The following is a 55,239-nucleotide window of genomic DNA, read 5'->3' as shown; positions in this document are numbered from 1 at the left end:
AAGATGCTGACCGCCAGCCTGGTACTGGTTGCCGCCCTGTTCGCTGCCGGCAATGTGGCTGCCAAGAGCACCAAGGAAATCTCCCCTTACCCGCTGGGTGAGCGCTCTGTATTCAGCGATCGTGCCACTGCCGAGCGTATCAAGCCGGTAGGTTCTGTGTGTGTGGAAGGCGAAGAATGCGGCACCGCAGCCGCAGCCGGTGAAGAAGTGGCCAGTGGTCCGCGTTCCGGTGAAGAAGTCTACAACGCCTCCTGTGGCGCTTGTCACGCTTCTGGCGCAGCCGGGGCCCCGAAAACCGGGGATGCGGGTGCTTGGGCACCGCGTATTGCCCAGGGCGAAGCTACCCTGGTCAAGCACGCCATCGAAGGCTTGAATGCCATGCCGCCCAAGGGGATGTGCATGACCTGCTCTGACGACGAGATCAAGGCGGCCGTGGAATACATGGTCGAGAAGAGCAAGTAGCCTTGAAACGTCTTCTCGTACTGCTGCCAGTATTGTTACTGGCAGCCTGCTCCGACAGTGACGCCCCGACCGCCGCTGCTGCCACCCAGGCAGAACCGCGCAGCGGGGCGTTGTTGTATCGGCAATTTTGTGTGACCTGCCACGGCAGCGGTGTTGCCGGTGCGCCCAAGGTCGGCAAGGAAAACCGCCTGTACTGGTCCCACGAAGTGGAAGAAGAAGGGTTTGATACTCTGGTGCAGGAAGCTATCAATGGCGTTAACGCCATGCCCCCCCGCGGCAACTGCTTTGATTGCAGCGACGAAGAAGTCCGCAACGCCGTGATTCACATGCTGCAGCTCAGCGGCGCCAAATAACGTTTTCCTGGTTAAGGAGCCTCTGAATAACTCCTTGCGTGCTCAGTCTTTCAGGCTGGTTCGCCCCCTCTATGGGCCAAAAGATAAAGAGGGGCGCGATTTTGAAGGTGTATGTCCATCCATCGGCTCTTCACCTTCGAAGGAAGCGCAACAACGAGTGCGGGCCAGCCTGGAAGACCCGAAGGGCGCGGCCTGGAGCGCACATCTGCTGCGCCTTGCCTCTAGGAAAGGGAGCCACCCTTACCGTCGAGTCAAGACACAACAGCTGCACGCTCCAGGTCACGCTGAGCATGCAAGGAGTTATTCAGAGGCTCCTTAAGTTTCCGCTCCCGCCCAGACAGTGCGGCGTTACTGCCGTGTATCTATGTGGCGGGAGTGGTGGCTCGGACCTTGGTGGTCGTGCGCAGATCAGCCGATCTGCGCTTCAGGACACGCTGAGCATGCAAGGCGTTATTCAGAGGTTCCTTAGGGCCTCGATTTCATGGGCATCGCTGTTGCGCTCGGCAAATGCCTGCCACTGACTGGCGGCGTGGCCCTGAATCGCCTGTGCCATGCGAGCTATATCACTGTCCGGCAGATGCCCGAAGAAACCCAGCAAATGGCTGTCATGGGCGTGTTCCAGGGCGTTGGCCAGCGCCGCTGGCTGATGCTCGACCAGTACATCCAGCGCCGGGGTCAGATGGGCCTGGTCCAGCAACGGGATCAGGGTAAGAAACTCGTCCCAGCTGCCTTCACTGGCAACGGTGCTTACCAGGCTTTCCATGACCGCTGCTTCTTTCAGTTTGGCCAGATTGACCACCGCTTGTTGATGCTGGTTGTCCATGGCATGGACTGCCTGCAACAGGTTGGTCCACAGCGATTGCTCGCGGGCCACATCGAGAATGTGATTGAGCACGGTTTCGCCCTGTTCCGCGACCATGTTACCCATGCGGCCACGCAACTCGGTGTTCAGATGCTCATTCAGCGACAGGACAGCGGGCCATAACGCCTGATCGGTGGCGGCCTGCAGAGTAGCCCGTTGCTGCGCTTCACTGAGCAGCCCGAGCAGGGTATCCAGTTTGCTCTTGTCTTCCAGATACAGGGCAATCATTACCATGGCTTCGCCGTCGTTGACGGTGGCGGTAATGGCTTGCAGGGCGGACGGTTGAATCACTGCCACGAAGCGCGCGAGCGTGATGTGTTCGCCCATGGTCAGCAGGGTTTGCGCGACCCGCGCCACAATTTTGTCAGGCATGGCTGCAAGCAGACTGCGGGACTGTGACGGTTCCAGGTGGATGCAGAGCTTGGCCAGGAAGTCATCGGGCAGCTTGTCCGCCAGTTTGATTGCGCGGTCGGCGGGCAGCTCGGAGGCGATGCCTGCGGCCAGGACAGACCCCAGCACGGTGGTAGCAAGCTTGGCGCTGGCACCGGTGGGCACCAGTTTGCTGATGCCGGCCAGGCGCTGATAGCTATCCTGGTGTTGGGCATATAAAAAGCTGGAAACGGTGTTTCGGAAGCGAGCCAGCTGGTCAAGATCCTGACCGTCGAGGAAATCGAGGGAGCCTTCGTCACTTTCCAGAAGGCGGCTGAGTTTGAGCAGTTCTGCCCGGGTTTCAATATGCATGAGACGTTTCTCCAGGGCTTAACCGAACAGCATTTTTTTCACTGGGCGTCGGAACGGCCCGGGCACCACGTTCAGGGCATTGTTCATGGCCTTTTCCACGCGGGCATCTTTGGTTTGCAGGGCAGCCAGAACGCTGGCGGCCAGTTGCTCCGCCTGGTCGGCGGGCAGGGACTCGATAAAGGCCAGTGCCTCGGCGGGCAGGCCCTTGGCTTTCAAGGTACTGATGGAATCAGACATGCTTCCTCCTTGGGGCTGCCCGCGCCGGTGGGCGGGGGCAGAAAATCGGGGCCGTTACTATGCCAGCATCCCCGGAGGTTGCCATTGCCGAAAAGCCGGGCCGCGCTGGCGCTCAAGAAAGCGGGCGCGGCCTCCAGGGAGGGTCAGCTGACGTCGGGCTGGGTGCTGATAAAGCCGACATTGACAGCACCTGGGCCCAGGTTGACCCCACCGGTGAGGCTCATGCCGGTGGTGAGCAATTGCACGCCGTGTTCTGTGGCGCAGGCAGCCAGTTCGCTAAAGCCGGGCAAGTGGGGAATGTGATTCTGGTCACCCGCGTAGCTGACGCAAATCACCGGCTCTTCCAGGCCCTGGCGAATACAGTGCTGCACGTGGTTAAACATCTTCAGAATGGCTGCGTCGTAGCCGCGCACCTTGGCCACGGGAAAGGAATCACCATTGCGGGCACAGAGGATGGGCTTGATATCCAGGGCACTGCCAAGCTTGGCGCCGATCCAACTGACGCTTTTGTCGCCTTTCTTGCGGGCCCGTTTCTGAACGTAGAAAAGATCATCAACGACGGCATAACCGGTTGCAAGCGGGACCAGTTCGCTGATGCGGTTCTGGATCTCGCTGATGCGCATGCCGGTGCGGATCAGGTTCATGGTGGCGGCAGCCAGAACGCCCTGGCCACAGAACAGGGTGCCGCTGTCGGTGACGCGCAGGGCAAAGGGGCCTTCCGCGCCAGCCTGACTGCGCACGGCCTTGTAGTCCTGCAAAATGGCATGGGATGCGCGGGTGGCATTCTGGAACATGGGGCTGCGGCTGTCTGGCAGGGTTTGCACCAGTGCGTAGTCGTAGTGGGTGACGATCCGTTCAAGAAAAAATTCCCGAAAAGCGTCCACATCCAGTGGCACTGACTCCGCATCATGGCCCTTGTCCAGGCGGTTATCGGCATAGAAGGCCTGGCGGGTGTCCGGGTTGCGGTCGTCGACCACATGCTCATCACCAATGCGTAAGGTAATGGGCAAAACCTGGATGTGATGCTCTTTAATATAAGGGGCGGGCAGATCGCAGGTCGCGTCTACCACCAATCCGATTTTCATTGTGCTCTCCCGTTGTAGCGAAACGATGCGCGACCGGTGCCGTTGTTATTGTTTTGGTCGGCTGTTGTCGGCTGCGCGAGCACATCGTACCAAGAACGGGATCACAGAATAGCGGGGCCGCCTGACCGGCGGCGTATTCGGGGGGATGGAACTGCGATGACTACTGCAACGGTTCCTGCTCGCTGATAAAACCAACGCTGATGGCGCCGGGGCCGATGTTGACTCCACCGGTAAGCCCCATATGACTTACCAACAGCTCGACGGCATGTTGTTCAGTGGCGGCTTTGAGGGCATCAAACCCTGGCATCTGGTACACGGCTTCGGGGTCGCCGGCATAACTCACACAGACAATGGGAGTGAGCAGTCCGTTTTCAACACAGGCACGGGCATGCTGGAACATCTTGTTCACCGCTGCATCAAAGCCACGTACTTTTGCGACCGGAAAGGTCTGGTCCTGACGGGCACACAGGATGGGTTTGATATCCAGAGCGGAGCCCATCAGGGCACCAACGAAGCCGACACTCTTGTCGCCTTTCTTGCGCGCTCGCTTGTGCACGTAGTAGAGGTCTGGCACTACCGCATAGCCGGTCGTGCACGGGGTTAGATTACTGATGCGCTGGCGGATATCGCCCACTTTCATGCCGCTGTTGATCAGCCGCATGGTTTCGGCCGCCAGCACGCCCTGACCGGCGAACAGGGTCTGGCTGTCACTGACACGAATCCGAAAAGGCCCTTCCCGGCCCGCTGCTTCGCGGTACTGGCGGTAATCGCCGAGGATGGCATGAGCCGCTTCGGTGGCGTTGTCGAAAATGGGGCTACGGCTTTTGGGTACGGTTTGCACCAGCGCATAATCGAAGTTGCCAACAGCCTCTTTTAACAACAGGGTGCGGATCTGCTCGACGCTGGGTGGTGCGGTTTCGGCATCGTGATTTTTATCGACCTCGTGGCGGGTATAAAAGTCGCGGGCTCGCTGCGGGTCGCGGTCATCTACATAAATTTCCTTGCCGATCCGAATGGGTACCGGCAAGACCAGAATGTTATTGGCATCAAGGTAGTCTTTGGGCAAATCGCAGCCCGAATCCACAACCAGACCGATTTTCATTGTTATACGCCCTGCTTTGCACAGTGGGAGGGAAGCCGCGGGTGGCTCTCCCGAGTGCAGCTCCGTGTCCTGTCAGATTCACCTTGAGTCTAGAACGGGCGTGCTGTTACTGGCGTCTTGTTGCGTATGGGAATGGTGTAGGAATGTTAAGGAGTGATTCGGAGGGTCTATAAAAATCAGGGGCGTCGTGCGACGCCCTGTGATTGCCTGCAAGGCAAGAAGTCAAAACTGGCGGTTACTGGATGTTGCCGCCCACCTCCACAATTTTGAGGGTGTTGGTGCCGCCATGGGCGTCGGCGTAATTGCCTTTGGTGATCAGCACCCGGTCACCGGTTTTTACCACGCCAAGGTTTTCCAGTATGGCGACGGCCTGCCGGTTGACGGTGTCACTGGGCATGGAGGTACTGTCGAACGGGACTGCGCGCACCCCGCGCAGGATTGCGACCCGGCGCTGGGTCGCGGGGTAAGGCGTAAAGGCAAAGATGGGAATGCCGGAGCGCAGTCGGGACATCAGCCGCGGTGTGTTGCCGGTTTCGGTCATGGCGATGATGGCGGTCACGTTGCTGAGTCGGTTGGCCGCTTGCATGGCGGCCATGGCAATCACCTCGTCGATATTGTCGGCGCTGTTGTGCGCGGGGTGATCATTGCGTCGTTCCTGCCAGGTCCGTTCCGCCCCGCGGATAATGCGATCCATGGCCTGCACGGTTTCTTTGGGATAATCCCCCACGGCCGTTTCGGCAGACAGCATCACCGCATCGGTGCCGTCGAGCACGGCATTGGCCACATCGGACACTTCCGCACGGGTGGGTTGTGGGCTGTGGATCATGGATTCCATCATCTGGGTGGCAGTGATCACGAAGCGATTGAGCGCACGGGCACGGCGGATAATGTGTTTCTGTACGCCGACCAGTTCGGCGTCGCCAATCTCCACGGCCAGATCACCGCGGGCCACCATGACCCCGTCGGAGGCCTCGATGATGGCATCCAGGGTGTCGTCGTCGGCTACCGCTTCGGCTCGCTCGATTTTGGCAACAATGCCGCCCTGACCACCGGCGTTGCGGTAGTGCTTGCGGGCTTCTTCCACATCGCGGGCATCCCGGGGAAAGGAGAGCGCCAGATAATCCACTTCCATCTCGGCCGCGGTAATGATGTCGGCCAGGTCTTTCTCGGTCAGGGCGCGGGCGCTGAGGCCACCCCCTTTGCGGTTAACGCCCTTGTGGTCGGACAGTTCGCCGCCGACCAGTACCTTGCAGCTGACCCGGGTACCCTCGATCCCGGTCACTTCCAGTTCCAGCAGGCCATCGTTCAGCAGTAATACATCGCCGGGCTGACAATCGTGGGGAAGGGGAGGGTAACTGACACCGACCTGGTGCGCGTCGCCGGCACTGTCATCCAGCCCGGTGTCCAGAGCAAACGCCTGCCCGGTTTTGAGCTGAATGGGGCCGTCGCGGAATTTGCCGATGCGGATCTTGGGCCCCTGCAGGTCCGCAAGGATGGCGACATGCTCCTGTCTCTTTTCCGCGCAGCGGCGAATGGTGCTGGCGGTTTCGCGGTGGGTGTCGGCGCTGCCGTGGGAAAAATTCAGGCGGAAAACATTCACGCCGGTGGCAATCAGGTTATCGAGCATGGCCTCGGAGGAGGAGGCGGGGCCAACAGTGGCCACGATTTTGGTGCGACGGGTCATTCAGCTATCCATTAGCGGTTTTTCTGCAGCATAACATGGCTATGCGATGGATCGGTGACAGCGGGGGCCTTGCGGGCAAGGCTCCTGCAGTGGCTTCGCACATTCCTGCTGTGGAACGCGGGAGAAGCCATAAAAGAAAGCCCGCCCGGGGAGGGCGGGGAAAGGGGAAAGGGGCTGCTGGAATCAGTGCAGCATGGCAAAGGAGCAGGTGCGGGCTTCGCTCAGGCGCAGGAAGTCGCCCATGCCCATCTTGATCACTTCGGTGTGGGTGCCGGCGTTAAAGGCAATCCAGTCTTCACTCATCAGGGTGTCATCCACATAGACCGGCATGCCATAGAGATTGCCGAAGGGCGGTTCGCCGCCGGTTTCGCAGAGCGGGAAGCGGTCCTTGAATTCGGCTTCGTTGGCCAGTCTTACGCTGTCGGCGTTCAGGGCCTGACGCAGTTTTTCCGGGTCCAGGTATTGATTGGCAGGCAGCACTGTCATGATCAGATCGCCATCCACATCCATGATCACCGTTTTGGCCATATGGCGCCCGGGAATATGGGCAGACTGGGCCACTTCCGAGGCCGTCACGGCCGGGGGGTGGTTATAGCAGTGGTAATAGACGCCGTTGTTGTCGAGATACTCTTCCAGATTGCGCGCAGGCATGTGCACCTCCTCCCGAAAGGGTATTCGGGACCGGGGAGCCGCCGGGCACGCGGTTGGCGAGCCTTGCCGGCTCCAGAAAGGGGGGTTGTCTTTTCAGCTTAGGCAGCAAGTTGCAACAGGGGAAATACAGTTCTGCGCTAACGAAAATAGCGCAAGGGAATAAAGCAAAGTGGGAGCACGACTGCACCCCCGGGGGGCATCAGGGCTTTTCCAGCTCGGCGACCTGTTTCTCCAGCGCTTCCAGTTTTTCGCGGGTGCGCAGCAGCACTTGTTGCTGAATGTCGAACTCTTCCCGGGTAATCAGGTCCAGACGGCTGACGGTCTCGGCCAGCACGCTGCGAATGTTGCGCTCCACTTCACTGCGCAGCCCCCCCAGATCGGTAGGCAGGCGGCGGCTGATATCGGCCATCAGGCGGTCAATGAAAGGCTGGTCAGGCATGGGGAACTCCGGCATTGTCCTGTCAGGGCAGGCACGGCTTGTAATGTGTCGGCGATGGTAGCACGGTGTGTGCGATTGGGGCACCGACAGTGCCGCCCGGAACCGTGCTGCACCAAACCGGAGCCTGCCCCAATGTGGTGCGCTATAATGGCGCGTTTTCCCCGGCGGCAACGCCAGGGACACAGGTTAACCCCCTGAATTTGCATGATTTTCAAAAACTGGCATGGGTCGTGCACTAATTGGGTCAGAGCGTTCGAGCATACTGTGGATCGGGAACCATAACGGGGCTCAAAGTGAAACGGACGTCACCGGACGCGGTGAAAGCTGAGGAGAATGAAATGAAACTGGTTACTGCCGTAATTAAGCCGTTCAAACTGGATGACGTGCGTGAAGCACTCTCCGAGATCGGCGTGCAGGGCATCACCGTTACCGAGGTGAAAGGCTTTGGACGTCAGAAGGGTCACACCGAGTTGTATCGGGGTGCCGAATATGTGGTGGATTTTCTGCCCAAGGTAAAAATCGAAGTGGCGATTGCCGAGTCCAGCCTGGACCAGGTGATCGAGGCCATTTCCAAAGCCGCTAATACCGGCAAGATTGGTGACGGCAAGATCTTCGTTACCTCCCTTGAGCAGGCCATTCGTATCCGTACCGGTGAAACCGGTGAGGACGCGATTTAAGTTTTACCGTGTTTTGAACCGACCCATGCCAGGGCTTGAAAAACACGCTTCCATTTCCGGAGGGTTGCATTGTGGAAAATCAAATCTTTGAACTTCAGTACGCCATGGACACCTTTTATTTTCTGGTGTGTGGCGCATTGGTAATGTGGATGGCTGCCGGCTTTGCCATGCTGGAAGCCGGTCTGGTGCGTGCCAAGAACACCACCGAAATTCTCACCAAGAACGTGGCGCTGTTTGCCATTAGCTGCATCATGTACCTGGTGTGCGGTTACGCCATCATGTACGGCGGTGACATCTTCCTGAGCGGCATCGCCGACTTCGATCTGGCTGGGGTGCTGAGCGCTTCTGCTGAGAACGGCTTCGACGGTGACTCCGTTTACTCTGGTGCTTCTGACTTCTTCTTCCAGGTCGTGTTCGTGGCGACTGCCATGTCCATCGTGTCTGGTGCGGTAGCAGAGCGCATGAAGCTGTGGGCTTTCCTGATCTTCGCTGTTGTCATGACTGGCGTGATCTACCCGCTGGAAGGTTCCTGGACCTGGGGTGGTGCTGAAGTCTTCGGCATGTACAACCTGGGCGACCTGGGCTTCTCTGACTTCGCGGGTTCCGGCATCGTTCACATGGCGGGTGCTGCTGCTGCCCTGGCCGGTGTTCTGCTGCTGGGCGCTCGTAAAGGCAAGTACGGCCCGAACGGTGAAGTTCACGCGATTCCGGGTTCCAACCTGCCGCTGGCCGCTCTGGGTACCTTCATCCTGTGGATGGGCTGGTTCGGCTTCAACGGTGGTTCTGTACTGAAGCTGGGTGATGCTGCCAACGCACACTCTGTGGCCATGGTATTCCTGAACACCAACACCGCTGCTGCCGGTGGTGCTATCGCCGCCCTGATCGTTGCCCGCATCCTGTTCGGCAAGGCTGACCTGACCATGCTGCTGAACGGTGCTCTGGCCGGTCTGGTTGCGATCACTGCCGAGCCGTCTACCCCGAGCGCGCTGCAAGCGACTCTGTTCGGTGCCCTGGGTGGTGTGCTGGTAGTCTTCAGCATCCTGACTCTGGACAAGCTGAAGATCGACGATCCGGTAGGTGCAATCTCCGTACACGGTGTGGTGGGTTTCCTGGGCCTGATGCTGGTACCGGTAACCAACGGTGATGTGAGCTTCTCTGGTCAGCTGATCGGTGCCGCTACCATCTTCATCTGGGTATTCGTTGCCAGCCTGGTCGTGTGGGGCATCCTGAAAGCGGTCATGGGCATCCGTGTCAGCGAAGAGGAAGAGTACGAAGGCATGGATATCGCAGACTGCGGTATGGAAGCCTACCCGGAATTCGTGAAGGGTTAAGTACCGGACGCAACAAGCAACACGCGTCACGCAACATGAAAGCCCCGGCCAATTGGCCGGGGCTTTTTTGTTTATCGCGGAGTAGCGGGAAAGTTGGCAGGCCCGGAATTGGGCGGAGGGGACTGTCAGTCCTGGTGTGGGAGTTTGCTTGCAAATGAAGCCTCTCTCGGCGCTGACAAGGCATGCCGCGTGCAAGCGCTCTCACACGGGGGTACCCATAACGGTGGCAGCGGTCGTTCGACCGCGATTCCCGTCATCCGGGCTGTTGCGCGGTGGAGCCGCCGCTCCCGCCACCAGACATCATCGCCCCTGTGCTATCATGCGTCCTTCCCGCCAGCCGTTTGTTGACACCATGACTGAAGCCACCCCTGTTATCCGCCTGCGTAAAAACGAAGAACGCCGTCTCAAGGCCGGCCACTTGTGGATCTATGCCAACGAGATCGACACCCGCCAGACACCCTTGAAAGAGTTGCCCGCCGGCGCAGCCTGCGTGGTGGAAGACAGTCGCGGCAAGCCGCTGGGGCGTGCGCTGCTCAGCCCTCATTCGTTGATTGCCGCCCGGGTCTACAGTCGTGATGTGAAGCAGGAACTTTCCCGCAGCTTTTTCAAGAAGCGCATCGAGCAGGCGCTGGCGCTGCGCGAGACGTTGTTCAGCGACCCCTGCTACCGGTTGATCTATGGTGAGGCTGATGGGTTGCCCGGGCTGGTGGTGGATCGTTTCAACGATGTGCTGGTGGTGCAAACAGGGTCTGGCGCCATGGAGGCGCACCTGGACGTTATCGTCAGTGCACTGGATGCGGTATTGAGTCCCTCTCATATCATTGCCAAGAACGAAGCGGCTGCCCGAGAAATTGAAGGGATGGACCGCTACACCAGGGCGCTGAAAGGAGAGTTGCTGGATAACGTGTCCCTGACGGAAAACGGGGCGCACTTTACTGCGCCACTGGCGGAAGGACAAAAGACAGGCTGGTTTTATGACCACCGCGCGGCACGTCAGAAAGTGGCGCCGTTGGCCAAAGGTGCCCGTGTACTGGACGTGTTCTCCTACTGTGGTGGTTGGGGGGTACAGGCCGCGCTTGCCGGTGCAGAGTCGGTTACTTGTGTGGATGCCTCAGAGGCCGCCATTGAGTATGTTCACCGCAATGCGGAGTTAAATGGGGTTGGCGACAAGGTGGGTTCCATTCAGGGCGATGCCTTTGCTGCCATGAAACAATTGATTGCCGACGGTGAAAAATACGATCTGGTCATTCTTGACCCGCCGGCGTTTGTGAAGCGCAAAAAGGATTTCAAGAACGGGTTGGCCGGTTACCACGCGATTAACGAGTTGGCCATGCGGTTGGTAAAACCGGGAGGCTATCTGGTGTCGGCATCGTGCTCCATGCATATGCCTGCCAGCCGCCTGCTGGATGTGATCCATTCAAGTGCTCGCCATATTGATCGCAGCATTCAGATTATTGGCTATGAAGGCCAGGGGCCAGACCACCCGGTGCACCCGGCGATTGCGGAAACAGCGTATCTCAAGAGCTGGATATGTCGGGTGAATTTTTCGTACTGATAGCAACTGGGAAGGGCGGATAAATGGAATTTACCCTGATTTTTCTTGAGCTTTTTTTTAGCGCCATGGGCTTGGGTTATCCTCTTTTATTATCTTTTTTTCTGATTATCACGTTGCTGGGACAATGGGTTGGACGCATGGAAGGCTGGAGCCGTTTCGATGCGTTTTACTGGTCCTTTATTACTGCGTTGACGGTGGGATATGGCGACTTACGCCCTTCCTGCCGCAAGAGCAAGTTGCTGGCACTGCTGGTGGCAACGCTCGGGATTATGTTCACCGGCGTATTTGTGGCGGTCACGGTGGCGGCAGCCACCGAGGCTTTTCATCATTATATGCCGGGCGCCAGACCGCTTTAAAACGGGTCAGTGGTTGAGCGGTGCGGTTGCCTGACGTTGTTGGTTCAGGTGCATGAAATAATCCGCCATGACGGCATTGGCCCAGCTGCGAGGGCGCCAGCCAGAAAAATAAGCACAATGACTGCCGCGCCGTGTTATCGCCAGAATGGCATGGGGAAGCTGCCTGATCAGTGGAATGTGTTCGTCGGCATTCTCGATGACGCAGACGGGATCATCTTCGGCGTTCAGAATCAGCATCGGAGTGACGATGCTCTTCATTACACCCACCGGGTTGCAGGCCTCCAGGTACGCGCTCTGGCTGGGGTAGCCTGCCAGAGCATGAATATGCTCGTGAAAACTCTGCAAGTCGTTTGCTTGTGCGCACTGCTGATAACCGGGCTTGGTGGAAAACTGGTCGGCGTAGGGCGTAACAAAGGTGCGAGCGAGCTTGCGGGCCATCATGCGGTTGTAGGGGGGGCGCGAGCGAAGAAACGCCACTTCTACGTTGTAGCCCGGGCAGTAGGCCATGGCTCCCTGAATGGGAGTGTTGTGGCCTTCCTCTCCCAGATAGCGCACCAACAAACCGGAGCCGGCAGAAATGCCCACCGCGTACAATGGCGAATGCGGGTAGCGCTGCGTGATAACGGCAAGTTGCTCGCGTAGATCTGCGGTGTCGCCGAGGGTGTTGATGCGGGGGGCCGTCAGCGGCAGTTCTGCATGGCCACGTCGGGTGCATACCACCACGCGCCAGCCGGTGCGCAACTGAAGGTCACGAACCAGTCCCCGCATGCTGTGAGGAGAGCCTGTAATAGTATGCAGAACCAGCAGAGTGGGCGTCTGTTCGGGCAAACTCTCGCCGAGCCAGTAGAGAGCGGTAGTGCCGCCATCGGCCATGGTCAGGATATCGTGGCTGTCGTACTGAAGGCGGCGCCCAAAGGCTTTTTTCAGCCCAAGAAAAATCAGTTGCAGGTGCGTGTTTGCCAGCCAGGGGGTGGGCGAATAACGTTGTGTCAGAGCGGGTATTGAGGCCACCGATTGGCGGTTGGCCTCGTTATCCTGGTAGATCAATCGGGGAGGCAGGGCAACCCGGGTCAGGTAATAGCCGACGGTCACAGCGACCAGCAGCATGGTGATAAACAGCCCCATGTGCCCCTCACCTCCGACGATGTTATTTCAGTGCTTCCAGCATCGCGGCCATACGCGTGCGTACCGTTTCGATGGCCTTGTAGGGACGAATCATCACTTTGAAATCGATGATTTTTCCCTCGTCGTTCCAGGTAATCATGTCGACACCGTTCACGGCGATACCCTCCAGCTCAAGGGCGAATTCCAGAATGGAATGCGGCCCCTCACTCACTTCCCGCACGTAGTGGAAACTGTCGTTAGCCAGTACATGCATGGCTGCCGTCAGGTAGGCAACCGTGAGAGATTTGCCTGCCTGGGGGGTATGCACCAGCGGAGAATGGAACACGGCGTCGTCGGCGACCAGCTGTTGAAGCTGGTCACTGCTTTTGCTTTTGACCACCTCATGCCAGGCGTTTAGTCCGTTCATATTGCCTCCGGTTAGCCCAGCAGAGCCTGCTTGGCCTGGGCGTATTCTTCGGCAAGGCGGGCAACGGCGTCGCCGGCACTGCCGATGGTTTCCACCGCGCCGATACCCTGGCCGCAGCCCCAGATATCTTTCCATGCCTTTTTGTCGCTGTTGCCACCGGATCCGAAGTCCATGGCAGACGGGTCACTTTCCGGCAGGTTGGTTGGGTCCATGCCAGCATTGATGATGGACGGGGCCAGGTAGTTGCCGTGCACTCCGGTGAACAGGTTGCTGTAGACGATATCTTCGGCGCTGCTGTCCACGATCATCTGCTTGTAGGCCTGGTCTGCGTTGGCTTCTTCGGTGGCAATGAACATGGAGCCGATGTAGGCCAGATCCGCGCCCATGGCCTGGGCGGCAAGAACGGCGCGGCCGTTGGCGATGGAACCGGACAGGGCCAGCGGGCCGTCGAACCACTCGCGCAGTTCCTGGATCAGCGCGAAGGGTGACTGGGTGCCTGCGTGACCACCGGCACCTGCAGCCACGGCGATCAGGCCATCGGCGCCTTTCTCAATGGCCTTGCGGCCAAAGCGGTTGTTAATCACATCGTGCATGACGATGCCGCCCCAGCCGTGGACCGCCTGGTTGACTTCTTCGCGGGCGCCCAGGGAAGTGATCACCATGGGCACCTTGTACTTGGCGCACAACTCCAGGTCTTTTTCGAGACGGTCGTTGGAGCGATGCACAATCTGGTTGACGGCGAACGGGGCGGACGGTTGATCCGGGTGGTCGCGATCCCAGGCTGCCAGCTCTTCGGTAATGCGGTGCAGCCACTCATCCAGCTGGGACAGCGGGCGGGCGTTCAGCGACGGGAAAGAGCCGATGATTCCGGCTTTGCACTGGGCCAGCACCAGATCCGGGTTGGAAATGATGAACAGGGGGGAGCCCATCACCGGCACGCGGAGACGAGAGCGAATGGATTCTGGCAATGACATGCGGAGGTCCTCTCAAAAAAAGGCCCCGGGTATACAGGCGGGGCATAATGGAATACCAGTAAAATTTACACCGTATATTTTTGTGCGGTCAAGTCCCGTTTGTCTGCGCGGCGTGAAACTAGTCGTCGAGACGGGGAGGGTGCACTTTCATGCCTGCGTAAAGGGTGCGCATGATTTTCTCGCGCAGGGTGTGGCCATCCATGCCGCGCAGGCCGCTGCCCAGGTCCAGCACCACGATGCCGTGCAGTGAGGCCCAGAACATGTAGCCGATCAGCTGGGCATCGCCTTCCAGCAAGCCGGCGGCGATCATGCGGCGGACATAATCCACCATATTCTCCTGGGCGCGGGCGTTGGCGGCCCGCAGTTCCGGGTAGCGCTCTTCATTGGGCTGGTTCAGCGTGAAGATCAGTTGGTAGGCGGCGGGATAGCGAGTGGCAAAGTCCACGTAGGCATCCCCTACCGCACGGCCCATGCTGCGAGCATCCGGGGCATTGGCCACGGCGGCCTCCAGGCCTTCCGAGAAACGGTTGAAGGCCGCCGCCCTCACGGCGGCCAGGATTTCGTCCTTGTCCTTAAAATAGCGATAGGGGGTCATCGGGCTGACGCCCAGCTCACTGGCAATCTGCCGCATGGTCACGTTTTGGGGCCCGCGCTCAATAAACAGGCGGGTTGCCGCGTCACAAACCGATTCGCGAAAGGCGGCGATTTCGGCGTCGGTCTTTGCTTTCTTGGCCACGCTGGGTGCTCCGGACAAACAGGCGTACAGTGTAAACCAAGCTTGGCTCGGCTGCCGATGCCCCGTTGCGCGGTCGCATTCGGCGGATGGGCATGAAACTTGAATGTCCTCACTACGACAAAAGCACCAGGCTTTCCCCAAATACAGGAATCAACGTGCCTTTACCCCCGGATTTCATGCAGGCCCGCGTCGACGCGGTCAAGAATCGGCTGAATGTGCAGGTGTGCAGCCTCTATCAGGCCGATATTGTTAACGAGACGCTGGAGATCGTGGCGACCAGCGGCTTGAACCAGAAGGCGCTGGGCGCGGTGCTTTCCTGGCGGCAGGGTTTGACCGGCAAGGTGGCGCGCTCCCGCAGCCCGGTGGTGGCTCGCGAGATTCGCAACCATGCGGATTACTATCACATCCCCGGTTCTGATGAAGAGCACTTCCAGAGCTATCTGGGCATCCCGCTCGAATATGACAGCATTCTCTATGGCGTGCTGGTGGTGCAGACCGAAGCGAAGAAAACTTTTTTCCTCAAGGACATCCGTGAGCTGCACAGTGCCGGGCGGGATTTGCTGGACGCCCTCAAGCTCGGAGCCCGGCAAGCCGGTTAGTGTTGCAGGCGTACCCCGGTAGAGTAGGATGCATGGGTCCGGTTTGTCTCCTTTCTGGCAGACCGCTTCTGCTTGAAGACACTGCTTGAAAGGGACAACCATGATAATAATAAAACGTCTGGCCTTGCTGCTGGCGATAGCCATGATGCTGTGCGCGGTAACGTCGCGCGCATCCGCCAATACCCTGTGTGTTTTCAGTCTGATTGGCGCCCAGGGTGAGCTATGGGAGCAGATGCAGGATTACCGCATCGCCGCTGCCAGCTGGGGCACGCCAATCACTCTCCGGGTTTTCACCGATGAGCGCGTTGCGGCCGAGGATTTCAAGGCCGGCTTTTGCGATGGGTTGATGATGACGGGCATCCGTGCTCGCCAGTTTGTGCCCTTCTCCGGCAGTGTCGATGCCATCGGTGGGCTGGATTCCTACGTGGCGCTACAGGCGCTGATCGAATTGCTGGCACACCCAAAGCTGGCGGCAAGCCTGCGCCATGGCGCCTATGAAACCGCGGGCATCCTTCCGCTGGGTGCGGCCTATCTCTTCATCAACGATCGCACCATCAACAGTGTGGAGAAGATGGCCGGCCACACCATGGCAGTGTTTGATAATGACCGGGCTCAATCCCTGATGGCCGAGCGCATCGGCGTGAGGCCGGAGCTGTCGGATATCAGCAACTTTTCCTCGAAATTCAATAACGGGGTGGTGGATGTGATCGCTGCCCCTGCGGTGGCCTATCGCCCGTTGGAGCTGTATCGCGGGGTGGGGGTGAAAGGCATGGTCGTGAAGATGGCCACAGTACAGCTCACTCTACAGTTGGTGCTGCGCCATGAGCGTTTTTCTGACGAATTCATGGCGCGTTCGCGTCGCTACTTTGCAGACCAGTTTGAGCAGGCCATGGAGGTCGTGCGTGCAGCAGAGGATGAGCTGCTGTTCTTCTACCCGCCACCGGACAAGGACCAGGAACGCTATGTCGAGATGATGAATGACGCGCGGCTGTTCCTGATAGACGCGGGCGTCTATGACACGGCAATGATGACATGGATGAAAAAGGTGCGCTGCAAGGTGGACCCCGTCCGTGCGGAATGCGGCAACGGGAGTCCCTGGTGATGAAAAGAAAAATACGAGGGTGGATTCTGGTTTTATGCAGCCTCTCTGGCAGTGTGTATGCCGATGGGCCTGGGTCTCTGATCGTGCAATATGAAAATGCATTGCGGCAGCAGAGCAGCGCCAAACTGGAGGCGGTGCTGTCTGAAAAGCTGAGTGTTGAGGTAACCCTGCTGATGGCGGATGAAGATCCCGTTACGGTGTCTCTGAGTCGGGATGAATTCTTGCAGCAGCAGCGGGCGTTATGGTTGTTTTCGACAGAGCATGCGTTTGAATTTTCCCGGCCGGTCGTGAAACAGGTGAGCCAGGAAAGTGGCCGGCAGCGATGGGAAGTCACGCTTGAGCAACAGGAACGCTATGCGCTGTTCCGGAGTACCCTGAAGCGAGACAACCAGATCACCCTGGTCGTGGAGCAGCATGATGATGTACAGCGCATTTTCGCAATGAACGTGGTGACGCGGGAGTGATAGCGCCACAGGGGGAGGGCGTTTTTCAAAGGCTCCCTGCTATCATGCCGATGTGACCGACCAGGATGTGCGCCCGTGACCCGAATATTGATTGTTGATGATGAACCCCGTATCGCCGAACCCTTGATCTATGCGTTGGAGCGTGAGCATTTCTCGGTGGCGCATGTGGCCTTGGGCGAGGCGGCGCTGGCATGTCTGGCCCGTGACAATGTGGACCTGGTGATCCTGGATGTGGGCTTGCCGGATATCAATGGTTTTGAGGTGCTCAAGCGGCTGCGCCAGAGTAATGAGGTTCCGGTGCTGTTCCTGACGGCTCGCCAGGATGAGGTAGACCGTATTCTCGGGTTGGAGCTGGGCGGCGATGATTACGTCACCAAGCCATTCAGTCCCCGTGAAGTGGTGGCACGGGTGCGTGCCATTCTCAAGCGTCAGGGGGGCAACGGGTCCCGCTCAGCCGTACCACTCTGGCAACTGGATGAAGCCGGTGCCCGTGTTCTCTGCAAGGGCGAGCCGTTATCGCTAACCCGTTCCGAATTTTTGATTTTGGCGGCCCTGCTACGTCACCCTGGCCAGGTCTTCAGCCGCGCACAGTTGCTGGATATCTGTGATAGCGACGAGGACAGTTTTGAACGCAGTGTCGATACCCATATCAAGACACTGCGTGCCAAGCTTCGGCCCTTGCAGGCGGATAGCCTGCTGGCCACCCGGCGGGGCCTGGGGTACTACCTGGAGTCAGCGTGAAACTCGGCCAGCGGATTCTGCTGTTTTATTTTTTGATCCTGGGGTTGTTGGGTTGGTTTGTGCTGGACCTGGTATTCGACCGGGTCAAGCCGCTGGTGCGGCAGTCTGCGGAAGAAACCCTGGTCGACGCGGCCAACTTGTTGGCAGAAATGGTCGCGGTGGAAGCCAAAGACGGTGTGGTGGTGGTCACCCCGCAATTACGTGAGGCCCTGAACCGATACGCAGGGCGTACCCCGGATGCCGATATCTGGGGCATGAAGAAAGTGGCGATTCATACCCATGTCTATATCACCAGCCCGGAGGGCATCGTGTTGTTCGATTCCCGTGGCCGGGATGAAGGGCAGGATTTTTCCCTCTGGAATGATGTGTATCTGACCTTGCAGGGGCGCTACGGTGCGCGCACTACTCGCACTGACCCTGCCGATCCTTCGACCTCGGTCATGTATGTGGCGGCGCCGATTCGTCATGAAGGGCAGCTGATCGGTGTGATCAGCCTTGGCAAGCCTGGCCTTTCGCTGTCGCCGTTTGTGGATCGCGCGGAGCGCGCTTTGTTGTTGTATGGCGGTGGCGTACTGCTGCTGTGTTTGCTGCTCGGCGGCGTGCTGGCTTTCTGGCTGAGTCGCCGGGTTAACCTTTTGCGCGATTATGCCGAGGCAGTGGCCAGCGGCGAACGGGTCGCGCCCCCGCAGTTAAAGGGCAAGGATGAAATTCAGGCGCTGGCAGAATCGGTGACCGCCATGCGTCGGCGGTTGGAGGATCGTGCCCGGTTGGAAGACAACGTCACTCTGCTGACCCATGAAATGAAAAGTCCGCTGGCGGCCATCCGCGGTGCCGGTGAAATCCTCGCCGATGAAGTGCGCGACCCGGCCCTGCAGCGGTTCACCGAAAATGTGGTGCATGAAAGCGTGCGGCTCAGTGATCTGCTGGACCGCTTGCTGGCCATGGCACGTTTGGAAAAACTGGAAAGCCTGCCGGCTCAACGGGCGCCGGTGGCGGTAGCCAGGCTGGTAGTCGACTGGCAGGCCAGCCGATATGCGCTGCTAGCCGAAAAATCGGTGTCGGTGGCGGTGGAGGATCAGGTGATAAACGTGGAACCCGAAACCTTTCAGCTGGCCCTGTTCAATCTGCTCGACAATGCCCTGCGCTTTGCCGAGCCGAATAGCGTGATACGGGTACATGGCGATGGCCATCAGCTCCGCGTTGAAAACCGCGGGCCGGTGATTCCGGATTACGCGCTTTCCCGCGTCACTGAACGTTTCTATTCGCTACCCGCGCCGGGTCAGGAAAAGAGTTCCGGGCTTGGCCTGGCCATGGTGCAGGAAATTGTCCAACTGCATGGCGGCGAACTCGTCGTGGAGAACACGGGCGCCGGCGTGGCAGTCACCCTGAAACTTGCCCCGTCGGAGCGAAGCGAATAACCGACGCCCCTGCGTCGGGGGGTTGTGTATCCTTTAGTTCTAAGCCGCCTTCCCCACACAATCCCCACATAACCCTCAACTCTGCCGTTCAGACTCTCCTCTGATGATGACTGCGAGGGAAAAGGCAATGCGACCCAATTTGTTAATAAAGATGCTGACCATCGGCGGGCTGATGCTGGTGCTGGTGGTGCCGTTACTGATGATTCAGGGAAAGATCTCTGAGCGGGAAAGCGAAGCGTGGCAGGTCGGGGACCAGATCGCCAGACAGATCAGTGGAGAACAACAGCTGGGTGGCCCCATGATTGTGGTGCCCCGGACAGTAAGAAGCTGGAGCGAGAAGCCGGATTGCGAGGGTAGTGGCTGCATGACTGTGCGCCATCATATCGAGTTGGACAGCCTAATCCCCGACAGCCTGTCGCTGGATGGGGACATGCAGACGGAGATGCGATATCGCGGAATTTATGGTGTGCCGGTCTATCGTACCCTGCTCCATCTGGAGGCGGTTTTTCCTGCCAACTGGCGTGAGCCGTCGTCTGATGCCCGGGTGGTGTCCTCGTCATCGCCTTTGCTGTTATTTCAAATCAGGGATCTTCGGGGTCTGGTAGAGCGCCCCCAGGTTCTGGTTAATGATGTCCCGCTGGCGTTGATGGAAGCAGAGCAACTACCAAAGGGAGTAGGAACCCATGCCATTGCCGTGGCGTTACCCGACACCTTGCAGGGAGCATTCACCGTCAAGATTCGACTCAACCTTAACGGTACCCAATCGTTCGGCATGCTGCCGTTGGCCAAGGAGACCCGTATGGCATTGCGGTCAGACTGGCCCCATCCGAGTTTCGAAGGCCTGGTGCTGCCAGTGGAGCGCGAGATCAGCGATGCAGGCTTCACCAGTCAATGGCGTACCAACAGTCTGGCGGCGGCCAGTGCCATTCACTGTGCCCGGGGGGATGCGGCCTGCGGTGATGCGGATCAGGCGTTGCGGGTACGGCTGGTGCAGCCGGTTACCGGTTTGCTCTCCAGTGAGCGGGCACTGAAATACAGTTTTCTGATCGTCGGCCTGACGTTTGCCGCATTCTTTCTTTTTGAGGTTCTTCGCCGCTACCCCCTGCACGCCATGCAGTACTTGTTGGTGGGGTTGTCGTTGGCCATGTTCTACATGTTGCTGGTGGCGTTGAGTGAGCACATCGACTTTGCGTTGGCCTATGCCTGCGCCGCGCTGGCCTGTTGTGCCCTTATTGGGGTGTATCTAATGGCGGTGATGCGTTCGTTAAAAAGTGGCTGGCTGTTTGCAGGGAGTTTGCTGCTGGTGATGGTGTTGATCTACGGCATTCTGATGGCAGAAGACTACGCCTTGCTGATGGGGGCCCTGCTGTTGTTTGCCGCACTGGCCAGCGTCATGTTGGTGACGCGAAAACTGGATTGGTACAGCTTTGCTTCGGTGCGTAAAACCGGCCAGGAAAGTCTGTTGAAAGAGCGAAACATGCCATGAAAAAAAAGGAAAGGGCGCGGGTCATGGTGTTGTTGAAGGAAGCCGATGCAACGCCGCTATTCCACCGCTATTGCTGCATGCAGGCGTTGAGAGTGGTGCAACAATCGATGGCAACAAATGGCGATGATCCGGTTGCCATTGGGTTGCTGGCCGCAATCTGGCTGAGGCTTGGGGCCTCCCGGCGGGCACGTGGCCTGTTGCAAAGCCGTATTGTGCAGCGCAGCAAGATACCTCATCCCCAATACTGAAACCGGTGAGGGGCATTTATGTTGTTTATTTTAGTTCGCTATTGCGAAATTGTGACAATTGCATTAATTCTGAATCCGGGTCAGGGAAGGATGTAATCAGACCTGAGGCAGTACTGGCCTGTCTTTTCAATTCAGGGAGAAAATGATGAACAAGAAAACGATGCGTGTTGCGATGGCCACGGTGATTGCTGCTGCCGGCCAGCATGTAATGGCGGAAGCGCCTTCCTACAATTACGTGCAATTCGACTATGTGGTGTCTGGTGATACCCAACTAAAATCCTCCGGGCTCAGCAGTGAGAGCCTGGATGTAGAGCAGGGTTTTGCCCTGCAAGGCGCGTTCGAGATTGGCGATTATATGCTGGTCATGGGACGTCACCACGCGCTGGATTACGATGACAGTGATGGCACCTTTCTGGGCGTAGACAATGCCGTGATTAACGACATGACGTTTATCGGGGTGGGCGCGCATCTTCCCATTGCTGACATGCTGGATGTGTATGGAGCCGTGGGTTTCAGTCGCCCCACTTACACCAATGTGGCCGGTGAAGGCTATGGTCTGGAAGTGGGTGCCCGGGTGAACGTCGAGATGATCGAAGCGGCCCTGTGGTACAACATGGGCAGTACCGATACCAAGGCAGGCAGTCAGACTGTCGACATAGATCCGGAGCTGTTGGGGCTGGATGTGGCCATTTCGTTTGCGCCGGAAGCTCCGCAACTGGTGCTGGGATATGTCGATGCGACACACGAACTGAAGGCCGGTGCTACAGATGCGGATATTGAGTACGATTACTTTTCTATTGGGGTAAGGAAATCGTTCTAACCCTAACCGAAGAGTCAAAAAAGGCCTGCTTTGCAGGCCTTTTTTTTAGTCGTGCCAGCCGTTCACTTTGCCGGAGCAAACCCAGTCCATGGAGCCTTTGGTAACGCCAATCCACTTATAAGAGTAGCGACCATTGGCGCGGTAGGTCGACCAGTTCTTGGTTTTGCCGGGAGAGATCCCGGATGCACCGCAGTCTTCCGTGCCGTCTTTGCGCTCGTTGCAGAATCGGGCATAGATACGGTGGTCACAGACGTTGCGGTAGGTAACGATAAACTGACCTTCGGAATACTGACTCCAGCGATCATTATCGACCACCATGCAGGGGCTGTTTCTGCTGGTTTTTCCGTCCCAGCAGGTATCGTCGTCCACGGATGAGTAGTAATCCGCCAGGGTAAGTGCCGGTAGCAGCAGGGCGGCAAGGCCAAACGTCCATTTCATGATTTCGCTCCCTTAAAGAATGTTGGGCCGACACAAACAACAGAGCCGACCGTTACATTCTAGGGAGTGCGTGCACGCAAAGCGTACCCCATATGGGGTAGGTTTCCGGGCATTGTGTAGCGAAGTGTTAAGCGCTGGAACCTGGGGGGACACCGTAAGCGCGCAGGAACATGTCGACGACCTGTTCGGCGTGGGGTTGGGCTTCGCAGGCGGTCATGGGCTCGGAGTAACCGATCATGACGCGCATGTGCTCACAGCCCTGCAGCAAACTGAAAAAGTTATTGGCGGCCTGACGCGGATCGGGCACGTCCAGCAGGCCGGCATCGCTGGCATGACGGACCAGGTTTTCCATGGCGGTCAGCGTACGCTGCGGGCCGGCTTCGAAAAACAGCTGTGACATGGCCGTGTCCTGGGTGGCCAGGCTGCCCATCAGGCGCTGAAGCTCAATCACTTCCGGGGTGTGGATCAGGTCCAGAAACGCCAGCCCGATCCGGGTCAGGGTGGTGCGGATCGGTTGCCCGGGTTCCAGCTCGAAAATCGGCATGGGCAACATGTTCTGGCATTTCGCTTCGATAGCGGCGGAGAACAGGGTCTCCTTGTCGCTGAAGTGACTGTAGACGGTGAGTTTGGAGACGCCGGCTTCTTTGGCGACAGCATCCATGCTGGTGCCGCTGAATCCCCCGGCAAGAAACAGGGTTTTCGCCGCTTCCAGGATGGCTGCGCGCTTGGCGGGGTCTTTGGGGCGGCCGCGATTGGCCGCAGGGACGGTCTGGGTCATATTTTCAATACTGGACGGTTCAGTTTAACAAACTTACTATACTCGCCAGTATAGCATACCGGCAATGACCGGTGACCGAGGGTACTGACATGTTGCGTAACACCGTATTCCCTGGCCTGCTGGCCGGTTTGCTGGCTCTGCAGGGGTGTTCCGATGGGGACACCAACCACAACGAGATTCCCCGTCCGGCGCTGGTGACCCAGCCGTTATCGGCCAATGTGGGGCAGGATGTGTTCCCGGGCGAAATCCGGGCGCGCTATGAACCGCAGCTGGGATTCCGCATTGGAGGCAAGATCAGCCAGCGGCAAGTGGATGTGGGGGACCGGGTCAGTAAGGGCACCAGTCTGGCCAAGCTGGATACCGACGATGTGCGCTTGCAGCTGGATGCGGCACGGGCCCAGTTTGCCTCTGCCCAGGCAGATCACAAGCTGGCTAGAAGCGAGCTGGAGCGCTATCGCGAACTGCTGGAGCGCAGGGTGATCAGCCGGTCCCAGTTTGATTCCTTCGAAAGCCGCTTCGATGCCAGTGCTGCCCAGCTGCGTCAGGCCCGTGCCAATCTGGATGTGGCCCGCAATCAGGCAGATTACGCCTCCCTGAAGGCCCCCCGTGACGGCGTGATTGCCCAGCGTCTGGCGGAAGCCGGGCAGGTGGTGGCCGCCGGCCAGACGGTGTTTGTGTTGGCTGCCGATGGTGATCGCGAAGTGCGCATTGATCTGCCCGAGCAGGATGTAGGCCGGTTTACCATCGGCATGCCGGTGGCCATTGAACTATGGTCCCGTCCGGGGCAGGTCTTCCCTGGCAAACTGCGTGAGCTGTCGCCAGCGGCGGACCCCCGTTCGCGGACCTATGAAGCGCGAGTCGCTTTTGACAACGACCAGGTCGGAGCGGAGCTTGGCCAGTCTGCCCGGGTATTTGTCAGTGGGGCAGACAATGATGTGCTCAGCATTCCCCTCTCCGCCCTGACCGCGGAAGAAGACGCGACCTATGTGTGGGTAGTGAATCCGGACGACAGCGCCCTGGTAAAAACCCTGGTGGAAGTGGGCCCCTACCAGGAGCAGGTGGTGCCGGTGCTGTCCGGCTTGCAGGCCGATGACTGGATTGTGGCCGCAGGCACCCATCTGGTGCGCGATGGCCAGGTGGTGATTCCCGTGGATCGCCAGAACCGCCAGGTGGAGCTCGCCGCCACGGCAGAGGTGTCGCAGCAGGAATCTGCCCCGGCCGAGCCGGCAGACGAACCTGTCGATCAGGGCGAATAAGGGGAGCTGGCCATGTCGTTCAACCTGTCGGAATGGGCACTGAAAAACCGCGCGCTGGTGCTCTATGCCATGTTGCTGCTCGGTGCCATCGGGGCGATTTCCTACGCCAATCTTGGCCAGAGTGAAGATCCGCCGTTCACCTTCAAAGTCATGACTATCAATACCCTGTGGCCCGGTGCCAGTGCCGAAGAAGTCTCCCGGCAGATTACCGAGCGCATTGAAAAGAAATTGATGGAAACCGGTGACTTCGAACGCATCCAGTCTTACTCAAGGCCGGGTCAGTCGCTGGTCATGTTTATGGCGCGGGACGAAATGCGCTCAACCGATATCGATGATCTGTGGTACCAGGTGCGCAAGAAAGTGGGCGATATCCGCCACACCCTGCCACAGGATGTGCGCGGCCCATTTTTCAATGACGAGTTCGGTACCACCTTTGGCAATATCTATGCGCTCACCGGCAAGGGCTTCGATTACGCCATCATGAAAGACTACGCCGACCGTTTGCAACTAACGCTGCAACGGGTGGACGACGTCGGTAAGGTGGAGTTGATTGGCCTGCAGGATGAAAAAATCTGGGTCGAGATTTCCAACACCAAACTGGCTTCGCTGGGGATCCCCCTGGTAACGGTGCAGCAGGCACTACAGTCGCAGAATACGGTTGCCGATGCCGGTTTTTTTGAAACCCCGACCGATCGTGTACGTTTGCGCGTATCGGGTGAATTCACCAGCGTAGATGACATTCGCAACTTCCCGATTCAGGTCGACAACCGCACCCTGCGTCTCGATGACATCGCCAATGTGTACCGTGGCTTCAGTGACCCGTTCCAGCCTCGCATGCGTTTCATGGGAGAAGATGCCATTGGTATTGCTGTTTCCATGAAAGAAGGCGGGGACATTCTTCAGTTGGGTGAGAACCTGGACAAGGCGTTTGCCGAACTTCAGAAAAGCCTTCCCATCGGTATGGAGCTGCGCAAGGTTTCCGATCAGCCAGCGGCGGTGGAAGCCGGGGTGGGCGAATTCGTTCAGGTGTTGATGGAAGCGTTGGTGATTGTGCTGCTGGTGAGTTTTTTCTCGCTGGGTTGGCGCACCGGCATGGTGGTGGCACTGTCGATTCCGCTGGTGCTGGCGATCACCTTTGCGTCCATGAAGTATTTTGATATCGGCCTGCACAAGATTTCTCTCGGGGCGCTGGTGCTGGCGCTGGGGCTGATGGTGGACGATGCCATCATTGCCGTGGAGATGATGGCCATCAAGATGGAGCAGGGCTTCAGTCGCCTCAAGGCAGCGGGCTTTGCCTGGACCAGTACCGCGTTCCCCATGCTCACCGGGACCCTGATCACCGCGGCCGGCTTCCTGCCCATTGCCACCGCAGAATCCAGCACCGGGGAATACACCCGCTCCATCTTCCAGGTGGTGACGATTTCGTTGCTGGCGTCCTGGGTGGCGGCGGTGGTGTTCGTGCCGTATCTGGGGGACAAGTTGCTGCCGAGCCTGGTGCGTCATAACCGTGATGGCGAAGTGCACGACCCTTACCAGAAACCGTTTTATCGCAAGTTCCGCCAATGGGTGGAGTGGTGTGTGCGTTACCGCAAAACGGTGATTGCCATTACGGTCGGCATCTTCTTTTTCTCGGTCTTCCTGTTCCGTTTTGTGCCGCAGCAGTTCTTCCCGGCTTCAGGACGTCTGGAGCTGATGGTGGACCTGAAACTGGAAGAAGGGGCCTCGCTCAATGCCACCCAGGAATTGGCGTTGCGTCTGGAAAACCAGCTTGGCGAAAACCCGCTGATTGAAAATTACGTGGGCTACATGGGAAGCGGATCGCCCCGTTTCTATCTGTCTCTGGATCAGAAGTTGCCGGCCGCATCACAGGCACAGTTTGTGATCCTGACTCGCAATGTGGAAGAGCGCGAAGAAGTGCGAAGCTGGTTGATTCAGTTGCTCAACGATCAGTTCCCGACGGTGCGCAGTCGTGTATCGCGTCTGGAGAACGGGCCACCGGTGGGTTACCCGCTGCAATTCCGTGTTTCCGGTGAACACATTCCGCAGGTGCGCGAGTTGGCTCGCCGGGTAGCAGAAAAAGTGCGTGCCAATCCGCACACCATCAACGCGCATCTGGACTGGGAAGAGCCCAGCAAGGTAGTGCGTCTGAATGTGGACCAGGACCGTGCCCGGACCCTGGGTATCAGCACCCAGGATTTGTCGGTGGCGCTGCAGGCGTCCCTGTCCGGGGTGGTGGTGAGCCAGTTCCGGGAAGACAACGAGCTGATCAATGTGGAAGTGCGTGGCGACAGCCGCGAGCGACACGCCCTTGGGCTGCTTGGCAACCTGGCCGTACAAACGGAAAACGGGCGGGTGCCGTTGAACCAGATCGCGACACTGGAGTATGGCTTTGAGGAAGGCATCATTTGGCACCGGGACCGGTTGCCCACGGTGACCATTCGTGCGGACATTGCCGATGATGCGCTACCGGCCACGCTGGTGAACGAAATCATGCCGACCCTTGCCGCGGTGCAGGCAGACCTGCCGCCGGGTTACCTGTTGGAAGTGGGCGGTACGGTGGAAGAGTCGGCCCGTGGCCAGCAATCCGTGAATGCAGGCATGCCCCTGTTCGTGCTGGTGGTGATTACCTTGTTGATGTTGCAGCTACGCAGCATGCCGTTGTCACTGATGGTCTTTGTGACCGCGCCGCTGGGGCTTATCGGCGTCACCCTGTTCCTGTTGTTGTTCCAGAAACCGTTCGGCTTTGTGGCCATGCTCGGCACCATCGCTTTGGCGGGCATGATCATGCGTAACGCGGTGATTCTGGTGGACCAGATTGGTCAAGACATGGCGCAGGGGCTGACCGCCTGGGATGCGATTATCGAATCCACCGTGCGCCGCTTCCGGCCCATCGCCCTTACCGCCCTGACCGCGGTGCTGGCCATGATTCCGCTGTCGCGCAGCGTGTTCTTTGGCCCCATGGCCGTGGCAATCATGGGGGGCTTGATTGTCGCCACCGCCCTGACTCTGCTGTTCCTGCCGGCACTCTATGCGGCCTGGTTCCGGGTCAAGGAAGAGCACGCGCCACAGCCGTAACGAACGCTGAATCTGTTGCCGGACAGTTTCCGGTATTCCCCTTGCCCCGGCCCCTGCCGGGGCTTTTTTATGGTTCATCACGGATTTCCGCGAAAGCCTGGTTTAATTAATGCCCTTTTTCCGTAGGAGCGTCGGTTATTCGCTCCTGCTACACGCTTCAGAGCGTCACGAATTGCTGGAATGGCCCGGTGATTTCGTAGGTAATGCCGAAGCCGTTGCCGCCACCAAAAATGTCACTGCCCCGTTGCGAACTGAAGTACAGACGGGTGCCATCCGGGCTGAAGGCCGGGCCGGTAATCTCGGAATCATCCTGGCCGGTGACCTGCAACAGCGGGGCCACCTTGCCATCCGTATCAATCACCACAATTTGCATGTCGCCACCGTCTTCGGCCACCAGCAGGTCGCCACCGCTGGAGACAGTCAGGTTGTCCACACCGGTGAGAATCGGGTTGGTTGAGGTGGCGGCATCGTAGACCACCGTGAGCCGATTCAGATTGGTGTCCAGCTGCCACACCTTGTTGTCACCCTTGGTGGTGAAATACACAAAACCGTGGCTGTACCAGCAGCCCTCGCCACCATCGAAGGCGCTGCTTTGGGGCAGTTGTTCACGGGTGGGTGTCTGCAGGGCATTGGGGGTGGGGTTGGGCAGGTCCAGCCACTCCACATACCCCTGGCTATCCATGGCCGCCACTTGCAGGATCCCCTCATCCAGATTCAGGGAGCCATCGTGATGGTGGCCAGCGGGGATAAAGCGGTAGAAACGACCGTCGCCTTCGTCTTCGGTGAGATAGACCATGTTGAACACCGGGTCTACTGCCGCGGCTTCGTGTTTGAAGTAACCCAGACCACGACGCACCCGGGCCGGGCTGGCGCCAAACGGGTCGCACTCGTACACGCGGCCGAAATCCACTTCTTCACAGGACAGCCAGGTCTGCCAGGGGGTCGGGCCACCAGCACAGTTGATGTTGGTGCCGCCCAGAATCCGGTAAGCGTCGTTGATGCTGCCATCGGCATGGAAACGGATGGCGCCGGCGCCGCCGCCCAACAGGCTGATGGTTTCGCTGTTGGACACATACACCCAGCCGCCATCCGGGGTGGCGAAGGTGGCGCCACCGTCGGGGTAGCTGTGCCAGCGGTAGTGGGTACGGTTCCAGAAACTGCGTCGCACCCGTTGTCCGGCGGCGGCAATCACTCGGGAGGAAAAGCCCGCAGGCAGGCGAATGCCGTTGGCATCGGGGCCCTGCAATTCGCCAATGTTGGCGAGGGTGCGGGCGGCCAGCGGCTGACTGATCGCCAGCAAACTGGGGCCAATGGCCAGGGCGGCAAGGCCGGTTGAGCCTTTCTTCAACAGGTCGCGACGGGACAGGGCTGCCTTGTTGTGCACGGTGGCTTCCTCCATGAAAGTGAATGGACAGGCGGCAAGCCTAGCGAGGAAATAAGTCAATTAGGGTGACAGCGTGCAGACCTTGCCAGTGCACCCCATGAAGCCGGTCACGTTTCTTGCCAGCGTAACCAAAAGTTCACTCTGTGGTGCGGCCGGGACCTGGCCGGTTCAGGGTGTTGCGGGAAGCACCTGGATGGGCAGCGGTGGGGAATGTCCCTGATGCTCGGCGCGTACACAGCGCAGCTCGAACTCGCCCACCTGATCAAAGCGCCAGGGCAGGGTCACGGTGCTGCCGGGTTCGCTGAGTCGGGTATTGGGGTAGTCCTTGCGCAAGTCCGGCATCAGCCGGTGGATCAGGTTCTGGTCGCGTAACGCGGTGCCGTCCCCCAGGGCGAACAGGTGCCAGTCGGTGCTGTGATTGGTGACGGATAACGCCACGGCGGCGGTGTGCTGCACACGCAATGTGGCCGGTTGCCAGTGGTGGCCGAAACTCACGGGCAGTGCCGGCAGCGGGCCGGGTTCGCGCAGGGCGGTGCCGCCGGCCATGGGGATCTCGTCTGGCAAGATGCCGTGGGCCCCGCTACCCTGCGCGGCAAGCATATGAAAAATGATAACGATGGCCGCGAGCGTCTGCTTCATGGGGTGCCGGGTCGGAGGGATAACATTGACTGCCAGAATACCGCTTTTCCTGTTCGCCTGTCTGTGGGTGTTGCTTTCGTCTGTCGTATCGGCGGCACCACTCACGGTGGCCGTGAAAGCGTCACCGCCGTTCAGCTATCCGGAAGGGGATCGCTGGGACGGTGTGAGTGTGGAACTGTGGGAAAGCGTGGCCGACAAGGCCGGGCTGGAATATCGCCTGCGTCCCTACAAGACCCTGGCAGACATGCTGGAAGCGGTAGAGTTGGGCCAGGCTGATGTGGCCATCGGTGCCATCAGTGTTACCGCCGAGCGCGAGCGGCGATTGGACTTTACCCAGCCCATGTACCGGGCCGGGTTGGGTATCGCCACCCGCAGTGAGCCCGGCGGCTGGAGCACCACGTTGCGCAGCCTGTTCAGCTGGAAGTTCTTTTCGGCCGTGCTGGCACTGGTGCTGGTGTTGCTGCTGGTCGGGTTGTTGATCTGGTTGCTGGAGCGACGCAAGAACCCGCAGCAATTCGGTGGCAGTGTCAGCGAAGGGATTGGCAATGGTTTCTGGTGGTCTGCGGTAACCATGACCACAGTGGGGTATGGCGACAAGGCGCCGGTGAGTCTGGGTGGCCGGGTGCTGGGGCTGGTGTGGATGTTCGTCAGCATTATCACCATTTCCGGTTTTACGGCGGCCATTGCTTCCAGTGTGACCGTGAACCAGCTGCAAACCCGTATTGATGGCGCCGGTGATCTGCCGCGTGTCACTGTGGCGGCCGTTGCCAATACCAGTGGCGCCCAGTGGCTGTCGGCCAATGGCATCAAACACCAGCGTTTTGATAACACCGAAAAAGCGCTGCGAGCGGTAGCCCTGGGTCAGGCGGATGCTGCGGTAGGGGATGCGCCGGTGATGCGCTATATCCTGAGTGAGCGTGAAGACGACAATCTATTGGTGCTGCCCAAGCTGGTCCGCGAAGAAAGTTATGCCTTTGCCGTGGCCAACGGTAGCCCGCTGCGCGAAACCCTGGACCAGGCCATGCTGGATATCCTGCCCACGGAAAGCTGGCGCATGGTGCTTAACCGCTATCTGGGGCAGTGAAGGCAGTTGTCAGCTATCCGCTTTGAGGAAACGCCAAGAAAAACCATTGCCCATTTCGAAGGGGTGGGTTTTGCTCTTCCTTGTAGCTCACAGCTGATCGCTTAAACCGACAGGATAGACTTGGTTACCGAACCGGTAGCGATCAGTCGCTCTTCGCCGTCGGCATTTACCGCATAGGCTTCCGCGCGCATGGCTGCCAGGGTCCGGCCGATGCGGTCGGCGCGGCCGCGCAGCACTACGGTTTCGCCTTTCTGGGCGGCTCGTAACACGCTGTTGTGGGTCTCGATGGTCACTGGTGCCTGGTTGTCCTTGAGCAGCGGCACCGCGGCAAAGAAACAGGTCACATCCATCAACGCATAGAGAATGCCGCCATGCAGGGCGCCCAACGGGTTGGCGGTAAAATCATTCACCTGAAAGCGGAGCTCGCTGGTGCCTTCCCCTGCATGCAGCAGTTCCAGCTCGCAGGCACGGTGCAGCGGGTGGGCAAGGACATCATCGCGGGCAACATCAAGGCGGCTCATGGGGTTCTCTCTGTGGGGGTGGGGAGCAAACGCGGGCGCTACTTTGCCTGCGCTTTGGTCACTTGTGAATGACCGTGGGGAACCGCCCGGTTTGACCGTGGTCCCAATATTTCGCAAGATATCCGTTCCGCTCTATGGATTAATTCGACGGCGACCCTCATGAAAGCTCTGGTCTGGACATTGCTGCTTGTCATCGGCACTCACGTGCTGGTGCTGGATGCCATGCACCACGAGCACGATGAAGGCGTTGCCTACGAGCAGGTCCAACAGGATGAGGCCCATCAGGATGTGCTGGACCGTGGCGGTGAGCATTGCTGCCAGTGCCATGGCTTCATGACCGGCATCGATTGTGCCCCGGCCCGCCAGCCTGCGCCGGCCCGCCAACTGACAGCCCTGCCCCCGGCCCTGCCGGATGCCCCCGCGGATACCCCTTTCCGCCCACCGATAACCGCCTGATTTTTTCGCACTGAGTGCTGCGCCGACGGGCTTGTTCTGCCCCGGCATGGCGACGTTTTGTGTCTAAAAAATCAGGAGCTTCCCCATGGGAATTCCCACCGCAGTGCGCACCGGCGCGCTGTTTATCCTGCTGTGTGTACAGCAGCCGGCGCTGGCCAGCAGTGCCGCCGATTGGGCGGCCTGGGTCCGCCAACAGGTCAACCAATTGCCCGCCAGTCGTGCCATTGCCGCCCGGCAGGAACAGTGGCTGGCAGACAACCGCAACGCGGCCCAGCCGCTCTATAACCCGGCGCTCAACATCGGGTACGAAGACAGTGTTGATGTGACCAAGACCCTTGGCGTCAGCCAGACCCTGGACTGGTCCGGCAAGGGCCGAGCCCTTGGCGAGGCCCGCCAGCAGCGCGATGCCGTGGCGGTGTTGCGGGCCGACAAGGCCCGCGCCGATCTGCTGGCTCAAAGCCTGCGCGCCCTGGTGGCGTATGACGCAGCCCACGCCCGCTTGCTCGCCGCCCGTGAGCAGGAGCGTCAGTTGATGGCACTGGCGGACCTGATGCGGCGCCGTGAACAGGCCGGCGATGTAGGCCAGGTGGATGCCCGCCTGACGATGCTGTCCGTGGGCCAGGCCCAGCAGGCGTTGGCAGAAGCCGAAGCGATGACCACCGCAGCCGTGACCCGCCTGCGCGAAGTCATGGCGCTGTCGTCGCCGGCCTATCCGCTACCGGAAGATGCCACCGTGCAAGGGCTGGCGATACGGGGTGGGGTGGACACGCGGCTGGCCGCCAACTACGACCTGCAACTGGCCGAACAGCAACTGGCGTTGGCCGAGCAGGGCGTGACCGTCGCCGACCGGCAACGCAACAGCGACCCCACCTTGGAAGTGCGTTTCGGCAAGGAAGACGATGCCAACCTGTGGGGCGTGGACTTCAGTCTGCCGCTGAACATTTTCAACAGTGGTAAACCTGCCTACCAGCAAGCGCTGGCAGACAGTGATGCCCAGCGCGCCCTGTTGGAGAAAACCCGCAACGATATCCGGGCCCGTTTGGAAGGGGCTCGCGACAATTTTCGTCAGCAACAGCGGCGTTGGGACACCTGGCAACAACTGGCAGAGAGTCGCCTGGACGACAACGACACCTTGCTGAAACGGGTCTGGGAGCAGGGTGAACTCACCACCCAGAACTATCTATTGGCGCTGAACCAGAGCCTCGACACCCGCCTGTCCGGCATCGCCCTGCGCGAAGCCATGCAACAGGCCTGGATCGAATGGCTCCAGCAAAGCGCTCAGCTGGATGCGTGGTTAACCGCACTGGCGAATCCCTGACACGCCGTAGGCGCGGCGCTTGCGACGCTCCTGCAAAGGCCAAAAAATTGGAAATTTTTATGAAAACGCAAAATAAGTTCATGAAAACGCCATTGGCGATCGCGCTGCTGGCCACCCTTTCCTTCCCTGCCTGGGCGGGTGATGACCACGGTCATGATCACGATACGGCACAGGAAAAAAGCGAATCTCATACCGGGGAATCCCACGACGATCACAATGCCCAGGATGCGCATGGCGACGACAACGCCAGTCATGATCATCAGACCGAACACGGTGAGCAGAATGAGCATGAAGAAACCGGCGTGACCCTGACGTCGGAACAACAAGCCATGCTCAACCTGCAAATCCTCACCCTGCAGCCGCAGCAGAATGCCACCCAAACCCTGACCGTCCCGGCGGAAATCACCAGCAACCAGTACCGCACCTGGGTGGTGCCGGTGCGTATCGACTCCCAGGTGCAGTCACGCAGCGCGACCCTCGGGCAGCACATGACACAAGGCGAGCCCATTGCCACCCTGTTCAGTCCGGCCATGGCCGAGTTGCAAAGCGACCTGCAAGTGGCGGCGGATGCCTGGCGGCGAGTGAACAATCTTGGCCGCCGGACCGTGGGCAACCAGCGCTATCTGGATGCGCAAAGCCAGTACCAGTCTCTGCGTGCCCGGGCCAAAGGCTACGGGCTGGATGACACGGCCATCGCCGCTATCGAAGCGGGAAAAAGCGAAAAAGGGGTCTACACGCTAACCGCCCCGGACGATGGCCTGGTGCTGGACGATGCCTTCCAGCAAGGCCAATGGCTCACTGCCGGTAGCGCCCTGGTCACCCTGGTGGATGAATCGGAACTGTGGGCCGAAGCGGCCTTGCCGCCCAGCCCCGGTTTGCACATCGCTACCGGCACCCCGGCGAAGGTCATCATCGGTGAGACCAAGGTGGCCGGCGAAGTGATTCAGTCTGGTCATCGCCTGAACCCGATTACCCGCACCTTGTCCGTGCGGGTGGCAGTGCCGAATGCCGGGCATCTATTGCACCCGGGCATGTTCGCCGATGTGGCGTTGCTGCTGGCGGCACCGGAGAACGCCCTAACCGTACCGGAAGAAGCGCTCACCCGTGGGCCCGATGGCGATTGGCAATTGTTTGTGGAAGAAGAGTCCGGCCATTACCAGCCGGTAGAAATCGAACTCACCGGTCAGCTCGGTGAACAACGCATCGTGACTGGCATTGAGCCGGGCACGCGGGTGGTCACTCGCGGCGCGTTTTTTCTCGCCAGTGAAATGGCCAAGTCCGGTTTCGACATCCACAACCACTGAGGATCACCGTCATGTTTAATCGACTTGTCGATTGGGCGGTGAACAACCGCCTCATTGTGTTGCTGTTACTGGTCATCACCGTCGGTGTGATCGGCTGGCAATTGCCCAACCTGAAACTGGATGCCTTCCCGGATGTCACCAATGTGCAGGTGCAGGTGAACACCGAAGCGGAAGGGCTGGCTGCCGAAGAAGTGGAGCAGTTGATCACCTATCCCATCGAGGCGGTGATGTATGCGCTGCCCCAGGTGGCCGAGGTGCGTTCCATTTCCAAGACCGGTCTGTCCATCGTCACCGTGGTGTTCGAAGACGGCACCGACATCTATTTCGCCCGGCAATTGGTGTTCGAACGCCTGCAAGCGGCGCGGGAAGATATTCCCGACGGCGTCGGCACCCCGGAGATGGGCCCGAACACCTCCGGGCTGGGTCAGGTCTATCAATACCTGCTCACCGCCAAGCCGGGCGCCAATATCGACGCCATGCAATTGCGCAGCCTTAACGACTGGGTCGTGAAGCTGCTGCTTATGCCCGTGGGTGGGGTTACCGATGTACTCAGCTACGGCGGTGAAGTGCGCCAGTATCAGGTCAACGTGAATCCCACCCGGTTGCTTGCCTACGACCTGACCCTGCAACACGTCATGGAGGCCATCGCCGCCAACAACCGCAACGCCGGTGGCTGGTATCTGGATCGTGGCGCCGAGCAGTTGGTGATTCGTGGCATGGGCTGGGTGGGCAGCGGTGAACAGGGCTTGCAAGACATCGCTGCCATTCCGCTGCGCGAAGTGGACGGCAGCCAGGTGCGTGTAAGCGATGTGGCCAAGGTGGAATTCGGCGGCGAGATCCGTCAGGGCGCGCTCACCATGACCCGCCGCGACGCCAACGGCGAACCGGAAGCCTTGGGCGAAGTGGTGGCGGGCATCGTGCTCAAGCGCATGGGCGCCAACACCAAGGCCACCATCGATGGCATCAAGGCCCGTGAAGCGCGCATTCAGCAGGCCCTGCCCGACGGTGTGGAATTCCAGGTGTTCTACGACCAGGCCGACCTGGTGGAAAAAGCCGTCAGCACCGTGGTCACCGCTTTGCTGCTGGCCTTTGTGTTTATCGTCATCGTATTGGCCTTGTTCCTGATGAACCTTCGCGCCACGGCGCTGGTGTTGTTGTCCATTCCCCTGTCCATTGGGCTGGCCTTGCTGGTCATGGCCAGCCTGGGCATGTCCGCCAACCTGATGTCGCTGGGCGGCCTGGCCGTGGCCATCGGCATGCTGGTGGATGGCTCCGTGGTGATGGTGGAGAACATCGTCAAACATCTCAGCCAGGGGGCGGGCAACGATGATGCTCGTGGTGGTATGGCCTTGCGCGTCAAAGCTGCCGCCCAGGAAGTGGCGCGCCCGGTGTTCTTCGCTGCCAGCATTATTCTGGTGGTGTTCTTGCCCCTGTTCGCGTTCGAAGGGGTGGAAGCCAAAATGTTCGTGCCCATGGCCATCAGCATCATGCTGGCCATGGCCGCTGCCGTGCTGGTGGCGCTGATCGTGGTGCCGGCACTGGCCGGGTTTCTGTTTCGTCACGGCGTGGAAGAAAAGCCAAACAAACTGATGCAGTGGCTGGAAACCCGCTATCGAACCCTGCTGGCGAAAGCGATGCAGGCACGCAAGGTCGTCGTCGGCGGTGCGGTTGGCTTGTTCGCGTTGGCGCTGGCCACCACTCCCTTTATCGGCACGGAGTTCGTGCCGGTACTGGAAGAGGGCACCTTGGCCTTGCGTGTCACCCTGGCGCCGTCCTCCAGTCTCGACACCGCCTTGAACGTGGGGCAAAAACTGGAGAAGGAAATCCTGACCTTCCCGGAAGTCACCTACGCACTCAGCCGGGTAGGGCGTGCGGAAATCGGCGGTGACCCGGAGCCGGTAAGCAACGTGGAAATCTATATCGGCCTCAAGCCAGTCAGCGAATGGGAAAGCGCCAGTTCTCGGCAAGCACTGCAGGAAAAAATTCAGCAACGGCTGGAGGTGCACCCCGGCCTGCTGTTCAACTTTTCCCAGCCCATCGCCATGCGGGTGGACGAACTGCTCTCCGGCGTCAAAGCGCAACTGGCCATCAAATTGTTCGGCCCGGATCTCACTGTGTTGCAGGAAAGAGGCGAAGCCATCACTCAGGCAGTGAAAGAAGTCGATGGTGCCACCGACGTGCAACTGGAACAGATCGCGGGGGAAGCACAGCTGGTAGTCACCCCGGACCGCAACGCCCTTAGCCGTTACGGCCTCAGCGTCAATCAGGTCATGGATCTGGTCAGCAACGGCCTGGGTGGCGGCAGCGCCGGACAGGTGATTAACGGCAACGAACGCTACGACATCTATGTGCGCCTGGAACAGAATGCCCGCCACAATGCGGAAGCCATTCGCAACCTGCGCTTGAAAGCCGCAGACGGTGCCTGGGTGCGGCTTATGGACGTGGCAGACGTGGATCTGGTCTCCGGCCCACCGCAGATCAGCCGCGACGACGTGCAACGCCGCGTGGTCATCCAGGCCAACGTGGCCGGGCGCGACATGGGCTCCGTAGTGGCGGACATCCAGCAAGCCGTCGACAGCGAAGTGGACCTGCCCCCTGGCTACAGCTTGGACATCGGCGGCCAATACGAAAACCAGCAACGTGCCCAGCAACGCCTGGCCATGGTGGTGCCCGTGGCTGTGGGGCTGATCGCCCTATTGCTCTACTTCGCCTTCGGGTCCGTAGCCCAGGCCGCCCTGATTTTGGTCAACGTCCCATTGGCCCTGATCGGCGGCATCCTCGCATTAGCACTTAGCGGCCAGTACCTGTCCGTGCCCAGCTCCGTGGGATTCATCACCCTGTTCGGTGTGGCGGTACTCAATGGGGTGGTGATGGTGGAAGCCATTAATCATCGGCTGCGCGATGGTGAGAAATTGGAGGCGGCTATCTTTGAAGGAGCCGTGTCGCGACTACGCCCGGTATTGATGACTGCGCTCACTTCCATGCTGGGGTTGATTCCCATGCTATTGGCCTCCGGGGTCGGCAGTGAGGTGCAGCGACCCCTGGCGGTGGTGATTGTGGGTGGCCTGGTGTCGGCGACGGCGTTGACGTTGTTGGTGTTACCGAGTCTTTATGGAGTGTTTTCAAGGGAGAAGGCTGCGACATTGCAGCGATAAGCCACTATCCCCGGCTTCACTCGCCGGGGATGACTTTCCGGTTTGACCCGCTCGCAAGTTGAATTTGCAGGTTAATGCAAAAACTATAAGGGACGCTCATGAGCAATAAGGGGCGGCATGAATTGACAAAATAGCCTGCGGATATTTGTTATGAATAGTGCGAAAGAAGATATGATGGCCAGGTTTTGAATGCGGAAGGTAAGAGGAGAGGGCGGAAAGCGATTAGTTGGCAGAAAATGCATAAAAGTTAAAGCTCATGAAGAAGATCAGAATATGGAAACGCCAGCGCCAGATATTACGCTGCCCTGGTGATTGCAAATCCTGTTTTCTTTCCTCCAGGATTCTAGGGGGATGGCATTATTCAGATGTATAAAATTTCAACCTAAATCAGGATAGGTGTATCCTGACCGGCTTATTCTTCCGGCTATATGATCTATATCCAAGGCGTTCTATGAAAAAAACCCTGAAATCGCTTTATCAAAGTGTGAAGCCCAAGTGGCCAAAGCCAAAGCATGATGAAAGTGATCAACCATATTTTCTGTTTCTTTTGACGCCTCCTAATTCTGGATCAACCGCGATTGCTAAAGTACTTGATTCCAGCCCTAGAACGATGACTTTGACGCCAAATGGAGAAGGTCAATGGCTTGTTCCGGGTTTATGTTCTGCGGATCGATGGGATCCAGATAAAGAAGTGGACTACTCGTCAGTCAAGGCAGTTTGGCTGAATCGTTATCAAAAGGTCAAAAGCCAGCATTCTGAAGTGGACGTGGTGATTGAAAAGAGCCCTCCCAACATGATGAGAATCGCGGATCTATCGAGTCAATTTGACAGAGTCTCATTTTTGGCAAACAACAGAGATCCGTATGCGAATTGTTCAAGTCGGCTTTTTCGTTATCACGATGTGGAAAATGTCACCTTGTCGTCGCGACAAGAGATATTGATAGACTTGGCCAGGGTCTGGGTGGAAAGAAGTCGTCGAATTCGTGAATTCGTTGAAGGGGGGGGTGTTCCTGTTTTGACGTACGAGCGTTTTTGCGAGAGCCCCTCTTTGTTGCTTGATATGCTCTCGTTGCCAGAGGGGGTTGCAGAAACCATCAGCCTGAATGCGCACGTAAAAGTAAAAGATTACGAGCTGCAACCGATTATTAATCAGAATCAGCGGCAGATTTCGAACTTGACTGCCGATGATGTCGATTGCCTGAATAGTGTTCTCTGTCCTGAGCGTGATTTGCTCGATTATTTCGATTATAAGTTGCTTTAAATTATTATCGGTGGCACTGGGCATGGAATGTTGTCGTGACGATAGCGTTCATGTGGCTTGGAATCAGGTATCCCAAACTCCGGATATCGCGCTAAATGGAATTTGTGATGAGTGATTTCGATAGCGAAGAATTGCAAGAGAAAGAACGTGGTTGCCTGGGTGTTTTTTTGGTCTGCATCATTATGCTGGTGTTCGCAGGACTGATTGGTGTTTATGCATTAATAAGGTTTTTAGATAATAATCCGGGGTTTCACATATAGAGGCTCAACCTGATGCATTCACTTCATTCATCATGGGAAATTAAAAACCTTCGTGAAACAGCCATGTTGAACTGTAGGTTGGATTTGTTGGTGGTTGAATGAACCGGATACCGGATAGCTTTGATTTGAGTGAAATTGTGGGGGATGTGCTGTCTCAAATCTGCATCGATCAGCATCAAATACAGCTTAAATTTGAAAGGGTGTCTATACAGGGTGGTGGCGATCTACTGCTTGAGAGCAGTGGAATTTCGAAGCAGCTCTTCTCTGACTCCTGGGTAAGCACCGGTGGGTTAGAGGATTTGATTGGATGCAAGGTCATAGGGTGGGAGAAAAGGGATGACTTCCATTTCTGCCTATCGTTTGCCTGCGATGCGAATCTGGTGTTTGTTACCCAGGAGCGGCCCTTTGAGGATTTTACTATTCATATTTGGGAAACTGAATTCTATGTTCTCTAAGTATGAAAGCCCTTCCAAGTGGCGACAGGCGGGCCGATTTTTTGCTCGTTCCTTGCTGTAATTTTTCCGCTTTGCCGAGCGTTAAATCCAGGGGTGTGCAATATGGAGTCAGTGGTTACCGGTCTTCTGGTGCTTGTCGGCATCATTCATCTGCTGCCCGTTTCGGGGGTGCTGGGCGTAAAGCGCCTTGCTGCTTTGTATGGTGTTTCCCTGGGGGAGCCCAACCTTGAAATCCTGATGCGTCACCGGGCCATCCTGTTTGGGCTTCTCGGCTTATTCTTGCTCTATGCTGCGTTTCAACCCGCTCTGCAATCAATCGCCATTGTCGCGGGCGTTATCAGTGTTGTGTCTTTCATCGCTATTGCATGGTCGGTGGGCGGCTACAATGACGCTATTCGCAAGGTGGTCATCGCAGACATTATCGCTACCGTCGGGCTTGTTGCTGCCGCGACAATCCATGCTGCCATCCGCATTTCACCATAACAGCGCTTTTCGGCAGGTTGTTGTCGTTGTGAGCCGATCCCAACAACGGGGCCAGGCACTCTTTGAGTGTTTGAGCGGTTAAAGGCGAGCCTCAATGCGTAGGTTACCGTTGAGGGTCTTGAACGTTTACCGCTGATTCCGCGGTGGCCATTCCCGTCCTGGGTTTAGTGCTCGTGTGAATAGTGCAGGGTCGTATCCGCCAGGATTTCACAGGCTTGCAGGATTCTTGCTTCAACTGTCACGCTGTCACCGGCGGTCAGGTCGAGTTTAATTGGGCCGGTCGTCTTGCTATCGCCCAGAATGTGCAACTCGCCGCTTTCACTGTCGATGCGTGTAGTGCCATTCTTTTGGGTCTTGCTGCGTAGCAAGTAGGTGAGCGTGTTGTAGTTGCCCGCACAGGTCACTTCCAGGTTAAAGCTGTGTGTGGACCCAATGGCACTGTGAAGAATGTTGAGCTGGCAGTCTGACTCTGCCAATGAGGCAGAAGGCAGGAGGCCGAGCAGAATCAGCACGAAAAAGTAAATACGCATGGAATGTGACGCACCTGAAAAATACCAAGGCTAGAAAACCCGGGGCAACGATTCAATGGGGTTTTAGTAATCAAGCAGCATGGCGTGTATGGGTATCTGCAACTGACACCGGCATCCCCCTTCCGGTTGGTTTTCCCATTCCATCGTAGCGCCGATTTCCGTGGCCCGAAAACGGATATTGGTCAGTCCCATTCCTGGTGAGTGGCTGGTTTCCGGCAGGCCAGGGCCATTATCCTGCAGAGTCAGAGCCAGGGTGTGGTGGCTTGCCTCGCAGTGCAAACGGACTGGCCCCTGGTTGGCATGCTTGATGATGTTGGAGGTTAGTTCGCGAAGGATGCGGCTCAGGTGGTAGGCCTTCTTGGGGTCGGCGGGCAGGTCGGGGGTGTTGCCGCTAACGGTGGCCTCAAACGGAATGCGTGCGTGAGCCAGGCGGTTTTCTGTTTCGCTGAGCGTGTTGCTCACCAGCTCGTTCAGAGGGATCACGTCGCGGGTACTTTGGTTGACGGTTTCCCGCAGGGAAGACAGCGCTTCCCGGGCCAGCAGGGATTTTTCGTCTTCCGCGCGCGAGTGCAGGATGGAGAGCAGTTTTGCGCCCACGTCATCGTGCAGGTCCCGGTAGACTTTCTGGCGTTCTTGCTGGGCATGATTGTGCAGTGCGAGGGCGTGATTTTCTGCGTAGCTTTGCTCCAGCGAGGCGGACACTTCGGCCACCCGTTTTTCCAGTTGGCTGTTGAGGGTTTCGCTGCTGTTGAGTGCGCGCACGAAGGTGCGCACCAAGTGGATAAACATGAGTATCAGCAATACGGCGAATCCGTATTGCATGTAGGTGCCTTCCGGCAGCCCGCCCGGTTGCCGGGCAGCGACCTGGAAGGCGTAGATGTCGTGCAGGACCAGAGCCGCAATAATCAGAAATCCGGGGATCAACACCAGCAGTTCGCGGCTGCGTTTGCGAATGGCGATGCGTGTGCCAATGACGAGCAGGTAGACCACCAGCGCCAGATGCATGCCATGGACCAGAGTGATCACCAGTGAGTGCAGGTGCATTGGCATGCTGAACAGCAGCACCGCTGAGAGTAGTACTGCAATGATGGCGGTGAATTTGAGTCGTGGCCGCTCCAGCTTCATCAACTCGTAGAGAAACATGAACAGGAAGAAGCCGGATAAATCGACACAGTAAAAGGCGAAGCGAAGCCAGCTGCCGTGGTCGAAGGGGGCAAACGGTATGGCCAGATAGAACATGACCACCGACCAGCTGAAGCAGAGCAGTGAGAAATACAAATAGAGCCGGTCCTTACGGCGTAGCAACCAGATGAAAAGGGTAAGACCACCCATGATCAGACAGGTAATCATGCTCCATTCGGCGATGTGGATTTTCTGCCTGACGGCTTGCTGGTAGTGGGTTTGCAGAGCGGTTTGCGCGCCCAGGAAGACTGGCGATAGCACCGCGTTGGGTTCGCCGCTGCGTATGCGCACCAGCAGCTGGTTGCCGGTCTCTTGCCAGAAGAGCGCGGGAATGGCCGTATAAAACGGATGGTTCCAGCCCGTGGATTCCAGACCATCGAGCCGTTCGGTGCTGCCGACCCGGTGACCGTTAAGGTATACGGTGATATCAAATACATGATGGGCGACATAAAGGCTGTCGCGCTGGTCGGCGGGGAGGGCCTCCACGGGGAAGCGAAACCAGAAAGTGCCCGTTGTCTGCCGGGCGGAGCCGGAAAATGGCAAGCCGGTTTCCTGCCAGCCGCTCAGGGGAGGCTGGTCTGTAGGGTGTTCTGTATAGGCGACTTGCCCCTGGGTAATGGCGTGATAAGGACTGTCGGCATAGGCCAGGCTGGTCAGCAGTAGAATCGAGAGGCCCAGTAAAACGTGAAAAGCGCGCATTCTTGTTGTTCTGCGGTGATCGGTTTGCGGCAAATGTAGCATGAATCCCGGTGCTGCAGTGGCGTGATGATGGCCCATTGAGGCCTTGCTTCCGTCACAACGTTGTCTTCGCGCTATGGTACAGTAGCGCATCCTTCCCAACCGGATGTTTGTCCATGCTCCTTTATCTTCTTGTGGCCTGCGATGGCCTGGATGAAAAACAGGAAAAGGCCCTCAAGCGTTGCCGGTCTGATGTGCAGGCAGCACTGCACGCGTATGCGGAAGAAAACCCTGACAGCCAGGTCACCGTGATCGACGAGTGTGAAAGCGAGGAGTGCGAGGACTGGCGTCTGGGGATCCAGCAGCCGGTGAAGAAGGCGGCCCAGATCAAGCCGGCGGTGCAGCTGTTCAATGACCTGGCCAAACAATACCGCGTTGATTGCGAGGTGGGCTCGGTGGAGGGCGGCGAGTTCGAGCCGGTGAGCTATTTCGGCCAGCGTGAAGGGCAGGGGGATGCGTTTCTGATTGGGGCGTATCTGGGCTTGTAGCCCTCCCACCTGCCGCTCCTCCCCTCTGCGCTCGTTCTTTTCTGTTTTCCCTGATCAGCGACGAATGTCGCCGAATTCTGCAGAATCTGGCAAGAAATCGACAGTATCCGGTGGCCGGTCGGGGGCATCGCTCCCTTACCATGGTGCTCTCTCTGGCGCGGTGTTCACTGCGCCGTCGTTAGTGTTTCCAGTGAAATCCATTCCCGGGAGAGTCTATGAAAACCGTCGGTTACGCGGCTTTTTCCTCCGATGCCCACATGCAGCCCTATCATTTTGAGCGGCGAGCCTTGCGCGGCAATGATGTGGCCATCGAAATTCTGTTCAGCGGCATTTGCCATTCCGATTTGCATACGGTGAACGGCGACTGGGGCGACCAGCATTACCCGCTGGTGCCCGGCCACGAAATCATTGGCCGGGTGATCGAGGTCGGCCCACAGGTCACCCGTTATCAGGTGGGCGACAACGTGGGTGTGGGCTGCATGGTGGACAGCTGCCAGGCCTGTGATCAGTGTGACCATGGTGAAGAGCAGTATTGCCGCCATGGTATGACCCCGACCTATGGCTCGCCGGACCGCATTGATGGCGAGATTACCCAGGGCGGTTATGCCAAGCATATCGTGGTGCGGGAAGAGTTTGTGTTACGGGTGCCGGATGCCCTGGATTTGTCCCGTGCGGCGCCGATTCTATGCGCGGGGATTACCACCTTTTCCCCGCTGCGTACCTGGAACGTGGGTAAGGGGAGCCGCGTCGGGGTGATTGGCCTGGGCGGCCTTGGTCATATGGCGGTGAAGCTGGCGGTGGCCATGGGCGCTGAGGTGACTGTACTGAGCCGCTCCGCCCGCAAGGCAGAAGAAGCGCAAAGTCTTGGCGCCACCGGGGTGCTGGTGTCCACCGATAAGGTCGCCATGGAGGCCGCCGAGTCGTCACTGGATCTGATCATCGACACCGTGCCGGTACGGCATGACCTGAACCCCTACGTTCCCTTGCTGGATGTGGATGGCACCCTTGTGATTGTTGGGCAGGTGGGTGACATGGATCAGTTTGAATCGGCGCCGATGATCTTTGGCCGCCGCCGGGTAGCCGGGTCGCTGATTGGTGGCATTCAGGAAACCCAGGAGGTGCTGGATTTTTGTGCCGAGCATGGCATTCATCCGGTCTGTGAAATCATTCGTCCGGATCAGGTGAATGATGCCTACGACGTGATGGTGAAGGGGGATATCGCCCATCGCTATGTGATGGACATGTCCAGCCTGAGTGTGGCGGACTGAGTCAGTCAGGTAACAAAAACGGGGCCTTCATGGCCCCGTTTTTTTAAGAGGATAGAACGCAGACAAGCCGGCGTATCAGGAGCCATGAATGTCGGCATCGTTTCTCCGCTGGTGAGCCTGAGGGCTTGCGGGCTTCTCGCGATCTTTTCTGCCGTGGTATTTTCATGGAAGGATAATTTTTTCAGGGAGAAATGAATGAAAAAGCCATGGTTTGCCGGCGTTGCGTTTTGTGCACTCACGTTATCGTCAGCCGTGTTTGCCTCGCACAATGTTTACGGGACGTTCAAGGGAGGCTGGTCAGATCTGGATGCTCGGGATATTCCTTCTGGTGTAGATACCACGGATGCCAGTTTCTCATTGCTGGTGGGTGTCAGCTTCCCGCTGGATCGCCATGACACCTTTTCGTTGGGTGTCGAAGGTGGCGGGGTGTGGTTGGGAAGTTTTGGCAATGACAGTGAGCTCGAACTTTCCGGTATCGAAGCCGCGGTAATGGGTAAAGCCCATGTGGCCAACGGCACTGATGTTTTTTTGCGCGTCGGCGCCTTGCGCTGGGACGCAGATCTTGATCACGGCAGTGATGATGACGGCACTGACGGTTTCTGGGGGATAGGTTTCACCTACGGGCTGGATAAACTGAAGTTTCGCGGCAGTGTGGACCGCTATTCGCTGGATGAGGTGGATGTGGAAACCTACACACTGGGCCTGGAGTACCCTTTCAACTAAGTGTGGGAAAGAGTGTGGGAGCGGGCCATGTCAAAGGAATGATGGAGACCATTCTTCGGCATTGTAATGCCTTAGGTGTGCGCTGAACCGTTTCAGGATGAGGGCTGCAGGGTGGCAAGGCACAGTGAGGCATAGCTTTGAATGAAGTGATGCCACTCCGCTTTTGGCCGAGATGCTACCAGTTTCGCAAATGGTTCCATCTGATTCATCAGGATCAGCAGGCGCCGATGCAGCTCGTCCTTTTCGATGGTGGGAAAGAACGGGTGGAGGGCTTGCGTGGCCTGTCGAGCATTGTGTTCGCTGTCCGCCAGATCCAACTCTACCAGATCTGGATCGGCGCTCATGGCGGCTCGCAAGTGACGCCGATAAGGTTCGCCGGTGTGCACGGAGCAGTAGGCGGTGAGTGTTTTGACCAGTACCTCTTTTTCTTTGCCGGAACGGGTGGCCGCCAAGTGACGAGCGACCAGATGGCGGTTTTCTTCGAAAACGGACTGTGTCAGCTCCACCAGAATCGCTTTTTTGTTGGGGAAATAACGGTATAGCGCGGGTTTGGAAAGGCCAGCGTGCTGCGCCAGTTCGGTCATGGAAAACCCTTCGGTGCCGCGCTCGCCAATCAATACTTTGGCCGCCGAGAGAATATCGTCCAGGGTTTTGCGAGCCCGCAATTGTTCGGGGCGTCTTCGCATGGATGAAGTCCTTGTGTGTATCAGTCGCTTGACAATAGCGCTTATGTGACCAATAGTCACCTTTAGTAACGTGACCAGTGGTCGCGTTATGCCAAGGCAATCACTGCAAGAAAGGAAGGGGTAATGAACGCATTGTCGTGGGTCTTCAGCGTCAAAATCGTCGCAACCGTGCTGATCTGGTGTTTCCCGATGCTGCTATTCCCGTCTGGCTGGCTGCTGACCCTTGGGCTGACGCCTCAGCCTAATGACTTCATGTTTGTGCGACTCTTGGGCTGGGCTTATTTGGCGTTGTGCGTCGGCTATGGTTTTGGTTTGCGGCATGCGCTGAATGGGCGGCGGGCGTTGGGGCCAATCTGGGTGGGCATTGTTAGTAATGGAGGCGCTTGCGTGTTGCTGGCTTACTTCGGTTCTTGCGGTGCCTGGAGTGGCTTTTCTGCGGCGATTCTGTTTATTTTGTGGAGCTCGGTGGTTGCTACTGCGGGCATTACTGCCGGGTTGTGGACGTGGGGTGTTCGCGGCTCATCGCCGTCTGTCTGAGTAGGGCTACAGGCGACAATGACGTTACGGATCCGCCCGGCGACTCAGCATGACAGGGAAGCAGTGCCTCACGTTACCTGTTCAGCACTTCCTGCGCGGCGCGAATGCCGGATTGCAGAGCGCCATCCAGGTAGCCGCACCACCGGGTTGCGGTTTCGGTGCCGGCCCAGTGAATTCGTCCGCAGGGCTCGCGCAGGGTATCACCGAAGGACGTGATGACCCCGGGGGCGGTGTGGGCCACGTAGCAGCCGCGGCTCCAGGGTTCTGCAGTCCAGTCCTGTTCTACATAGGCGATGGGGTGAGCGGCATCTGGCCCAAAGTAGTGAACCAGATCGCTTATCACCTGCTGGCGCCGGGTGGCTTCATCGGTGGCGCTCATCGCGATCGCATGGTCGGCGTCGATAAAGCCCACCAGAACGCCCATGCCGTCATCATCCAGAGACTGATCGAACACAACATTGAACACCCGGTTGTTACTGACCACACCACCATTGAGGCCACGCAGGCGCCAGAAAGCGCGCTCGTAGGCGACATGGATCTTGATCACCGAGCCCATGGGCATGCGTTCCAGTAGCGCGTTGCGCTTGGCGGGGAGTGGCTGGTTATAGCGAATCTTGGCGGCGAGCACCGGTGGGATGGCCATGATCAGGTGCCGGGCGCGGTAGGTGTGGCCGTTGCTGATGACGCTGACACCGTCGTGGTGTTGTTCCACCGCGTGCACCGGTGAATCAAGCTGCACACTGTCGCCCAGTTGCGCGGCCATGCGTTGGGGGATTTGCCAGGCGCCGCCAGCAAATTTGTCCTGCTGTGCACCTCCTTCTATACCAATCAGGCTTTCAAGGCTTTCCCCTTGGCGCAGATATTCGAGAAAGCACAGGTACGAGACCTGGCGAGGTTCGGCGCAGAGCACCGCGCGGGTGATGGTGCGGGCGAATTCGCGAGCGCCGCGGGTGTGGACATGTTTGAGTATCCAGCTTTCCAGGGTTTGCGAGTCCCATTGCCGTGCTTTGGCGGCGAGCCAGGGCTCTGCTGTGACTGGCAGGCTGCGCATTTCCTTGTTCCAGCGCCGTTGCAGCAGGGCCAGCTCCATCAGCGACAGGAACGGAAGTTTGGGGATGTCCGAGGTGAAGGTGCTGACGTTGTCATCCAGGGAAAGGATGCTGGCCCCGGCGGTGTATTGGGACAGGGTTTTGACGCCGAGGGCGCTGGCCTGCTCCAGCAGCAGGGTTTGTTGCGGGCCCACCCACTGGCCGCCCAGATCGATGGTCTGGCCAGCGATTTCACCGGGCATTGAGCGCCCGCCGACCCGGTCGCGTGCTTCCAGAACCCTTACGCGTTTGCCTGCCTGCTGTAGCTCAAGGGCAGCCTTGAGCCCGGCAAGGCCTGCGCCAACGATGATGACATCCTGCTCCAGATCGGTATGGTTCATGGTGTTCTCGCACATTGTCCGTGTTGGATTTATAATTTAATAAACGCGTTTATTAAAATCAAGCCATGACCTCGACCAAGACCAAAAAGGCCCGCCGTGGCCGTCCGCCCCGCACCAGCCAGCAGGCTCAGGACAGCCGCCAAAGGATCATTGCCGCCGCCCGTGCCTTGTTTGCCGAGGAGGGTTATCACGGTGTGTCCATGCGCAAGATTGCTGCGCGGGCAGAGTGTTCCCCCGCGGCGTTGTATCAATTGTTCCCCGGTAAGCGTCAGCTGCTGTTGCATATCTGGAATGAAATCTTTGTGGCGCTGATCGACGCGTTGCATCAGTGCTACGCCACGGCGCCGGTGGAAGACCGCTTGGAAACCATGTGTCTGCTGTACATTGATTTCTGGCTGTCGCGGCCGGATGACTACCGGGCCATTTTCCTGATTGAGGATCACCCTCAAGCGGATGGCGACAGTTACTTTGTGGACAGCTCGGGAGTGCAGGAAGGGCTGCAGATTTTTCGCCAGGCCATTGAAGACGCTCAGGCGCACGGCGCGTTGCGCGCGGGCGATGCGGATGAGATGCAGAGTGTGCTGTTGTGCGGTATGCAGGGGGTGGCCATGAACCTGATTACCATCCCCGAATTCCCCTGGGGGAAGCCGGAGGTAATCCGGTTGGCCACCGTTCGTGCGTTACTGGCGGGGCTTCGGTAGCGGCGCCGGCTAGCCGGCGCGCACTTGCCCGCGAATCATATCGACGGCCTTTTCGGCAATCATCATCACCGGCGCATTGGTGTTGCCCCCGATCAGGGTGGGCATGATCGAGGCGTCGATGACGCGCAGGCCATCGATGCCATGCACGCGCAGTTGCGGGTCCACCACGGCGGCTTCATCGGTCCCCATCTTGCACGAGCCCACCGGGTGGTAGACGGTGTCGGTGCGTTGTCGGATGACGGCGCGAATCTCGTCGTCACTGTTCACGTTTTCGGTGAACATGTCTTTTTTGATCCAGCGTTTGAGTGACGGGGCGTGCATGAGGTCGCGGGTGATCTTGTAGCCGGCGACCATGTCTTCCAGATCTTGTGGATTCTCCAGAAACGCCGGGTCGATCAGTGGCAGGTCATCGGGGTTGGCGCTGGCCAGCTGGACGCTGCCGCGGCTGCGCGGGCGCAGCAGGCACACATGGCAGGAATACCCCTGGGTGAAGTGCAGTTTGCGGCCGTGGTCGTCCACCAGGGCGGTGACCATGTGCAGCTGGATATCTGGTGCCGAGAGTTCGGGGCGGGTTTTCAGGAAGGCACCGGCTTCGGCAAAGTTGGAGGTCCACAATCCGCGCCGGGTCTTGCGGTAGGTGGCCATGGCCTTGAGGGCCCGCCAGATGCCGCCAAGGGAAAAACCAAAGGTGTCCGGGCTGTCGGTGGTGTAGCCGAAGATAAAGTCCGGGTGGTCTTGCAGGTTCTTGCCCACGCCGGGCAGGTGATGCACCACGGGGATGCCGTGTTGTTTCAGCTCGGCTTCGTCACCGATGCCGGACAGCATCAGCAGTTGTGGTGACTGGAATGCCCCGGCGGAGAGCAGGACTTCCTTGCGGGCGCGGAAGGTACGTGTCTGGTTACCTTGCTTGAATTCCACGCCGACGGCGCGTTTGTCTTCCACTATGATGCGTTGCACCTGGGCGAGGGTTTCCACTTGCAGGTTGGGGCGATTCAGGTGCGGGAACAGGTAGGCGCGGGCGCTGCTCCAGCGCTCGCCATTTTTCTGCGTCACCTGAAATACCCCGGCGCCTTCCTGTTCTTCCCCGTTGAAGTCATCGGTGATGGGGATGTCGCATTCGCGCGCGGCATTCAGAAAGTAATCGTGAAATGGGCTGTCCGTGCGGATATCGCTGACGCTGAGCGGGCCATCGTTGCCGTGGTAATCATTGCGCAGGCGTTCGTTGCCTTCGCTGAGCCGGAAGTAGGGCAGTACATCCTGGTAGGACCACCCCTCGTTGCCCAGTGCCGCCCACTGGTCGTAGTCCTCGCGGTGACCGCGAATATAGACCATGGCATTGATGGCAGAGGAGCCGCCCAGGCATTTGCCGCGCGGCTGGAAACCCTGGCGACCGTTCAGGCCTTTTTGCGGCACGGTTTCCATCAGCCAGTTGTTCACCGGCTTGGCCAGCATGGCCACGGCCCCGGCGGGGACGTTGACCAGCAGGCCGTCCCCTTTGCCACCCGCTTCCAGCAGGCACACGCGGGTGTCGGGGTCTTCGCTCAGTCGCCCGGCCAGGGCGCACCCGGCTGAGCCGCCACCGATGATGAGGTAATCGAATTCGTTGTCCATGCGGGCTTCCCTGTTCTTTGTTATTGGGGGGCGCGTTTATTGAGGCGGTTGTCCTCTTGGGCCCTGGCGGTCGCGCCCAGACTGTTATCAGCCTAGGTGGGTCGCGCCGGGGAGTCGACCGGTAATCTGTTAAGTCAGGTTAGCACCCGCAGGATGAGACGATAATTGTAATTTGTATCACTCTGGACGGATCTCTGAACGGGATGGTCAACGGCAGACCGGCTCAGTGGGTGAGAGCATGGGCGACCCAGCCACCCAGGTATAACCCTGCACCGAAGACAGTGTGGGTAAGCAGGCTTTGCAGGCGGGCGGCGCGGGGGTTGGGCGTGCGGCGTGCGGCGAGGCCGGCGCCCATGCCAGGCTGCATGAGCAGGAAGGGTGCAGCGACGGAAAGCAGACCAAACAACAGGGCGGGCCACAGGGTAGGGTGCGACAACCAGCCGGGGCCCGCCAGTAACAACAGGGCGCCGGCAAACCCCAGCCCCACCAGATAGTGGACGGCCCAGCCTGTGATGGCTTCATGGGGCATGGCGGTGGCCTGGGCAATCGCAGGGTGACGGAACTGACCGTTGCCCATATGCCGTACCCACCGGCCGACCAGGGCGTAATTGGGCGGTGCGACGCCAAGCAGCGGCTGGCGAAGCCAGCTCCAGGCATCCATTACCAGGGTGGCGCACAGGCCGACGATGGCAGTGTTGAGCAGAAAATCCAGCAAGTGGGTCATGGTGGCTCGTCCTCGGGTTGCGGTGGGTGTTAACGTACAACTTCAAGTCAGCTTGAGGTCAAGGGCATGGATATTTCCGAGGTGGTGCGCCAGTCCGGTGTGCCGGCATCGACCCTGCGTTACTACGAAGAAAAGGGCTTGATCGCATCGGTAGGGCGAAGCGGATTGAAACGGCTTTTTGCGCCACGGGTGGTGGATCAGCTGGCGCTGATTGCACTGGGGCGTGCGGCGGGGTTTTCGCTGGATGAGATTGGTGAGATGTTTGACGCTGACGGCGAGCCCACCATTGATCGACAGGCGCTTGCGGCCAAGGCCGATGAGCTGGAGCTGACCATCCGGCGTTTGTCTGCCATGCGGGATGGACTTCGACATGCGGCCAATTGCCCGGCGCCACGGCATCTGGAGTGCGACCGGTTTCGTCGTCTGATGACGGTGGCGTCTGCGCATGCCAAAACCGCTAAGGCGAAACGTGGGAAACCGTGAGCCCGTTATGTAGGCGGGTGATTACCGGTAACAAGACGAGTTACGGAGTGAGTGAATGGAAACCTTTGGCATTATCGGGATGGTGTTCGGTGTGCTGGGATTCGTGTTCGGGGTGAATGCCCTGGCGAAGGTCTCCCGGCTGGAAAAGCAGCTTCAACAACGCGGGGACGACAACGCCTAACCCAATGTCAGGAACGGCACCAAGGTCACCAGGATCAGCACACTGACGGCAATCACTACGCCCAGCACACGGACGGGGTGCTCGCGCAGTCGCTGGCCCAGCGTCGGCGCAGTGCCATTGCGTTGCGCCTCTTCGTAGCGCTGGCGTTCGCGCAGGGCGCGTTCCTGCTGATAGGTTTCCATCAATGCCTTGGCTCGCTGGCGCTCTTCGGGATCGGTGAGCCAGATACCCCCGGAGGAAATGCCCCACAGGCTGGGAGTGGTTTCATAGAACGCGATGCGATGCTCGTTGAGCAGGGCGCGCACTTCCTCGGCTTCGTCGTCCGGTACCTGTCGCAGGTTGAGTAGCAAGGTGGTCATGAAATCGCTCTGATTGGGGGGGCGTTAACCGGGCCTAGTGTAGCGAAGCGGGGCGGGCTGTGTCGCCCGGGGTGATGGGCGTTGCGGTTTGGCCTGTTGGGCACTTTCATGGTTACATCGATCAATGTCATGGTTGGGCCGATCGGTGACACGCCAGCAGGAATCCCCTGCGCCTCGCGCTGCCGCCCATTACCCACCACCAATCACTCAGGGGAAGCCAATGAAAGCCGTTGTTTGTCATCACGGTCAGTTGAATGTGCAGGAAGTGGCCGAGCCGGAGCCCGGCAAGGGGCAGATGCTGCTCAATGTGCTGCGCTGCGGTATTTGCGGGTCGGACCTGCATGCCCGTGATCACGCGGATGAACTGGCCGACGCCACCCAGCGGGTGGGTTATGACAAGATCATGCTCAGTCAGGACCAGGTGGTGCTGGGCCACGAATTTGTAGGGGAAATTGCCGACTACGGGCCGAAGACACACCGTCGCTGGAAGGCTGGCGAGCGGGTCGTTGCGATGCCGCTGATGCGTGCCGGTGGCGAGGCGCACCCTACCGGGTTGTCCACCTGTGCGCCGGGGGCCTATGCCGAACGGATGGTGGTGGAGCAGTCGCTGACTTTCCGCGTGCCCAACGGGATTTCCGATGACCATGCCGCCCTGACCGAGCCCATGGCCGTGTCGTTGCACGCAGTGAACCGCTCAGGTGTGGGCCGCCGCGATACCGCCATCGTGATCGGTTGCGGCCCCATTGGTCTGGGGGTGATTGCCATGCTCAAGGCCAAGGGGGTACGGCATATTGTGGCCAGCGATTATTCGCCGACCCGCCGTAAACTGGCCCGAGCCATGGGCGCCCATGTGGTGGTGGACCCCTCAGAGGGCAGCCCCTACGAAGGCTTGGCCAAACGTGGCTTTGTGGTCAATGCGCCGCAGCTGTTTGATATGGCCCTGGATGGCATGTCCATGTTGCGTCTGACGCCGTTCCCCTGGGAGCCGTTGTGGCGGGCAGTGGAGGTGGCGGGGGTGACAGAACCCAAACGGCCCGTGATTTTTGAATGTGTCGGGGTGCCCGGCGTGATCAACAGCATTATCGATGAAGCGCCGTTGCGTTCCTGTGTGGTGGTGGTCGGGGTCTGCATGAAGACCGACAACTTTGTGCCGGTGAATGCCATCAACAAGGAAATCGATCTGCGTTTCGTGCTCGGCTACATGCCGATCGAATTCCGCGATGCCTTGCACATGATTGCTGAGGGCAAGGTCAATGTGGAGCCGTTGATCACCGGCACGGTGGGGCTGTCCGGGGTGGATGACGCCTTTACGGCCCTGCGTGACCCGGAACAGCACGCCAAGATCCTGATTGACCCGCGCAAGGCGTGACGGACCCCGTCACGCCCGTTCCTGGTTTTTTCCTTCCGGCCCGTTGGCAGCCTTGCCTGCCCGGGCCTTGCTGGAGACATAGTTCTCCGGCGGTTCTTCATAGATGCTCTGGTAGCTTACGTTAACGATGGACTCGGAGGTTTTCGGCAGCAGGTAGTACATGGCTAGCGCGCCCTTGCCGAACACACCTAACTTGCGTTTGTTCTGGGTAACGATCACATCCAGCATCCATTTCACGGCCGTTTCCGGCGACATCACCGGCATGTATTGGTAGATCTTGGTTGGCGCAATCATGGGCGTGCGCACCAGCGGGTAGTTCAGTGAAGAAAACCGCACCCCGGTGTGGGCGAACTCGTTGGCGGCCACCCAGGTCCAGCCTTCCAGGGCCCACTTGGAACCCAGATAAGCAGAGAACCGGGCGGGGTTTGCCTGCACGCCGACAGTGGACACATTGATGATGTGGCCTTCGTTGCGAGCTTCCATGCCGGGCAACAGGTTCATGGCCATGCGGATTGACGCCAGGTAATTCAGTTGCAGTGTGCGTTCGTAATCGTGAAAGCGGTCGTAAGTGAATTTGATGGAGCGGCGGATGGAGCGTCCGGCGTTGTTGATGAGGATGTCCACGCGGCCGTGATCCTGCTGTGCCTGCTCGCAAATTCGGTCGCATTCTTCCAGATTGGTGAGGTCGGCAGGGTACACCCCGGCCTTGCCGCCACTGGCCTGGATACGCTCGGCAATGACATTCAACTTGTCCCGGTTCCGGGCCACCAGCAACACCGTGGCGCCTGCCTCGGCCAGTTTTTCGGCGACCCCTTCACCAATGCCGGAGCTGGCGCCGGTCAACATGACGACTTTGCCACTCACCCGTCTGCGTAGAGCGGTGCCGGGCTGAATCACGCTGCGGGTATTCCAGGACCAGTGGTCCCGCAAGCGCGAAAAATAGGGGCGGATGGTCGGGAGTCGGAACTTCAATTCGCTGGACATGATCGGGGTGCTCTGGCTTGTCGTTGCAGATAGGCTTACATCTTAACCTGAGCATATACTCGGAAAAACTCGGGTTTTCGCTGCAGCAAGAACGGGGGAAGAATGGCCGCTGATCATCGTCAACATACTGTTTTTAAAATGAAAAAAGAGCCCCGCCAGGCACGGTCGCGAGCCTCGGTAGAGGCCATGCTGCAAGCCTGTGCTCGGATTCTGGAGCGCCGTGGGTACGCGGGGTTAAGTACCAATGCGGTGGCAGAGGTGGCCGGGGTGAGCATCGGTTCGGTGTATGAGTACTTTCCTGGCAAGGAAGCCATTGTGGCGCGGCTGGCAGAATCGTTGCTGGCGGAAACCACCGACTTGTTGCAAGGCCGTTTGGCCATGACCGACCAGCGCAGCGAGTTGAACGTGGCCATGCGCCATTTTCTTGGTGCACTGCATGCGCTGATGCACCAGCATCGCAGACTGCTGCGGGTATTGGTGTTTCAGGTGCCGTACCTGCATCAATTGCCCGCCACTCGCAAGCTGCAGCAGGAACTGCAAACCGTATTGCAGGAGGGGTTAAAGCGAACCCACGAGCAGTATCGGGTTTCCGTGTCGCCCACCACTCTGTATTTGATGTCCACATCGGCAGCGGGAACCCTGATGCACATGGTGCTGATGGCGCCGCCGTCTATGGGGGCCGAGCCAGTACTTGATGCTTTGTCGCAAAGGTTGACGCAGTGGTTGGTCTCGATGCCGGCAAGCTGAGGTCGACATTCCCGTGTATTGCCAAGGGGGGGTTACAGATAGAAACGAAAATTAACCCAAGTGAGTTGACCCATATGGGTTAATGGAAATATGTTGCTGCCTGAGATGTCCCGCGGCGGCTGCCGGGGACGCAAAGAACAACAACTCAGGAAACGCGCATGGCAATGATCAAACGACGGGTATTGGCTGTGGGGCTGGTGGCTTGCGCCTCACTAACCGGTTGCGGAGGATCAGACTCCTCGGGTGAAGCTACAAGCTTAGCTCAGTCTGATCAGGTACAAAGCGAGGGTTCCGCAGCTGTTCCTTCGGTTCCAGTTCCGTTGACGGGGTTTTGTGCGGAAATGATGATGGACTTTTCCCCGTCACCGTCTGTTGTCGTCACTGAGACCCCGGGTGCACTGAAGCATCTGGTGAAACAGCAGACGAGCACCCCCTTGTCGCTTTTCAGCCAGGTCAATCTGGCTTCACGCTCCCCCGCGATACAGGCAAGCGAAGTGATTCCGCGTGGGCAGGGATTTGGCACGATTCACGGGAATGTGATCAATAATGATCAGGTGGACCTGATTATTCCGGGGAATCTGGAGCTTCAATGGACGGTAGAAAGCCAGCTCTATCAGCCCGAGGGAGTCACATCGGGTGATCAGGGATACTACGGCACCCATGTGTTCCCCGTAGGCGGCACGGACATTGATTTTTCCATGATTGCGCTGGACAAGGTATCAGGAGCGCGCCGTTGGGTCGTGAGGCCTGGCCAGATTGGTCAGGGTGGCACGCCAATGGTGCTCAATGACATGCAAAACGCAGGTAAGGTGATTTACTCCGGAGGGCTGCGCGGGGTGTTTGCCGTTACTGAAAAGGGTGAGGTGCGTTGGTGCACCAACACCGGGTTTGGCATTGATACACCAGCAACCTCGGACTTTGATACACATATCAAGAAACGGCTATGGGGGATCAACTATCACCAGCCAACCGATAGCG

General features: G+C 58.7%; 59 protein-coding genes (1 of these 59 cut by a window edge). 35 read left to right on the top strand and 24 right to left on the bottom strand.

Annotated elements, in window-relative coordinates; all coding sequences use genetic code 11:
• Positions 1-3: 3 nt before the first annotated feature.
• Entirely contained in the window at positions 4-462 is a 459-nt protein-coding gene (locus D4A39_RS07105; protein ID WP_031226937.1) for a c-type cytochrome, read from the top strand.
• 2 nt (positions 463-464) lie between these two features.
• Positions 465-815 (top strand): c-type cytochrome, encoded by a 351-nt coding sequence (locus tag D4A39_RS07100; RefSeq protein ID WP_022986406.1) that lies wholly within the window; start codon positions 465-467, stop codon positions 813-815.
• A 454-nt stretch (positions 816-1,269) separates the two neighbouring features.
• On the opposite strand, the gene D4A39_RS07095 is transcribed toward D4A39_RS07100, so the two are convergent.
• The 7 genes from D4A39_RS07095 to D4A39_RS07065 form a co-directional block, all read right to left on the bottom strand.
• The gene (locus D4A39_RS07095) at positions 1,270-2,418 is read right to left on the bottom strand and encodes a protein kinase family protein (protein ID WP_119917760.1); all 1,149 of its coding nucleotides are present in this window, start codon (positions 2,416-2,418) and stop codon (positions 1,270-1,272) included.
• An 18-nt stretch (positions 2,419-2,436) separates the two neighbouring features.
• The gene (locus D4A39_RS07090; RefSeq protein WP_022984926.1) at positions 2,437-2,655 is read right to left on the bottom strand and encodes a hypothetical protein; all 219 of its coding nucleotides are present in this window, start codon (positions 2,653-2,655) and stop codon (positions 2,437-2,439) included.
• A gap of 143 nt (positions 2,656-2,798) precedes the next feature.
• Positions 2,799-3,740, bottom strand: a complete 942-nt coding sequence (locus D4A39_RS07085) for a DegV family protein (RefSeq protein WP_022984925.1) — start codon at positions 3,738-3,740, stop codon at positions 2,799-2,801.
• 160 nt (positions 3,741-3,900) lie between these two features.
• A complete protein-coding gene (locus tag D4A39_RS07080) occupies positions 3,901-4,842 on the bottom strand; it encodes a DegV family protein (RefSeq protein ID WP_022984924.1) in 942 nt (313 codons plus the stop codon).
• A 235-nt stretch (positions 4,843-5,077) separates the two neighbouring features.
• The gene (gene pyk / locus D4A39_RS07075) at positions 5,078-6,526 is read right to left on the bottom strand and encodes a pyruvate kinase (protein ID WP_022984923.1); all 1,449 of its coding nucleotides are present in this window, start codon (positions 6,524-6,526) and stop codon (positions 5,078-5,080) included.
• A gap of 183 nt (positions 6,527-6,709) precedes the next feature.
• Positions 6,710-7,177, bottom strand: a complete 468-nt coding sequence (locus tag D4A39_RS07070; RefSeq protein WP_022984922.1) for an aminoacyl-tRNA deacylase — start codon at positions 7,175-7,177, stop codon at positions 6,710-6,712.
• A gap of 199 nt (positions 7,178-7,376) precedes the next feature.
• A complete protein-coding gene (locus D4A39_RS07065; protein ID WP_022984921.1) occupies positions 7,377-7,616 on the bottom strand; it encodes an accessory factor UbiK family protein in 240 nt (79 codons plus the stop codon).
• A gap of 338 nt (positions 7,617-7,954) precedes the next feature.
• Between D4A39_RS07065 and glnK the strand changes: the two genes are divergently transcribed.
• From glnK to D4A39_RS07045, 4 genes are all read left to right on the top strand, one after another.
• Positions 7,955-8,293, top strand: a complete 339-nt coding sequence (gene glnK, locus D4A39_RS07060) for a P-II family nitrogen regulator (RefSeq protein WP_022984920.1) — start codon at positions 7,955-7,957, stop codon at positions 8,291-8,293.
• Between the two features lie 71 nt (positions 8,294-8,364).
• A complete protein-coding gene (locus tag D4A39_RS07055; RefSeq protein WP_022984919.1) occupies positions 8,365-9,624 on the top strand; it encodes an ammonium transporter in 1,260 nt (419 codons plus the stop codon).
• Positions 9,625-9,976: 352 nt separating this feature from the next.
• Positions 9,977-11,179, top strand: a complete 1,203-nt coding sequence (locus D4A39_RS07050) for a class I SAM-dependent rRNA methyltransferase (RefSeq protein WP_119918014.1) — start codon at positions 9,977-9,979, stop codon at positions 11,177-11,179.
• A 23-nt stretch (positions 11,180-11,202) separates the two neighbouring features.
• Positions 11,203-11,535: a potassium channel family protein gene (locus D4A39_RS07045; protein WP_022984917.1), complete on the top strand. Its 333-nt coding sequence runs from the start codon at positions 11,203-11,205 to the stop codon at positions 11,533-11,535.
• A gap of 6 nt (positions 11,536-11,541) precedes the next feature.
• Here the strand turns inward: D4A39_RS07045 and D4A39_RS07040 are convergent, their stop codons facing one another.
• The 4 genes from D4A39_RS07040 to D4A39_RS07025 all read right to left on the bottom strand — a co-directional run bounded on the left by D4A39_RS07040 (position 11,542) and on the right by D4A39_RS07025 (position 14,776).
• The gene (locus tag D4A39_RS07040) at positions 11,542-12,660 is read right to left on the bottom strand and encodes a YheT family hydrolase (RefSeq protein WP_119917759.1); all 1,119 of its coding nucleotides are present in this window, start codon (positions 12,658-12,660) and stop codon (positions 11,542-11,544) included.
• A 22-nt stretch (positions 12,661-12,682) separates the two neighbouring features.
• Positions 12,683-13,066 (bottom strand): nuclear transport factor 2 family protein, encoded by a 384-nt coding sequence (locus D4A39_RS07035; RefSeq protein ID WP_119917758.1) that lies wholly within the window; start codon positions 13,064-13,066, stop codon positions 12,683-12,685.
• An 11-nt stretch (positions 13,067-13,077) separates the two neighbouring features.
• Positions 13,078-14,040, bottom strand: a complete 963-nt coding sequence (locus tag D4A39_RS07030; protein WP_119917757.1) for an NAD(P)H-dependent flavin oxidoreductase — start codon at positions 14,038-14,040, stop codon at positions 13,078-13,080.
• Positions 14,041-14,158: 118 nt separating this feature from the next.
• Entirely contained in the window at positions 14,159-14,776 is a 618-nt protein-coding gene (locus D4A39_RS07025) for a TetR/AcrR family transcriptional regulator (RefSeq protein WP_119917756.1), read from the bottom strand.
• Positions 14,777-14,931: 155 nt separating this feature from the next.
• Here D4A39_RS07025 and D4A39_RS07020 point away from each other — a divergent pair, with 155 nt between their 5' ends.
• The 8 genes from D4A39_RS07020 to D4A39_RS06985 all read left to right on the top strand — a co-directional run bounded on the left by D4A39_RS07020 (position 14,932) and on the right by D4A39_RS06985 (position 21,654).
• Complete coding sequence (locus D4A39_RS07020) at positions 14,932-15,375, top strand: GAF domain-containing protein (RefSeq protein ID WP_081703624.1); 444 nt, start codon at positions 14,932-14,934, stop codon at positions 15,373-15,375.
• Positions 15,376-15,475: 100 nt separating this feature from the next.
• Positions 15,476-16,477: a putative solute-binding protein gene (locus tag D4A39_RS07015; RefSeq protein ID WP_147393892.1), complete on the top strand. Its 1,002-nt coding sequence runs from the start codon at positions 15,476-15,478 to the stop codon at positions 16,475-16,477.
• Positions 16,477-16,941 (top strand): hypothetical protein, encoded by a 465-nt coding sequence (locus D4A39_RS07010; RefSeq protein ID WP_119917754.1) that lies wholly within the window; start codon positions 16,477-16,479, stop codon positions 16,939-16,941. Before D4A39_RS07015 ends, D4A39_RS07010 begins: the two co-directional genes overlap by 1 nt.
• Positions 16,942-17,016: 75 nt before the next feature.
• Positions 17,017-17,682: a two-component system response regulator CreB gene (creB, locus tag D4A39_RS07005; RefSeq protein ID WP_022984909.1), complete on the top strand. Its 666-nt coding sequence runs from the start codon at positions 17,017-17,019 to the stop codon at positions 17,680-17,682.
• On the top strand, positions 17,679-19,100 hold the full coding sequence (gene creC, locus D4A39_RS07000; protein WP_119917753.1) for a two-component system sensor histidine kinase CreC: 1,422 nt from the start codon (positions 17,679-17,681) through the stop codon (positions 19,098-19,100). The genes creB and creC overlap by 4 nt, the downstream gene beginning before the upstream one ends.
• Positions 19,101-19,227: 127 nt before the next feature.
• On the top strand, positions 19,228-20,586 hold the full coding sequence (gene creD, locus D4A39_RS06995) for a cell envelope integrity protein CreD (RefSeq protein ID WP_052017490.1): 1,359 nt from the start codon (positions 19,228-19,230) through the stop codon (positions 20,584-20,586).
• The gene (locus tag D4A39_RS06990) at positions 20,583-20,834 is read left to right on the top strand and encodes a hypothetical protein (protein ID WP_022984906.1); all 252 of its coding nucleotides are present in this window, start codon (positions 20,583-20,585) and stop codon (positions 20,832-20,834) included. Before creD ends, D4A39_RS06990 begins: the two co-directional genes overlap by 4 nt.
• Before the next feature lie 145 nt (positions 20,835-20,979).
• Positions 20,980-21,654, top strand: coding sequence for a hypothetical protein (locus D4A39_RS06985; RefSeq protein ID WP_102792479.1), 675 nt, complete (start codon positions 20,980-20,982; stop codon positions 21,652-21,654).
• Between the two features lie 45 nt (positions 21,655-21,699).
• Here D4A39_RS06985 and D4A39_RS06980 read toward each other — a convergent pair whose 3' ends face one another.
• Positions 21,700-22,092: a hypothetical protein gene (locus tag D4A39_RS06980; protein ID WP_022984904.1), complete on the bottom strand. Its 393-nt coding sequence runs from the start codon at positions 22,090-22,092 to the stop codon at positions 21,700-21,702.
• 127 nt (positions 22,093-22,219) lie between these two features.
• Positions 22,220-22,870, bottom strand: a complete 651-nt coding sequence (locus tag D4A39_RS06975) for a TetR/AcrR family transcriptional regulator (RefSeq protein ID WP_022984903.1) — start codon at positions 22,868-22,870, stop codon at positions 22,220-22,222.
• Between the two features lie 89 nt (positions 22,871-22,959).
• On the opposite strand from D4A39_RS06975, the gene D4A39_RS06970 reads away from it, so the two are divergent.
• Positions 22,960-24,126 (top strand): efflux RND transporter periplasmic adaptor subunit, encoded by a 1,167-nt coding sequence (locus D4A39_RS06970; RefSeq protein ID WP_119917752.1) that lies wholly within the window; start codon positions 22,960-22,962, stop codon positions 24,124-24,126.
• 12 nt (positions 24,127-24,138) lie between these two features.
• A complete protein-coding gene (locus D4A39_RS06965) occupies positions 24,139-27,201 on the top strand; it encodes an efflux RND transporter permease subunit (RefSeq protein WP_022984901.1) in 3,063 nt (1,020 codons plus the stop codon).
• A gap of 157 nt (positions 27,202-27,358) precedes the next feature.
• Here D4A39_RS06965 and D4A39_RS06960 read toward each other — a convergent pair whose 3' ends face one another.
• Both D4A39_RS06960 and D4A39_RS06955 read right to left on the bottom strand, forming a co-directional pair.
• Positions 27,359-28,585, bottom strand: coding sequence for an alkaline phosphatase PhoX (locus D4A39_RS06960; RefSeq protein ID WP_119918013.1), 1,227 nt, complete (start codon positions 28,583-28,585; stop codon positions 27,359-27,361).
• 168 nt (positions 28,586-28,753) lie between these two features.
• Positions 28,754-29,224, bottom strand: coding sequence for a cupredoxin domain-containing protein (locus D4A39_RS06955; protein WP_147393891.1), 471 nt, complete (start codon positions 29,222-29,224; stop codon positions 28,754-28,756).
• Between the two features lie 25 nt (positions 29,225-29,249).
• On the opposite strand from D4A39_RS06955, the gene D4A39_RS06950 reads away from it, so the two are divergent.
• The gene (locus D4A39_RS06950) at positions 29,250-30,308 is read left to right on the top strand and encodes a transporter substrate-binding domain-containing protein (RefSeq protein ID WP_233552434.1); all 1,059 of its coding nucleotides are present in this window, start codon (positions 29,250-29,252) and stop codon (positions 30,306-30,308) included.
• Between the two features lie 101 nt (positions 30,309-30,409).
• On the opposite strand, the gene D4A39_RS06945 is transcribed toward D4A39_RS06950, so the two are convergent.
• Positions 30,410-30,829: a PaaI family thioesterase gene (locus tag D4A39_RS06945; protein WP_119917750.1), complete on the bottom strand. Its 420-nt coding sequence runs from the start codon at positions 30,827-30,829 to the stop codon at positions 30,410-30,412.
• A 159-nt stretch (positions 30,830-30,988) separates the two neighbouring features.
• Between D4A39_RS06945 and D4A39_RS06940 the strand changes: the two genes are divergently transcribed.
• From D4A39_RS06940 to D4A39_RS06910, 8 genes are all read left to right on the top strand, one after another.
• The gene (locus D4A39_RS06940; RefSeq protein ID WP_022984896.1) at positions 30,989-31,285 is read left to right on the top strand and encodes a hypothetical protein; all 297 of its coding nucleotides are present in this window, start codon (positions 30,989-30,991) and stop codon (positions 31,283-31,285) included.
• Positions 31,286-31,370: 85 nt separating this feature from the next.
• Complete coding sequence (locus D4A39_RS06935; protein WP_022984895.1) at positions 31,371-32,603, top strand: TolC family protein; 1,233 nt, start codon at positions 31,371-31,373, stop codon at positions 32,601-32,603.
• Positions 32,604-32,662: 59 nt separating this feature from the next.
• Positions 32,663-33,907 carry an efflux RND transporter periplasmic adaptor subunit gene (locus D4A39_RS06930; RefSeq protein WP_022984894.1) on the top strand — a complete coding sequence of 415 codons (1,245 nt, stop codon included), beginning with the start codon at positions 32,663-32,665 and terminating at the stop codon, positions 33,905-33,907.
• An 11-nt stretch (positions 33,908-33,918) separates the two neighbouring features.
• Entirely contained in the window at positions 33,919-37,062 is a 3,144-nt protein-coding gene (locus tag D4A39_RS06925; RefSeq protein WP_022984893.1) for an efflux RND transporter permease subunit, read from the top strand.
• 451 nt (positions 37,063-37,513) lie between these two features.
• Positions 37,514-38,323 (top strand): sulfotransferase family protein, encoded by an 810-nt coding sequence (locus D4A39_RS06920; RefSeq protein WP_081703623.1) that lies wholly within the window; start codon positions 37,514-37,516, stop codon positions 38,321-38,323.
• 107 nt (positions 38,324-38,430) lie between these two features.
• Positions 38,431-38,583: a hypothetical protein gene (locus D4A39_RS17755; RefSeq protein ID WP_022984891.1), complete on the top strand. Its 153-nt coding sequence runs from the start codon at positions 38,431-38,433 to the stop codon at positions 38,581-38,583.
• A gap of 98 nt (positions 38,584-38,681) precedes the next feature.
• The gene (locus tag D4A39_RS06915; RefSeq protein WP_022984890.1) at positions 38,682-39,038 is read left to right on the top strand and encodes a hypothetical protein; all 357 of its coding nucleotides are present in this window, start codon (positions 38,682-38,684) and stop codon (positions 39,036-39,038) included.
• A 102-nt stretch (positions 39,039-39,140) separates the two neighbouring features.
• Positions 39,141-39,521 (top strand): hypothetical protein, encoded by a 381-nt coding sequence (locus tag D4A39_RS06910; RefSeq protein ID WP_022984889.1) that lies wholly within the window; start codon positions 39,141-39,143, stop codon positions 39,519-39,521.
• Positions 39,522-39,685: 164 nt separating this feature from the next.
• Here D4A39_RS06910 and D4A39_RS06905 read toward each other — a convergent pair whose 3' ends face one another.
• Both D4A39_RS06905 and D4A39_RS06900 read right to left on the bottom strand, forming a co-directional pair.
• On the bottom strand, positions 39,686-40,051 hold the full coding sequence (locus tag D4A39_RS06905; RefSeq protein WP_022984888.1) for a hypothetical protein: 366 nt from the start codon (positions 40,049-40,051) through the stop codon (positions 39,686-39,688).
• Between the two features lie 63 nt (positions 40,052-40,114).
• Positions 40,115-41,932, bottom strand: a complete 1,818-nt coding sequence (locus tag D4A39_RS06900; RefSeq protein WP_022984887.1) for a sensor histidine kinase — start codon at positions 41,930-41,932, stop codon at positions 40,115-40,117.
• 155 nt (positions 41,933-42,087) lie between these two features.
• Here D4A39_RS06900 and D4A39_RS06895 point away from each other — a divergent pair, with 155 nt between their 5' ends.
• The 3 genes from D4A39_RS06895 (at position 42,088) to D4A39_RS06885 (ending at position 44,450) form a co-directional block, all read left to right on the top strand.
• Positions 42,088-42,459, top strand: a complete 372-nt coding sequence (locus D4A39_RS06895; RefSeq protein WP_119917749.1) for a hypothetical protein — start codon at positions 42,088-42,090, stop codon at positions 42,457-42,459.
• A 215-nt stretch (positions 42,460-42,674) separates the two neighbouring features.
• Positions 42,675-43,727, top strand: a complete 1,053-nt coding sequence (locus D4A39_RS06890) for an NAD(P)-dependent alcohol dehydrogenase (RefSeq protein ID WP_119917748.1) — start codon at positions 42,675-42,677, stop codon at positions 43,725-43,727.
• 195 nt (positions 43,728-43,922) lie between these two features.
• Positions 43,923-44,450: an outer membrane beta-barrel protein gene (locus D4A39_RS06885; RefSeq protein WP_119917747.1), complete on the top strand. Its 528-nt coding sequence runs from the start codon at positions 43,923-43,925 to the stop codon at positions 44,448-44,450.
• Between the two features lie 92 nt (positions 44,451-44,542).
• On the opposite strand, the gene D4A39_RS06880 is transcribed toward D4A39_RS06885, so the two are convergent.
• Positions 44,543-45,136 carry a TetR/AcrR family transcriptional regulator gene (locus D4A39_RS06880; protein ID WP_119917746.1) on the bottom strand — a complete coding sequence of 198 codons (594 nt, stop codon included), beginning with the start codon at positions 45,134-45,136 and terminating at the stop codon, positions 44,543-44,545.
• Between the two features lie 123 nt (positions 45,137-45,259).
• Between D4A39_RS06880 and D4A39_RS06875 the strand changes: the two genes are divergently transcribed.
• Entirely contained in the window at positions 45,260-45,673 is a 414-nt protein-coding gene (locus tag D4A39_RS06875) for a hypothetical protein (RefSeq protein ID WP_119917745.1), read from the top strand.
• 73 nt (positions 45,674-45,746) lie between these two features.
• On the opposite strand, the gene D4A39_RS06870 is transcribed toward D4A39_RS06875, so the two are convergent.
• Complete coding sequence (locus D4A39_RS06870) at positions 45,747-47,102, bottom strand: flavin monoamine oxidase family protein (RefSeq protein ID WP_119918012.1); 1,356 nt, start codon at positions 47,100-47,102, stop codon at positions 45,747-45,749.
• A 65-nt stretch (positions 47,103-47,167) separates the two neighbouring features.
• Between D4A39_RS06870 and D4A39_RS06865 the strand changes: the two genes are divergently transcribed.
• Complete coding sequence (locus tag D4A39_RS06865) at positions 47,168-47,803, top strand: TetR/AcrR family transcriptional regulator (protein ID WP_022984881.1); 636 nt, start codon at positions 47,168-47,170, stop codon at positions 47,801-47,803.
• A gap of 9 nt (positions 47,804-47,812) precedes the next feature.
• Here the strand turns inward: D4A39_RS06865 and D4A39_RS06860 are convergent, their stop codons facing one another.
• Entirely contained in the window at positions 47,813-49,414 is a 1,602-nt protein-coding gene (locus D4A39_RS06860) for a GMC family oxidoreductase (RefSeq protein ID WP_119917744.1), read from the bottom strand.
• 223 nt (positions 49,415-49,637) lie between these two features.
• Positions 49,638-50,138 carry a DUF2938 domain-containing protein gene (locus D4A39_RS06855; RefSeq protein WP_199699429.1) on the bottom strand — a complete coding sequence of 167 codons (501 nt, stop codon included), beginning with the start codon at positions 50,136-50,138 and terminating at the stop codon, positions 49,638-49,640.
• Between the two features lie 66 nt (positions 50,139-50,204).
• On the opposite strand from D4A39_RS06855, the gene D4A39_RS06850 reads away from it, so the two are divergent.
• On the top strand, positions 50,205-50,621 hold the full coding sequence (locus tag D4A39_RS06850) for a helix-turn-helix domain-containing protein (RefSeq protein ID WP_022984878.1): 417 nt from the start codon (positions 50,205-50,207) through the stop codon (positions 50,619-50,621).
• A 55-nt stretch (positions 50,622-50,676) separates the two neighbouring features.
• A complete protein-coding gene (locus D4A39_RS18170) occupies positions 50,677-50,802 on the top strand; it encodes a hypothetical protein (protein WP_022984877.1) in 126 nt (41 codons plus the stop codon).
• Here D4A39_RS18170 and D4A39_RS06845 read toward each other — a convergent pair.
• Positions 50,799-51,161: a DUF6164 family protein gene (locus D4A39_RS06845; RefSeq protein ID WP_022984876.1), complete on the bottom strand. Its 363-nt coding sequence runs from the start codon at positions 51,159-51,161 to the stop codon at positions 50,799-50,801. The two genes, D4A39_RS18170 and D4A39_RS06845, sit on opposite strands and share 4 nt — an antisense overlap.
• A 220-nt stretch (positions 51,162-51,381) precedes the next feature.
• Here D4A39_RS06845 and D4A39_RS06840 point away from each other — a divergent pair, with 220 nt between their 5' ends.
• A complete protein-coding gene (locus D4A39_RS06840) occupies positions 51,382-52,530 on the top strand; it encodes a zinc-binding dehydrogenase (RefSeq protein WP_119917743.1) in 1,149 nt (382 codons plus the stop codon).
• A 9-nt stretch (positions 52,531-52,539) separates the two neighbouring features.
• Here the strand turns inward: D4A39_RS06840 and D4A39_RS06835 are convergent, their stop codons facing one another.
• Positions 52,540-53,514: an SDR family NAD(P)-dependent oxidoreductase gene (locus tag D4A39_RS06835; RefSeq protein ID WP_102792279.1), complete on the bottom strand. Its 975-nt coding sequence runs from the start codon at positions 53,512-53,514 to the stop codon at positions 52,540-52,542.
• A 138-nt stretch (positions 53,515-53,652) separates the two neighbouring features.
• Here D4A39_RS06835 and D4A39_RS06830 point away from each other — a divergent pair, with 138 nt between their 5' ends.
• Positions 53,653-54,261 (top strand): TetR/AcrR family transcriptional regulator, encoded by a 609-nt coding sequence (locus tag D4A39_RS06830; RefSeq protein WP_102792305.1) that lies wholly within the window; start codon positions 53,653-53,655, stop codon positions 54,259-54,261.
• A 158-nt stretch (positions 54,262-54,419) separates the two neighbouring features.
• On the top strand, positions 54,420-55,239 hold the beginning of the coding sequence (locus D4A39_RS06825; RefSeq protein ID WP_147393890.1) for a hypothetical protein. It continues 1,424 nt past the right edge of the window; the window shows 820 of its 2,244 coding nt (coding positions 1-820); it begins with the start codon at positions 54,420-54,422; its stop codon lies off the right edge, out of view.

Source organism: Alcanivorax profundi, assembly GCF_003597125.1.
GTDB lineage: Bacteria > Pseudomonadota > Gammaproteobacteria > Pseudomonadales > Alcanivoracaceae > Alcanivorax > Alcanivorax profundi.
This window is presented reverse-complemented; position numbering and strand designations above follow the sequence as displayed.

What these genes read in the sequence shown, in the direction of transcription:
- D4A39_RS07010 (WP_119917754.1), top strand. Translation starts at nt 16,477, where the DNA reads ATGAAAAGAAAAATACGAGGGTGGATTCTGGTTTTATGCAGCCTCTCT.
- D4A39_RS07045 (WP_022984917.1), top strand. Translation starts at nt 11,203, where the DNA reads ATGGAATTTACCCTGATTTTTCTTGAGCTTTTTTTTAGCGCCATGGGC.
- D4A39_RS06980 (WP_022984904.1), bottom strand. Translation starts at nt 22,092, where the DNA reads ATGAAATGGACGTTTGGCCTTGCCGCCCTGCTGCTACCGGCACTTACC.
- D4A39_RS06895 (WP_119917749.1), top strand. Translation starts at nt 42,088, where the DNA reads ATGCTCCTTTATCTTCTTGTGGCCTGCGATGGCCTGGATGAAAAACAG.
- D4A39_RS07050 (WP_119918014.1), top strand. Translation starts at nt 9,977, where the DNA reads ATGACTGAAGCCACCCCTGTTATCCGCCTGCGTAAAAACGAAGAACGC.
- D4A39_RS06965 (WP_022984901.1), top strand. Translation starts at nt 24,139, where the DNA reads ATGTCGTTCAACCTGTCGGAATGGGCACTGAAAAACCGCGCGCTGGTG.
- D4A39_RS06955 (WP_147393891.1), bottom strand. Translation starts at nt 29,224, where the DNA reads ATGAAGCAGACGCTCGCGGCCATCGTTATCATTTTTCATATGCTTGCC.
- D4A39_RS06870 (WP_119918012.1), bottom strand. Translation starts at nt 47,102, where the DNA reads ATGAACCATACCGATCTGGAGCAGGATGTCATCATCGTTGGCGCAGGC.
- D4A39_RS06830 (WP_102792305.1), top strand. Translation starts at nt 53,653, where the DNA reads ATGAAAAAAGAGCCCCGCCAGGCACGGTCGCGAGCCTCGGTAGAGGCC.
- D4A39_RS06855 (WP_199699429.1), bottom strand. Translation starts at nt 50,138, where the DNA reads ATGACCCACTTGCTGGATTTTCTGCTCAACACTGCCATCGTCGGCCTG.
- D4A39_RS06985 (WP_102792479.1), top strand. Translation starts at nt 20,980, where the DNA reads ATGAACAAGAAAACGATGCGTGTTGCGATGGCCACGGTGATTGCTGCT.
- creD (WP_052017490.1), top strand. Translation starts at nt 19,228, where the DNA reads ATGCGACCCAATTTGTTAATAAAGATGCTGACCATCGGCGGGCTGATG.
- D4A39_RS07090 (WP_022984926.1), bottom strand. Translation starts at nt 2,655, where the DNA reads ATGTCTGATTCCATCAGTACCTTGAAAGCCAAGGGCCTGCCCGCCGAG.
- D4A39_RS06865 (WP_022984881.1), top strand. Translation starts at nt 47,168, where the DNA reads ATGACCTCGACCAAGACCAAAAAGGCCCGCCGTGGCCGTCCGCCCCGC.
- D4A39_RS06975 (WP_022984903.1), bottom strand. Translation starts at nt 22,870, where the DNA reads ATGACCCAGACCGTCCCTGCGGCCAATCGCGGCCGCCCCAAAGACCCC.
- D4A39_RS06900 (WP_022984887.1), bottom strand. Translation starts at nt 41,932, where the DNA reads ATGCGCGCTTTTCACGTTTTACTGGGCCTCTCGATTCTACTGCTGACC.
- D4A39_RS17755 (WP_022984891.1), top strand. Translation starts at nt 38,431, where the DNA reads ATGAGTGATTTCGATAGCGAAGAATTGCAAGAGAAAGAACGTGGTTGC.
- D4A39_RS06940 (WP_022984896.1), top strand. Translation starts at nt 30,989, where the DNA reads ATGAAAGCTCTGGTCTGGACATTGCTGCTTGTCATCGGCACTCACGTG.
- D4A39_RS06890 (WP_119917748.1), top strand. Translation starts at nt 42,675, where the DNA reads ATGAAAACCGTCGGTTACGCGGCTTTTTCCTCCGATGCCCACATGCAG.
- D4A39_RS07065 (WP_022984921.1), bottom strand. Translation starts at nt 7,616, where the DNA reads ATGCCTGACCAGCCTTTCATTGACCGCCTGATGGCCGATATCAGCCGC.
- D4A39_RS07035 (WP_119917758.1), bottom strand. Translation starts at nt 13,066, where the DNA reads ATGAACGGACTAAACGCCTGGCATGAGGTGGTCAAAAGCAAAAGCAGT.
- D4A39_RS06910 (WP_022984889.1), top strand. Translation starts at nt 39,141, where the DNA reads ATGGAGTCAGTGGTTACCGGTCTTCTGGTGCTTGTCGGCATCATTCAT.
- glnK (WP_022984920.1), top strand. Translation starts at nt 7,955, where the DNA reads ATGAAACTGGTTACTGCCGTAATTAAGCCGTTCAAACTGGATGACGTG.
- pyk (WP_022984923.1), bottom strand. Translation starts at nt 6,526, where the DNA reads ATGACCCGTCGCACCAAAATCGTGGCCACTGTTGGCCCCGCCTCCTCC.
- D4A39_RS06920 (WP_081703623.1), top strand. Translation starts at nt 37,514, where the DNA reads ATGAAAAAAACCCTGAAATCGCTTTATCAAAGTGTGAAGCCCAAGTGG.
- D4A39_RS06880 (WP_119917746.1), bottom strand. Translation starts at nt 45,136, where the DNA reads ATGCGAAGACGCCCCGAACAATTGCGGGCTCGCAAAACCCTGGACGAT.
- D4A39_RS06970 (WP_119917752.1), top strand. Translation starts at nt 22,960, where the DNA reads ATGTTGCGTAACACCGTATTCCCTGGCCTGCTGGCCGGTTTGCTGGCT.
- D4A39_RS07085 (WP_022984925.1), bottom strand. Translation starts at nt 3,740, where the DNA reads ATGAAAATCGGATTGGTGGTAGACGCGACCTGCGATCTGCCCGCCCCT.
- D4A39_RS07105 (WP_031226937.1), top strand. Translation starts at nt 4, where the DNA reads ATGCTGACCGCCAGCCTGGTACTGGTTGCCGCCCTGTTCGCTGCCGGC.
- D4A39_RS07080 (WP_022984924.1), bottom strand. Translation starts at nt 4,842, where the DNA reads ATGAAAATCGGTCTGGTTGTGGATTCGGGCTGCGATTTGCCCAAAGAC.
- D4A39_RS06905 (WP_022984888.1), bottom strand. Translation starts at nt 40,051, where the DNA reads ATGCGTATTTACTTTTTCGTGCTGATTCTGCTCGGCCTCCTGCCTTCT.
- D4A39_RS07015 (WP_147393892.1), top strand. Translation starts at nt 15,476, where the DNA reads ATGATAATAATAAAACGTCTGGCCTTGCTGCTGGCGATAGCCATGATG.
- D4A39_RS06885 (WP_119917747.1), top strand. Translation starts at nt 43,923, where the DNA reads ATGAAAAAGCCATGGTTTGCCGGCGTTGCGTTTTGTGCACTCACGTTA.
- D4A39_RS07040 (WP_119917759.1), bottom strand. Translation starts at nt 12,660, where the DNA reads ATGGGGCTGTTTATCACCATGCTGCTGGTCGCTGTGACCGTCGGCTAT.
- D4A39_RS07030 (WP_119917757.1), bottom strand. Translation starts at nt 14,040, where the DNA reads ATGTCATTGCCAGAATCCATTCGCTCTCGTCTCCGCGTGCCGGTGATG.
- D4A39_RS18170 (WP_022984877.1), top strand. Translation starts at nt 50,677, where the DNA reads ATGGAAACCTTTGGCATTATCGGGATGGTGTTCGGTGTGCTGGGATTC.
- D4A39_RS06835 (WP_102792279.1), bottom strand. Translation starts at nt 53,514, where the DNA reads ATGTCCAGCGAATTGAAGTTCCGACTCCCGACCATCCGCCCCTATTTT.
- D4A39_RS06875 (WP_119917745.1), top strand. Translation starts at nt 45,260, where the DNA reads ATGAACGCATTGTCGTGGGTCTTCAGCGTCAAAATCGTCGCAACCGTG.
- D4A39_RS06840 (WP_119917743.1), top strand. Translation starts at nt 51,382, where the DNA reads ATGAAAGCCGTTGTTTGTCATCACGGTCAGTTGAATGTGCAGGAAGTG.
- D4A39_RS06860 (WP_119917744.1), bottom strand. Translation starts at nt 49,414, where the DNA reads ATGGACAACGAATTCGATTACCTCATCATCGGTGGCGGCTCAGCCGGG.
- D4A39_RS07095 (WP_119917760.1), bottom strand. Translation starts at nt 2,418, where the DNA reads ATGCATATTGAAACCCGGGCAGAACTGCTCAAACTCAGCCGCCTTCTG.
- D4A39_RS07070 (WP_022984922.1), bottom strand. Translation starts at nt 7,177, where the DNA reads ATGCCTGCGCGCAATCTGGAAGAGTATCTCGACAACAACGGCGTCTAT.
- D4A39_RS06930 (WP_022984894.1), top strand. Translation starts at nt 32,663, where the DNA reads ATGAAAACGCAAAATAAGTTCATGAAAACGCCATTGGCGATCGCGCTG.
- D4A39_RS06990 (WP_022984906.1), top strand. Translation starts at nt 20,583, where the DNA reads ATGAAAAAAAAGGAAAGGGCGCGGGTCATGGTGTTGTTGAAGGAAGCC.
- D4A39_RS06925 (WP_022984893.1), top strand. Translation starts at nt 33,919, where the DNA reads ATGTTTAATCGACTTGTCGATTGGGCGGTGAACAACCGCCTCATTGTG.
- D4A39_RS06845 (WP_022984876.1), bottom strand. Translation starts at nt 51,161, where the DNA reads ATGACCACCTTGCTACTCAACCTGCGACAGGTACCGGACGACGAAGCC.
- D4A39_RS06915 (WP_022984890.1), top strand. Translation starts at nt 38,682, where the DNA reads ATGAACCGGATACCGGATAGCTTTGATTTGAGTGAAATTGTGGGGGAT.
- D4A39_RS06945 (WP_119917750.1), bottom strand. Translation starts at nt 30,829, where the DNA reads ATGAGCCGCCTTGATGTTGCCCGCGATGATGTCCTTGCCCACCCGCTG.
- D4A39_RS06850 (WP_022984878.1), top strand. Translation starts at nt 50,205, where the DNA reads ATGGATATTTCCGAGGTGGTGCGCCAGTCCGGTGTGCCGGCATCGACC.
- D4A39_RS06935 (WP_022984895.1), top strand. Translation starts at nt 31,371, where the DNA reads ATGGGAATTCCCACCGCAGTGCGCACCGGCGCGCTGTTTATCCTGCTG.